General features: G+C 71.8%; 50 protein-coding genes and 1 pseudogene (1 of these 51 cut by a window edge). 25 read left to right on the top strand and 26 right to left on the bottom strand.

All coding sequences use genetic code 11. The annotated features are described in order from the left end of the window. Positions 1–118, bottom strand: partial view of a cupin domain-containing protein gene (locus tag ACZ4VF_RS34885; RefSeq protein ID WP_467931053.1) — the start only. Its footprint begins 812 nt before the window's first position; 118 of the gene's 930 nt are visible here — the first part of the coding sequence; the start codon lies at positions 116–118; the stop codon falls past the left edge of the window. A gap of 126 nt (positions 119–244) precedes the next feature. Between ACZ4VF_RS34885 and ACZ4VF_RS34880 the strand changes: the two genes are divergently transcribed. From ACZ4VF_RS34880 to ACZ4VF_RS34865, 4 genes are all read left to right on the top strand, one after another. Continuing rightward, a complete protein-coding gene (locus tag ACZ4VF_RS34880; protein WP_467931052.1) occupies positions 245–1,012 on the top strand; it encodes an MBL fold metallo-hydrolase in 768 nt (255 codons plus the stop codon). 151 nt (positions 1,013–1,163) lie between these two features. Further along, positions 1,164–1,907, top strand: a complete 744-nt coding sequence (gene narI, locus ACZ4VF_RS34875; RefSeq protein ID WP_467931078.1) for a respiratory nitrate reductase subunit gamma — start codon at positions 1,164–1,166, stop codon at positions 1,905–1,907. Positions 1,908–1,967: 60 nt separating this feature from the next. Next, a complete protein-coding gene (locus tag ACZ4VF_RS34870) occupies positions 1,968–2,135 on the top strand; it encodes a hypothetical protein (RefSeq protein ID WP_467931051.1) in 168 nt (55 codons plus the stop codon). A gap of 11 nt (positions 2,136–2,146) precedes the next feature. Continuing rightward, positions 2,147–2,737 carry a hypothetical protein gene (locus ACZ4VF_RS34865; RefSeq protein ID WP_467931050.1) on the top strand — a complete coding sequence of 197 codons (591 nt, stop codon included), beginning with the start codon at positions 2,147–2,149 and terminating at the stop codon, positions 2,735–2,737. Between the two features lie 273 nt (positions 2,738–3,010). Here the strand turns inward: ACZ4VF_RS34865 and ACZ4VF_RS34860 are convergent, their stop codons facing one another. Further along, positions 3,011–3,502 carry a hypothetical protein gene (locus ACZ4VF_RS34860; RefSeq protein WP_467931048.1) on the bottom strand — a complete coding sequence of 164 codons (492 nt, stop codon included), beginning with the start codon at positions 3,500–3,502 and terminating at the stop codon, positions 3,011–3,013. Positions 3,503–3,709: 207 nt separating this feature from the next. On the opposite strand from ACZ4VF_RS34860, the gene ACZ4VF_RS34855 reads away from it, so the two are divergent. After that, positions 3,710–4,306, top strand: a complete 597-nt coding sequence (locus ACZ4VF_RS34855; RefSeq protein WP_467931047.1) for a DUF4328 domain-containing protein — start codon at positions 3,710–3,712, stop codon at positions 4,304–4,306. Between the two features lie 347 nt (positions 4,307–4,653). On the opposite strand, the gene ACZ4VF_RS34850 is transcribed toward ACZ4VF_RS34855, so the two are convergent. The 3 genes from ACZ4VF_RS34850 to ACZ4VF_RS34840 all read right to left on the bottom strand — a co-directional run bounded on the left by ACZ4VF_RS34850 (position 4,654) and on the right by ACZ4VF_RS34840 (position 8,085). Continuing rightward, positions 4,654–6,144, bottom strand: a complete 1,491-nt coding sequence (locus ACZ4VF_RS34850; protein WP_467931046.1) for an alpha/beta hydrolase family protein — start codon at positions 6,142–6,144, stop codon at positions 4,654–4,656. Positions 6,145–6,365: 221 nt separating this feature from the next. Further along, a complete protein-coding gene (locus ACZ4VF_RS34845; RefSeq protein WP_467931044.1) occupies positions 6,366–7,193 on the bottom strand; it encodes a class I SAM-dependent methyltransferase in 828 nt (275 codons plus the stop codon). Positions 7,194–7,491: 298 nt separating this feature from the next. Continuing rightward, positions 7,492–8,085: a hypothetical protein gene (locus ACZ4VF_RS34840; protein WP_467931043.1), complete on the bottom strand. Its 594-nt coding sequence runs from the start codon at positions 8,083–8,085 to the stop codon at positions 7,492–7,494. A gap of 213 nt (positions 8,086–8,298) precedes the next feature. Here ACZ4VF_RS34840 and ACZ4VF_RS34835 point away from each other — a divergent pair, with 213 nt between their 5' ends. Continuing rightward, the gene (locus ACZ4VF_RS34835; RefSeq protein WP_467931077.1) at positions 8,299–9,009 is read left to right on the top strand and encodes a hypothetical protein; all 711 of its coding nucleotides are present in this window, start codon (positions 8,299–8,301) and stop codon (positions 9,007–9,009) included. Between the two features lie 730 nt (positions 9,010–9,739). Here ACZ4VF_RS34835 and ACZ4VF_RS34830 read toward each other — a convergent pair. Continuing rightward, positions 9,740–10,201: a MarR family transcriptional regulator gene (locus ACZ4VF_RS34830; protein ID WP_467931042.1), complete on the bottom strand. Its 462-nt coding sequence runs from the start codon at positions 10,199–10,201 to the stop codon at positions 9,740–9,742. Between the two features lie 99 nt (positions 10,202–10,300). Here ACZ4VF_RS34830 and ACZ4VF_RS34825 point away from each other — a divergent pair, with 99 nt between their 5' ends. Beyond that, entirely contained in the window at positions 10,301–11,242 is a 942-nt protein-coding gene (locus ACZ4VF_RS34825) for an alpha/beta fold hydrolase (RefSeq protein WP_467931040.1), read from the top strand. A 70-nt stretch (positions 11,243–11,312) separates the two neighbouring features. Further along, positions 11,313–11,747: a cupin domain-containing protein gene (locus ACZ4VF_RS34820; RefSeq protein ID WP_467931039.1), complete on the top strand. Its 435-nt coding sequence runs from the start codon at positions 11,313–11,315 to the stop codon at positions 11,745–11,747. A 172-nt stretch (positions 11,748–11,919) separates the two neighbouring features. Here ACZ4VF_RS34820 and ACZ4VF_RS34815 read toward each other — a convergent pair whose 3' ends face one another. Beyond that, positions 11,920–13,128 (bottom strand): phospholipase D-like domain-containing protein, encoded by a 1,209-nt coding sequence (locus ACZ4VF_RS34815; RefSeq protein WP_467931038.1) that lies wholly within the window; start codon positions 13,126–13,128, stop codon positions 11,920–11,922. A gap of 250 nt (positions 13,129–13,378) precedes the next feature. Between ACZ4VF_RS34815 and ACZ4VF_RS34810 the strand changes: the two genes are divergently transcribed. Next, entirely contained in the window at positions 13,379–13,804 is a 426-nt protein-coding gene (locus ACZ4VF_RS34810; protein ID WP_467931036.1) for a DUF6003 family protein, read from the top strand. 755 nt (positions 13,805–14,559) lie between these two features. On the opposite strand, the gene ACZ4VF_RS34805 is transcribed toward ACZ4VF_RS34810, so the two are convergent. Continuing rightward, positions 14,560–15,096, bottom strand: a complete 537-nt coding sequence (locus ACZ4VF_RS34805) for a cysteine hydrolase family protein (protein ID WP_467931035.1) — start codon at positions 15,094–15,096, stop codon at positions 14,560–14,562. A 297-nt stretch (positions 15,097–15,393) separates the two neighbouring features. Beyond that, positions 15,394–15,672: a GlsB/YeaQ/YmgE family stress response membrane protein gene (locus ACZ4VF_RS34800; RefSeq protein WP_467931034.1), complete on the bottom strand. Its 279-nt coding sequence runs from the start codon at positions 15,670–15,672 to the stop codon at positions 15,394–15,396. Between the two features lie 388 nt (positions 15,673–16,060). Between ACZ4VF_RS34800 and ACZ4VF_RS34795 the strand changes: the two genes are divergently transcribed. Continuing rightward, positions 16,061–16,198 carry a hypothetical protein gene (locus ACZ4VF_RS34795; RefSeq protein WP_467931032.1) on the top strand — a complete coding sequence of 46 codons (138 nt, stop codon included), beginning with the start codon at positions 16,061–16,063 and terminating at the stop codon, positions 16,196–16,198. 219 nt (positions 16,199–16,417) lie between these two features. On the opposite strand, the gene ACZ4VF_RS34790 is transcribed toward ACZ4VF_RS34795, so the two are convergent. Next, positions 16,418–17,626: an MFS transporter gene (locus ACZ4VF_RS34790; RefSeq protein WP_467931031.1), complete on the bottom strand. Its 1,209-nt coding sequence runs from the start codon at positions 17,624–17,626 to the stop codon at positions 16,418–16,420. 91 nt (positions 17,627–17,717) lie between these two features. Here ACZ4VF_RS34790 and ACZ4VF_RS34785 point away from each other — a divergent pair, with 91 nt between their 5' ends. Next, positions 17,718–18,479, top strand: a complete 762-nt coding sequence (locus ACZ4VF_RS34785; protein ID WP_467931030.1) for a DeoR/GlpR family DNA-binding transcription regulator — start codon at positions 17,718–17,720, stop codon at positions 18,477–18,479. 158 nt (positions 18,480–18,637) lie between these two features. Continuing rightward, positions 18,638–19,458, top strand: a pseudogene (locus ACZ4VF_RS34780) (IS5 family transposase). 17 nt (positions 19,459–19,475) lie between these two features. Here ACZ4VF_RS34780 and ACZ4VF_RS34775 read toward each other — a convergent pair. Further along, the gene (locus ACZ4VF_RS34775) at positions 19,476–19,820 is read right to left on the bottom strand and encodes an ArsR/SmtB family transcription factor (RefSeq protein WP_467931029.1); all 345 of its coding nucleotides are present in this window, start codon (positions 19,818–19,820) and stop codon (positions 19,476–19,478) included. Further along, positions 19,817–20,275, bottom strand: a complete 459-nt coding sequence (locus tag ACZ4VF_RS34770) for an SRPBCC domain-containing protein (protein ID WP_467931027.1) — start codon at positions 20,273–20,275, stop codon at positions 19,817–19,819. Before ACZ4VF_RS34770 ends, ACZ4VF_RS34775 begins: the two co-directional genes overlap by 4 nt. Positions 20,276–20,493: 218 nt before the next feature. Between ACZ4VF_RS34770 and ACZ4VF_RS34765 the strand changes: the two genes are divergently transcribed. Next, a complete protein-coding gene (locus ACZ4VF_RS34765; protein ID WP_467931025.1) occupies positions 20,494–20,952 on the top strand; it encodes a hypothetical protein in 459 nt (152 codons plus the stop codon). Continuing rightward, positions 20,936–23,143 carry a SpoIIE family protein phosphatase gene (locus ACZ4VF_RS34760; RefSeq protein ID WP_467931024.1) on the top strand — a complete coding sequence of 736 codons (2,208 nt, stop codon included), beginning with the start codon at positions 20,936–20,938 and terminating at the stop codon, positions 23,141–23,143. Before ACZ4VF_RS34765 ends, ACZ4VF_RS34760 begins: the two co-directional genes overlap by 17 nt. Positions 23,144–23,325: 182 nt before the next feature. On the opposite strand, the gene ACZ4VF_RS34755 is transcribed toward ACZ4VF_RS34760, so the two are convergent. Beyond that, a complete protein-coding gene (locus tag ACZ4VF_RS34755; RefSeq protein ID WP_467931023.1) occupies positions 23,326–24,318 on the bottom strand; it encodes a hypothetical protein in 993 nt (330 codons plus the stop codon). A 168-nt stretch (positions 24,319–24,486) separates the two neighbouring features. After that, positions 24,487–25,050: a hypothetical protein gene (locus tag ACZ4VF_RS34750; RefSeq protein ID WP_467931021.1), complete on the bottom strand. Its 564-nt coding sequence runs from the start codon at positions 25,048–25,050 to the stop codon at positions 24,487–24,489. A gap of 545 nt (positions 25,051–25,595) precedes the next feature. On the opposite strand from ACZ4VF_RS34750, the gene ACZ4VF_RS34745 reads away from it, so the two are divergent. Further along, complete coding sequence (locus ACZ4VF_RS34745; RefSeq protein ID WP_467931020.1) at positions 25,596–26,012, top strand: hypothetical protein; 417 nt, start codon at positions 25,596–25,598, stop codon at positions 26,010–26,012. 16 nt (positions 26,013–26,028) lie between these two features. Continuing rightward, positions 26,029–26,235 (top strand): hypothetical protein, encoded by a 207-nt coding sequence (locus ACZ4VF_RS34740; RefSeq protein WP_467931018.1) that lies wholly within the window; start codon positions 26,029–26,031, stop codon positions 26,233–26,235. 173 nt (positions 26,236–26,408) lie between these two features. Here ACZ4VF_RS34740 and ACZ4VF_RS34735 read toward each other — a convergent pair whose 3' ends face one another. Both ACZ4VF_RS34735 and ACZ4VF_RS34730 read right to left on the bottom strand, forming a co-directional pair. After that, positions 26,409–27,410 carry a BtrH N-terminal domain-containing protein gene (locus ACZ4VF_RS34735; RefSeq protein WP_467931017.1) on the bottom strand — a complete coding sequence of 334 codons (1,002 nt, stop codon included), beginning with the start codon at positions 27,408–27,410 and terminating at the stop codon, positions 26,409–26,411. Next, on the bottom strand, positions 27,407–28,213 hold the full coding sequence (locus ACZ4VF_RS34730; protein ID WP_467931015.1) for a MerR family transcriptional regulator: 807 nt from the start codon (positions 28,211–28,213) through the stop codon (positions 27,407–27,409). Before ACZ4VF_RS34730 ends, ACZ4VF_RS34735 begins: the two co-directional genes overlap by 4 nt. A 1,030-nt stretch (positions 28,214–29,243) precedes the next feature. On the opposite strand from ACZ4VF_RS34730, the gene ACZ4VF_RS34725 reads away from it, so the two are divergent. Further along, positions 29,244–29,411 carry a hypothetical protein gene (locus tag ACZ4VF_RS34725; RefSeq protein WP_467931014.1) on the top strand — a complete coding sequence of 56 codons (168 nt, stop codon included), beginning with the start codon at positions 29,244–29,246 and terminating at the stop codon, positions 29,409–29,411. Positions 29,412–29,569: 158 nt separating this feature from the next. Here ACZ4VF_RS34725 and ACZ4VF_RS34720 read toward each other — a convergent pair whose 3' ends face one another. Then, entirely contained in the window at positions 29,570–29,986 is a 417-nt protein-coding gene (locus ACZ4VF_RS34720; protein ID WP_467931013.1) for a hypothetical protein, read from the bottom strand. Positions 29,987–30,394: 408 nt separating this feature from the next. Between ACZ4VF_RS34720 and ACZ4VF_RS34715 the strand changes: the two genes are divergently transcribed. Beyond that, positions 30,395–33,400 (top strand): trypsin-like peptidase domain-containing protein, encoded by a 3,006-nt coding sequence (locus ACZ4VF_RS34715; RefSeq protein ID WP_467931011.1) that lies wholly within the window; start codon positions 30,395–30,397, stop codon positions 33,398–33,400. 19 nt (positions 33,401–33,419) lie between these two features. Continuing rightward, positions 33,420–34,013 (top strand): NUDIX hydrolase, encoded by a 594-nt coding sequence (locus tag ACZ4VF_RS34710; RefSeq protein ID WP_467931010.1) that lies wholly within the window; start codon positions 33,420–33,422, stop codon positions 34,011–34,013. Here ACZ4VF_RS34710 and ACZ4VF_RS34705 read toward each other — a convergent pair. After that, positions 34,003–35,226, bottom strand: a complete 1,224-nt coding sequence (locus ACZ4VF_RS34705; protein WP_467931009.1) for a hypothetical protein — start codon at positions 35,224–35,226, stop codon at positions 34,003–34,005. The genes ACZ4VF_RS34710 and ACZ4VF_RS34705 overlap by 11 nt on opposite strands. Positions 35,227–35,288: 62 nt before the next feature. Here ACZ4VF_RS34705 and ACZ4VF_RS34700 point away from each other — a divergent pair, with 62 nt between their 5' ends. Beyond that, positions 35,289–35,675: a CU044_2847 family protein gene (locus ACZ4VF_RS34700; protein WP_467931008.1), complete on the top strand. Its 387-nt coding sequence runs from the start codon at positions 35,289–35,291 to the stop codon at positions 35,673–35,675. A gap of 165 nt (positions 35,676–35,840) precedes the next feature. Here ACZ4VF_RS34700 and ACZ4VF_RS34695 read toward each other — a convergent pair whose 3' ends face one another. Together ACZ4VF_RS34695 and ACZ4VF_RS34690 are read right to left on the bottom strand one after the other, a co-directional pair. Then, on the bottom strand, positions 35,841–36,944 hold the full coding sequence (locus ACZ4VF_RS34695) for a trypsin-like serine peptidase (RefSeq protein WP_467931006.1): 1,104 nt from the start codon (positions 36,942–36,944) through the stop codon (positions 35,841–35,843). A 77-nt stretch (positions 36,945–37,021) separates the two neighbouring features. Beyond that, positions 37,022–38,626 (bottom strand): alpha/beta hydrolase-fold protein, encoded by a 1,605-nt coding sequence (locus ACZ4VF_RS34690; protein WP_467931005.1) that lies wholly within the window; start codon positions 38,624–38,626, stop codon positions 37,022–37,024. A 216-nt stretch (positions 38,627–38,842) separates the two neighbouring features. Here ACZ4VF_RS34690 and ACZ4VF_RS34685 point away from each other — a divergent pair, with 216 nt between their 5' ends. Then, positions 38,843–39,814 (top strand): hypothetical protein, encoded by a 972-nt coding sequence (locus tag ACZ4VF_RS34685; protein WP_467931004.1) that lies wholly within the window; start codon positions 38,843–38,845, stop codon positions 39,812–39,814. Positions 39,815–40,900: 1,086 nt separating this feature from the next. Here the strand turns inward: ACZ4VF_RS34685 and ACZ4VF_RS34680 are convergent. Continuing rightward, the gene (locus ACZ4VF_RS34680; RefSeq protein WP_467931002.1) at positions 40,901–42,229 is read right to left on the bottom strand and encodes a phosphatase PAP2 family protein; all 1,329 of its coding nucleotides are present in this window, start codon (positions 42,227–42,229) and stop codon (positions 40,901–40,903) included. A 577-nt stretch (positions 42,230–42,806) separates the two neighbouring features. On the opposite strand from ACZ4VF_RS34680, the gene ACZ4VF_RS34675 reads away from it, so the two are divergent. Together ACZ4VF_RS34675 and ACZ4VF_RS34670 are read left to right on the top strand one after the other, a co-directional pair. Next, positions 42,807–43,811 carry an SDR family NAD(P)-dependent oxidoreductase gene (locus tag ACZ4VF_RS34675; RefSeq protein ID WP_467931001.1) on the top strand — a complete coding sequence of 335 codons (1,005 nt, stop codon included), beginning with the start codon at positions 42,807–42,809 and terminating at the stop codon, positions 43,809–43,811. A gap of 33 nt (positions 43,812–43,844) precedes the next feature. Beyond that, positions 43,845–44,900 carry a terpene synthase family protein gene (locus tag ACZ4VF_RS34670; protein WP_467931000.1) on the top strand — a complete coding sequence of 352 codons (1,056 nt, stop codon included), beginning with the start codon at positions 43,845–43,847 and terminating at the stop codon, positions 44,898–44,900. Positions 44,901–45,084: 184 nt separating this feature from the next. On the opposite strand, the gene ACZ4VF_RS34665 is transcribed toward ACZ4VF_RS34670, so the two are convergent. Then, positions 45,085–46,449 (bottom strand): MFS transporter, encoded by a 1,365-nt coding sequence (locus ACZ4VF_RS34665; RefSeq protein WP_467930998.1) that lies wholly within the window; start codon positions 46,447–46,449, stop codon positions 45,085–45,087. A 454-nt stretch (positions 46,450–46,903) separates the two neighbouring features. Between ACZ4VF_RS34665 and ACZ4VF_RS34660 the strand changes: the two genes are divergently transcribed. Both ACZ4VF_RS34660 and ACZ4VF_RS34655 read left to right on the top strand, forming a co-directional pair. Continuing rightward, a complete protein-coding gene (locus tag ACZ4VF_RS34660) occupies positions 46,904–48,526 on the top strand; it encodes an SDR family oxidoreductase (protein WP_467930997.1) in 1,623 nt (540 codons plus the stop codon). A 235-nt stretch (positions 48,527–48,761) separates the two neighbouring features. Continuing rightward, positions 48,762–49,745, top strand: coding sequence for an SDR family oxidoreductase (locus ACZ4VF_RS34655; RefSeq protein ID WP_467930996.1), 984 nt, complete (start codon positions 48,762–48,764; stop codon positions 49,743–49,745). Positions 49,746–50,066: 321 nt separating this feature from the next. Here the strand turns inward: ACZ4VF_RS34655 and ACZ4VF_RS34650 are convergent, their stop codons facing one another. The 4 genes from ACZ4VF_RS34650 to ACZ4VF_RS34635 all read right to left on the bottom strand — a co-directional run. After that, positions 50,067–50,294: a hypothetical protein gene (locus tag ACZ4VF_RS34650; RefSeq protein ID WP_467930994.1), complete on the bottom strand. Its 228-nt coding sequence runs from the start codon at positions 50,292–50,294 to the stop codon at positions 50,067–50,069. Positions 50,295–50,858: 564 nt separating this feature from the next. Next, positions 50,859–52,850, bottom strand: a complete 1,992-nt coding sequence (locus tag ACZ4VF_RS34645; protein ID WP_467930993.1) for a lamin tail domain-containing protein — start codon at positions 52,848–52,850, stop codon at positions 50,859–50,861. A 125-nt stretch (positions 52,851–52,975) separates the two neighbouring features. Then, positions 52,976–54,739, bottom strand: coding sequence for a thiopeptide-type bacteriocin biosynthesis protein (locus ACZ4VF_RS34640; protein WP_467930992.1), 1,764 nt, complete (start codon positions 54,737–54,739; stop codon positions 52,976–52,978). Positions 54,740–54,845: 106 nt separating this feature from the next. Further along, positions 54,846–56,505 (bottom strand): TOMM precursor leader peptide-binding protein (locus tag ACZ4VF_RS34635; protein WP_467930990.1); only part of this gene is annotated, 1,660 nt, incomplete at its 5' end.

Here is a 56,505-nt window from a genome sequence, read left to right as displayed (position 1 = left end):
GGAACACCGCGATCGGCAGCTTCGGGAACTCGATGCCCCAGGGCGCAGACACGTCGACCCGGGCCAGCACGGTGCCCCCGACCTTGGCTGCGGCGAGGACATCCGCCAGAGCGTCCATGCCCACAGGGTAAGGGGACGCCTGAGACGATCGGCAATCGATGTGCGCTTCACAGGCATGGAGCGGCTCGGTCGGAGTCCGTAGCGTCTGGGTGTCCGAACCTGTTCCCTGTGAACGGAGTACTCCGTGCCCGGCACGAAGGTCATCCCCCTCCCGGTCCTCGGGAAGCGGAACGTCACCGCATATCTGCTCCTCGGCCGTCGGCCGGTCGTCGTCGACTCCGGTGTCCCCGGCAGTGGCCGCAAGGTCCACGACCAGGTGGCCGCGCACGGGGTGGACCCCCACGACATCTCCATGATCGTCGTCACCCACGGCCACATCGACCACTTCGGCGGAGCCGCCGAACTGAGCCGTCTGACCGGGGCGCCGATCGCCGCGCATGTGGGCGATCTCGGGCAGTACACCAGCGGCCGGGTGCGCGAGCCCTACCTTCCGACCGGAAGCCTGGGCAGGCTTCTGGCCCGGCTTCCGCCTTTCCATGTCCGGGCGGAGCCGTTCGCACCGCAGGTCCTCGTCCGCGGGGAGATGCCGCTGGCGGACCACGGCGTCGACGCACGCATCGTGCCCACCCCGGGCCACACCCCCGGATCGGTGTCGGTCCTCACCGAGGCGGGCGACCTCGTCGCCGGAGACCTGATCGCGACACCTCTCCTGGGGCTGCTGCCCCGCCTGCCCTGGAACCCGCCGTTCCACGACGATCCCCTCGCCAATCTGGCCAGTCTCCGGCGCATGCTCGACCTGGGCCCCGAGCGACTGCACGCAGGACACGGCGGGATGCTGGACCCCGGCCGGGTGCGGCGGTGGGTGGAGAAGGAGCAACGACGCCTCGAACGGCTGGCGGCGAAGGGACGGCTGCGGGCACGCGTGGGCGACGACGTCTCCGGCGATGCCTGAGGACCCGTCACGCCCGCCCCTACGCCGACGTGATAGAAGCGGTACGCGCCACCCTCCCCGCCGCGTCACCGTCCCCCGCGCCGCCCCGAGCGAACCCCGGCCCGGTCCCGTACCCCCTGCAGCACGCGCCGGCCGACGAAGGTGTCCGCCGCTGACGAACCACCTGGAGATCGCACTGTGGGGCGTGCTGCCCTACCTCGCCCTGGCCACCATGGTCACGGGCACCGCCTGGCGTTACCGCTACGACCGCTTCCGCTTCACCACCCGCTCCAGCCAGCTCCACGAGTCCCGGCTGCTGGGCATCGGCGCGCCGCTCTTCCACTACGCGCTGTTCCTCGTCATCGGCGGTCACGTGATGGGCCTGCTCGTCCCCGCGGCCCTCACCCGGCGGTTCCGGGTCAGCGAGGAGCAGTACCACGCGGTGGCCCTGACCATGGGCGGCACCGCGGGCGTCGCGGCCGTCGCCGGGCTGGCACTGCTGCTGTACCGCCGGTTGAGCGTCCCGGCCGTGCGCCGCGCGACCAGCCGCAGCGACAAGGTGACCTACCCGCTCCTGACCCTCGTGCTGCCGGCCGGCCTCACCGCGACCGCGTCGTCGACGACCAACCCCTACGACTACCGGCTCGGCGTCGCGGTCTGGTTCCGCAGCCTGTTCGCCCTCGACCCGGACGTGCCGGCCATGGCCCACGCACCGCTCGCCTCCCAGCTGTACGCCCTGCTCGCCCTGACCCTGTTCGCGCTGTGGCCGTTCAGCCGCCTCGTCCACGCCTTCGCGGTGCCGGTCGGCTACGCGGCCCGCCCCTACGTCGTCTACCGCTCCCGCGGCCGGGTCACCGGCCACGGGCCGCGACAGGAGGCCACGGACAACGCCGCCGGCGGCCCCGTGCCACGGTGACGCACCGGCCGTTGCCGTGATCTTCGTGGGGGGAGGGGACGGAGCAGCGAGGTCTGCGCGGTGACCGCCGTCGCTGCCGCCGATGGACATCGCCGCGCCGGACGCGAGGACCGGGGGACCGGCTCCGGCGACGCGGGCAGCGACCGCCGCCCCCTCGACCGCCTCGTCGGCGTCCTGCTCGACGACCTCCGCACCCCCCGCCGGACGCCCGAATCGAGCCCGTGGTGAAGGATCAGGGCATGACGAGATCAAGGAAGACGAAGGCCGGGCTCGGGGTGCTGTCGTGTGCGGCGGTGGCGTTGCTGGCGGCGGGATGCGGGACGCAACGGGCGGATGACCCCGCCGAGGCGTACCGGCGCACCCACCCGACACCGACCGGGATATCGACACCGAGTGTTCCGAAGGACTACCGCTGCCCCGGAGAGAGCCCCCGGCCGACGCCTCCCACGGCCACCACCTCCGGGTCGACCGTGCCGCCGACCGACCACTACGCCGAGAACCACGGTTTCAGAAACCCCCTGCCGCTCCACGGCAAGAGCCGATGCGACGGGCTCGCCGCCGTCGGGCGCGTCGAGACCGCGCTCGAACCACTGCGCCGGCGCGGCGACTTCGCCCCGGACAGCGTCCGGGGCGCACTCACCGGCCTCGGCTACTCGGCGGACAAGGTGCGGGCGTACCAGGACGGGGCCGCCGGAGTGGGCTTCCTCATCGACGTCGGCTCCTCTCCCTGGTGTGTGGAGGGAACGATGAGCAGGGACTCCACAAAGGCGGACGCCTTCGGCGGCTACCCCGACGGCACCGGATGCGAGCCCCCGAGCGGCGGCCACTGACCGCAAGCCGTCGGCCCCGACCGGCCACGGACGACGACACCTCCCGCCGGGGGCCTGACAGGACCCCTGAGGACCAGGTCGCAGCCCTCGCCCGTGGCTTCACGTCCGACACCGCTACCGGGCTCGGCGGGTTCGGCCCGTTCGAGCAGCTGCGTACGCGCTTCCGCGCGGTGGATGCCCCGTTCCACCGCGCGGACGTGGTGGCCTGTCACGTCGGCCCGTCGAGACCGACCTGCATCGCGGTCGACGCACTGTCGACACGACACGGGGCCGTCACGAGGAGAGCCGTGAATCGGCAGGCCAGAACTGCACGAGGTAGCGCTCGACTTCCTCGACGCTCTCCTCGCTCTCGGCCAGAGCCTTGACTTCGGCCCGGCCCGAGCAACTGACACGCACCCGCCACGATCCGCCCGAGTCCGCCAGCCTGATCAGGTCGTCGAGTCGGCCCAGGCTCATGGACCACACCGCGACCTGGCCGCTGACCGACTCGAAGTCCGCCTCGGCCTGCTCTTCCCAGCCGGCGGCGTCCTGCACAGGTGCCAGTCCGTCCCACACCTCCACCGTGACGGAGGCGGTGTGGGTATGTCCGGCGCTGGTGATGTCCAAGCGTCCGGGATGGGTGCTCAGGAACGTACCGAAGTCGAAGTCGTCCGGGAACGTCGGCTCAAGGAAGGCGTCGTCGGATTCCTGCAGTCCGAACGCGTGGTAACCCACGAACACATCGACATGCTCCTGGCGGACAAGCTGTGGCACGCGGCGCCCCAAGCGTCGTAGACGACTGGCCGTCGCCTGCGATCATAGGCCCCACCCTGCTGCCCCAGGGCGCTGCCTGTCGGGAGGCGTTGACGCGAACGGAGATCCAAGGGGGCCGGCGCAGCCTGATGCCGCACACGCATGGGCGAACAGTGCCTATGATCACTCCGCCTCGGCGTCCGCTCTGGCCGTACACGTCTCCGAAACAGGTTGAGGACGATGACCGGTACCGCTCGCAAAGCTCTCTGGATCCTTGCCCGTTGCTCACAGGCTGCGATAGCGGCAGCCGCCGCGGCGGACGTGTTCCGCGCGCTGGCGTTCCGGGATCACTACCTGCATCCCACGGATGCGTCCCTGCACGAGTCGGGATTCATCTCCATGATCTTCCTCTATCTGATGACTCTTGCGATCCTGTCGTTCCTCTTGTGGCTCACCCGGGCCAGACGCAACGCCCTCGAGTTGGATCCTGGGGCCTCGGTACCGAGTCGGGGCTGGGCGATCGGAGCCTGGTTCATACCGGTGGTCAACTTCTTCGTCCCGCGCCGGTTCCTTCTGGACATCGGGCGAGCGAGCTCCGCGTGGGGGAGGGAGGGGCGAGACACGGTGCTGGTGAACCTGTGGTGGGCCGCCTGGATCACTCACGCGCTGGTGCTGGCGGTGGCGGGCCGGGCGGCTCCGGGGTCGATGGCCCTCCTCGTGGTGGCGGAGGCGCTCATGATCGCGGCGGCCGTGCTGCTGGGAATCGTCATCGAGCGCATCACGGCGTCGCAGAGGACCGCGTCCGGTGTCACCGTTCCGGTCGCACCTCTCGCCTAGGCAGTCGTTCCCGGCCGATGCCGTAGCCGAGAACACGCGGGGGGCCGAAGGCCACGGCAGGCCCCTGGCCTCCGCCGGCCCCGCCTGAGGACGGGCCGTTCCCGAGCGGTCCGCCACCTTGCCGTCCACGTCGCCGTCCACGTCGCCGTCCGCGTCGCCGTCCGCGCGAGGCAGGGACACGGTTCACGGCCGGTGGTCCGGCCGGCTGCCCGCACAGCGGGGACTCGATGGAGCGCCCTCCTTGCCTCGGCTTGACCGGCTCTTCCCCGCACGTGCAGGCGTTTCCAGGTCAGGTGGCGGTCGGCGGGTGGGGCACGGCCGTACCGTCGGCTGCCGCGGCAACCCGGTCAGCGGCTGCTGCCCGGTGGGTAGACGCTGAGATCGCCGCAAGCCGAGAGAACGTCAGCCAGATCGCCGGGTTTGTGCCGGAGGGTGGTGTCCAGGAAGGCGAGCGTGGTTGCGGCGACGACGCGTGGGCTCTCGATGCGACCCAGGGAGCCGACTATCGAGGGCACGGGCGGCAGGTACAGCGGGCCGTCCATGAAGGTGAGGTGTGCGGCGCCGGGAAGGGTGAGACGGTAACCCGGCGCGGTACTGGACTTGAGGGCCTTCGTGAGCCGGGGAATGTAGCCGGGGTCGGTTCCCGGGGTGATGGCCTGGGTGAGCGCGAGCGTCGGTTGGCCGAGCGGAGGTGAGGTGGGGCCGTGGGGGTAGCCGTCCAGATCGATGACGGCGTCGAACCGGTGGTCCTGCCGGGCTGCTTGCAGGGCGGCAGCACCACCCATGGAGTGGCCGGTCACCGCGACTCGGCTGGTGTCCAGGCGTCCGGTCAGCGGGCCGCGAGTCTCACCTCGGGCCAGACGGTCCAGTTGGGTGAGGACGAACCTGAGGTCGGCGGCCCGAACAGCCGTCCAGCCGGCTGCCAGCTTGTCATCCTTGTCCCGGTCGCCGGTGGAGACGGTCTCCGTGTGAATCGTTCGGCCGTCGGCGAGAACGACGGCGGCGGAGTCGTACGGGTGGTCGAGGGCGGCGACCACATAGCCGTGACTGGCCAGTTCCTCCGCCCAGGCGGTGTTCTGCGTGCGGGTTCCGCCCGACCCGGGTGAGAACAGCACGACCGGGAACCGTTCGCTCCCACCGGCCACCGGCGCGTTGAAAACCGAATGCGTACGCGCACGCGGGAGGCCGTCGACCAGGAAGCCGGGAAGGCCGACGTGGTCGGCGAGGGCGTCGGCCACGGTGCGCGCCTCGGTCTCCGTGCGTCCGAGGTACCGGGCCCGCTGCGTGCCTGCGGGGCTCTTCCGCGCGGGGTACCAAAGCTGGGTCACGACCGTGCGCCGGTCGTGCGGGTCGGTGGTGAAGGTCTCGGGGCGGTGCGGGTCGGTCCACTGCATCACGCGGGTGCCGACCGCGAAGTCGCCCGAGGGGTCGGGGAACGCGGGTACGGGGAAGGCCCAGGCGGCCACGGGCCCCGTGGCGATCAGGCCGATGCAGGCCACCGACCCCGGCAACGCCAGCCACCATCGGGCCCGCCACGCCGGCCGGCCGGTACGGCGCCGAAGCAGAGGAGAGAAGACGAACGGCGACGCCACGGCAGCGCCTGCCAGTACCGGCAGCATCTGCCAGCGGATCCCCACCGCGCTCAGCACGAGTACGGACAGCACGAGAACCGCCCCCGCCGCGATCGCGACGCGTGGGCGGGCCGAGGGGGGAAGCCAGCGCGTCACCACCAGTGTGACGGCACCTGCCACGGCAAGGAATTCCAGAGGGGACATGTGGAGCCCCGTGATGATCTCGGTCACCCGGCCATCGTCAAGGCGGGGCACACGATGCCACATCGATCCCGGGTCGCCATCGCATGCGACCGCAGTCGCATTCCGGCACGCCAGGTGGACGGCCGCTTTGCCACCGTGGGTGGTAGCGGACTCCTCCTGCGGTCGTACCTCGTCGTGGTGCCATCAGGCGGTGACCTCATGAGCCTCGGCGTCGACGAACGCGGCCGAATCATCCGCTCGGGCGATGATGCAGAGCTACGTGCCGAAGCGAAGGCGAAGGGGGCTCAACGAACGACCAGCAGGCCGTACAGCAGGGGGATCCGCGGCTCGGGCAGCCGCCACCAGCCAGAGTCCGTACGGACCATCTGCGGCCAGCGCGGCCAGGGAAGCTCGTCGGTCTCCCGCAGTCGCCGGACGCTCATTCCCGCATCCGTCAACGCGTTCACGACCTCTCCCAGTCCGTGCGCCCACTCGTAACTGTCCGTGGCGCCCTCGACGGCCGGCCCGTCGGTGTAGGTGTAGGTGGCATCCCGGTGCACCGGACCGGAGCCCCCCAGGTAGTCGTGACGCAGCAGCAGCTCCGGCCCCTCACCCGGACCCGGTTTCGGGCCGAGCGCGTTGAGCACCGGGTGGAACTCCGCGACGTACAACCGCCCGCCCGGCCGCAGAAGCCTGGCCACGACATCCGCCCACCGGTCGAGGTCGGGCAGATAGCACAGGGCACCCTTGCCGGTGTAGACGACGTCGAACCGCCGGCCCTCGAGCGCCGCCACGGCGTCGTACACGTTGGCCTGGACGTAGGTGACGTCGAGGCCCGACTTCGCGGCGAGGTCCCGCGCGGCCGTCACGGACGCCGCCGAGAAGTCCAGGCCGACCGCCCGGGCTCCACGCCGGGCGAGGGCGAGCGTCTCCGTGCCGAGGTGGCACTGGAGGTGCAGCACGTCCCGGCCGGACAACTCGCCGAGGTCCTCCCACTCGAACGCGGCGAACCAGCGCTCCGGATCCAGGTCCTCCTCCAGGCCGTAGAACCGGCTGGTGACGTGGACCGGAGTGCGGGCATCCCAGTTCGCCTGGTTGGCGCGCATCAGCCGCGCGTGCTCGGCGGAAGTCATGAGGACATCCAACCGCGCCCCGGCCGCGCGCGGGGAAGGAAAACCGAAAGAGTGCCGTGCCGGGTGTCGATTCGACCGGTTCCCGTTCGTCGGTGGGCGTAGGAAGCTGATGAGAACCGGGAGGGCATCGTGAAGCACGTGCTGCCCGGCTCTCACCGCCCCTCCGGGTGTGCCGACAACGCCGTTCCCGGCGACGACGCCGACGGACATCCTGTGTGCCGGCCCCGCGCCGGACCCCGCGTACGGCGAGGAGCCGGCGGACCCGATGTGGCGTGCATCGACGCTCACGTGCCGGGTGTTACCCGGGCCGCCCGGCGGGGCCGTCGTCGGCCAGGGCGGCCGACATCGTCCGCAGGCTTCGGTTCTGCACGTGTCCCTGGTACGCCGTCCATCCCACGAAGACCACGGTGAGCACCCCGAAGCCGATGGACTGCCGGGGGTCCCCGGTCAGAGCCAGGAACACGGTGAGCCCGCCGAACAGCACCCCCAGGAGCACCAGCCCCGCCCGGCGGTGGCGGGTGCGGTGCAGGCGCTGCGCCACGAGGTCACGCATGGCACGGCGTTCCCGCGGGGTGTCGGGCACCTCGCCGTGGCGGATCTTTGCGTCCAGGGAGACCAGATCGTCCGAGGAGCCGCCCGCGGCACGCTTCTCCTTGCGCCGCCGGGCGACCAGCACGGCGATCGCCCCCACGGAGGTGACGGCCGTGCGGAGGAGGACGGACGCGAACGACCGCCCCGGGAACAACAGCATGATCAACGCGCTGGCCGCCAGCAGGGACAGGATCACCTGCAGCCATAAGTGGCGGCCCAGGAAACGGCCGACGCGCCCGGCCGTGGGCGCCCGGCCGGCAGGACCGGTGTTCCGCACTCGCTCGCTCTCGGACAGGGTCACGAGCCGATTCCTTTCCCCTTGAACCGTGCCATGTGGTCCTGCGGATACCCCGAGCCGAGCGGGACAGCCGTCACGTGCGCGCGGCTCGGATCACGAGCAGGCAACGAAATGAGCCGGCCGCAACCACCCACTGTCCGGAAACCGTCCGTCCCGGCGAACGACACAGCCCGCACACAGCGTGGCCTGACAGACAAGGGACGATCAGCCGTGACGATGACCAGGACGCCCGACGACCACCACAGACCCGGCGCCGTTGTCCGTACGACCGTGACGAGCCTGGCCGCCGCCCTGCTGGCCCTGACGCTCGCGGCGTGCAACGGCGACGGCGACACCAAGGGGTCCGCCGCCGACACGAAGACGGCAACGGCGCAGCCCTCCGACAACAGCCCGGCGGCCGGGTCGCCCACGGTCGGCGCCGAGCCCACGGTCGGCGCCGAGCCCGCGGGCAAGGCGACCCCCGGGGGCGCTGCGGCGTCCCCGGTCAAGACCGCGACCCCGACGGCCCCGGGGGCACCGGCGAAGCCCGCCCCCTCCGGGGCCTCTGGCAGCGGTAGCGGTAGCGGCAGCGGCAGCGGATGCGACCACAAGATGCCCATCTCGCCCGACGAACTGGCGGTCTACCGCTACACGCCCGAGGGCGGCGCCCTGCACCTGATCGTCAAGTACGGCGCCTGGGGCTGCGCGCCCGCCGACTCCGACGGTGCCCCGTTCGAGACGGTGGGCAAGGAGATTCCCGTGCCCATGAACCAGGCCGCCTACGTCACCGTCACCAATCCCGTCGTCGCGAGCACGGAGAACCAGCACATCGGCGTACAGGAGTTCCTCGACTGGCTCGAGGCGCACCCGAACAGCGGGCTGGTCTTCAAGTACCACCTCGGCGCGGACGGGGCGATCGACAAGCTGGAGGAGGAGTTCACTCCCTGAGCGAGCCGTCGTTGCCGCCCGCGGGCCGTGCCCCCGGCGGTGATCCCGCCACCTGCCCCGGAGCCGCCTCGGGCCTGCGGGCGAGACGGAGCGATTCGGCCGGCTCCTGAGCCCACGTCCCGCCGTGACGCAGGGGCGGGGCGTGCCGGTCGGCTCGTTCCAGGTCCGGGTGTCCCGGCGGTGCCGTGGCCGGGCGGCAGGACGATGCAGCCGCCGCAGCCGGTGCGCACCTCGGCGTCCTGGTGCACGGCCGCGTATCGACCAGTCGCAGTCGCGGGCAGTACCAGCAGCACGACCGTGTCCCTGTACGTCACACCACCTGGCGTCCGCAACGGGTCGGGCAACTGGCGGGCCGCGCGCGGACGCATCTGCCGCGCAGGGACGCCGACGGCACCTGCGACCGCATCCCGGTCCCGGCCCGGGGGAGGGCGGAGGCGGACTGGCTGGTCGGACTGGACTGCACGATCGTACGGGCCCACCAGCACACCGCTGCCGAAGGGGCGCGGCGAGCGCGGACTGGGACGCCCCCGCGGCGAGGCTGACCGGCAAGTTCCACCTGGCCCACGGCGGACGCGGCCGACCGCTGTCCTTCACGGTCACGGCCGACCTCCCAACCCGCTCCAGCCGCCGGCCAGAACAGGACCTTCCGCCATACCTGCACGGACGGGGCATCAAGGCGGACCCTTCCCTGGGGCGTAGACCACCACCCAGCGACAAACAGCCTCGCCCCTCAGTCGGCCTCCCCGGCGGCTGTCTCCCGTACGGCCTCCAAGAAGCCCCGGATGGCCGCCCGCTCCCGCTCGTCGTAACCCTCGAACAGCTCCGCCACCCGCTCGATCAGCGGCCCGAAGTGGGCGCGGCCCAGTGCGACGGCCCGTTCCTCCACCTCGACGACCACCGTCCTGCGGTCCACGCGTCCCCTTACCCGCCGCACATGGCCACCCCGTTCCAGCCGGTCGATCACCGCGGTCGTCCCGGCCGAGTTCAGCCCCAGCGCCGCCCCGAGCCGCCCGGCGGTCATCTCCTCGTCCGCCCGGGCCGCGTCCATCAGCGCGATCAGGGCCCGTACGTCGGTTGCGTGCATGCCGTGGCGATCGGCGAACCGGGCGGTGTGCAGTGCCAGTTCGGCCGTCGTCGCACGCAGCAGGTGCACGATCGCGATCCCCGGCTCCGCGCCGTCCCCCTCGGTCATACGAGCGCCTCCTCCCTGGCCGATGTCCGGCTCACCGAGTACCTTGGCAGAAAATATCTCGCTGAGCGAGGTAATGTCGAGTACGGTCCAGGGGGACTCATGGGTGGGTACGACGGCGACGCCTTCCACGCGGCGTACGACGAGGTCATGGCCCGGTGGCCGGCAGACCGGAAAGTCCTGCGGATTCCCACCCCGTTCGGCATGACGTACGTCAATGCGTGCGGTCCCCGCGACGCTCCGCCGCTCCTGCTGCTGCCCGGCGGCGGGGGAGCGACCTCGGCGTCCTGGTTCGCGCAGGCGGCCACGCTGGCGAGCGCGCACCGGGTGTACGCCGCCGATCTGATCGGCGCGCCCGGCCGCAGCGAACCGGCCGCCGGCCGTCGTCCTCGTACGGCCGCCGACCTGAACGCCTGGCTGGACGCACTCCTCGACGGTCTGGACGAACACAACCGACACCACGGGGTCGGCGGACTCGGGAAACTCGGCGGACTGCGCGGTTCCGGCGGCGACGGCATCGGCGGGACCCGGCGCGTCGACCTCGGCGGTCATTCGTACGGCGGGTGGATCGCGCTGCGCTACGCCCTGCACGCCCCCGCGCGCGTCCGCCGGCTGTTCCTGCTCGACCCGACCCAGTGCTTCGGCGGGTACCGGGCGGCGTACCTGCTGCGCGCCCTGCCGATGCTGCTGCGGCCCACCCCGCGCCGGGTGCGGACGTTCCTGGAGTGGGAGAACGGGGGAGCGGGGCTCGACCTCGGCACGCTGCGCCTGCAGGAGGCGGCGGTGGGATTCCCGGCGCAGAGGCCGGTGACCGGGCCGCGTCCGGACGCGCAGGCGCTGCGGGCACTCGACGTGCCGGTCCTGCTGGCCGTGGCAGCGCGGAGCGGGACGCACGACGCCCGCGCGGTGGCGGCCAGGGCGCAGGAGGCACTGCGCGACGTGAAGACGGTCGTGGTCCCCGACGTCTCCCATCACGCGTTGCCCGCTGCCGCTTCCCCGGCCGTGAACCGCTGCCTGAGCGACTTCCTGGCTGTCAGCGGCTAGACCGTCTTGCGAAAGTGGCGGTAGTTCCTGTCGTGGGTGCTGATGCAGCCGGCTGCTACCTTCCGGAGGCATGACCGACAGCGTGTACGTGGGCAATGCCGGCAGGGACGCGGCACTGGACCGGGGGTGGCTGCTGGGGCATTTCAAGGACGCCTCCGATCCTCGGCACAGCGAGGACGTGGAGATCAAGTGGGGTGTCCACCCGCAGGGCGATGAGCGGGCTCAGTGGGTGACCGGCGAAGAGCGCACCGCCCTGCTGGTCCTGATCAGCGGGCGTTTCCGGGTGGAACTGCCCGGGCGCAGTGTTCTCCTGGCCGAGCAGGGGGACTACGTCGTGTGGGGCCGGGGCGTCGATCACTCCTGGTTCGCGGAGGAGGAGTCCGTGGTTCTGACGGTCCGCTGGCCGTCCGTCCCCGGCTACAAGGTGACCGATGAGGACGATTCTGCCACCGCGTGCCGTCTGTCGGCTGTTCCCGAGTCCACACCGGCGGACGGCCCGGCTTGACGCCCTCGGCAGCGACGGTTCCAGCCGGGCCCACTGGCCGTTCGTCAGATCCCCACGTCCTGCAAAGCCTGAGCATCTGTGAGCGCTTGGTGCGCGCAACCGCAAGGCCGAGGAGGGCGTCGACGTGGAGCATCCGGCAGCCGACGACAACGCGGCTGGGGGCGATGTCGCGTCACAGGAAGTGCCGGATCGGAGTGACGGCGGCTTCCTTCGCGCGCTGGAGCATGGTCCGCCGTCTCCATCGGGTGAGGTCGATGTCGACGCTGCGCCGGAGGTCCGCGTCGTAGTCTCGGTCGAGTTCGGCGGTGAACGTCTCGTCCAGGACGGCGAGCATGACCTCCTCGTCATGGTCCATGGACCGGCGGTTGAAATTGGTGGACCCTATCAGGGAGGCGACCGAGTCCACGGTGATGATCTTGGCGTGCATCATGGTCGGCTGGTACTGGCGGACATGCACGCCTGCTTCCAGTAGCCGCGTGTAGTAGTGCTGGCCGGCGAGCTGGCAGGCGCGCTGGTCGGTGTGCGGGCCGGGAAGCAGGATCTCCACACGCACCCCTCGGCGGGCGGTCTGGCACAGCAGGTCGACGAAGTAGGTGTCGGGGGCGAAGTAGGCGGTGGCGAGGCGGAAGCGCTCCTCGGCGGAGGTGAGCATGACGCGGATGAGCGTCTGCATGTCCTGCCAGCCGATGCTGGCCGAGCCGCGTACGACTTGGACGACCGACGAGCCGGCCTGCGCGTGCTCGGTGAACCGGTCGCGATCGTCGTAGAGCTGGTCGTGGCACTCGGCCCAGTTCTGCGCGAACGCTGCCGCGATGCCGTCCACGGCCGGTCCGCGCACCTGAACGTGGGTGTCGCGCCACTCCGCCGGGTTGCGGGCGTCACCGCACCATTCCTCCGCGATTCCGACGCCACCGGTGAAGGCGGTCTGCTCATCGACGATGAGAGCCTTGCGGTGGCAACGGTGGTTCTGCTTGAACGGTGACAGCCAGGCGGGCTTGCGGAACCAGGCCACCTGCACACCGGCCGCATCCATGAGATCCAGCAACCGCTGCTCGATCTGCTTGGCGCCGAAGCCGTCCAGCAGCAGACGGACGCGTACCCCCGCCCGGGCGCGATCGGCGAGGGCGACGGCGAAGTCGCCGGCGATCTGACCACGCCAGTACACGAACGTCATCATGTCGATCGTGTACTGGGCCGACTGGATGGCCTTGAGCATCGCGGGGAATATCTCGTCGCCGTTCCGCAGGGGCAGAAGATCGTTTCCCTCGGTGGCAGCCACACCGATCAGTCGCTCCAGACGGCGGCGCAGCCGTTGCTTGCGTGCCGCCGCGTCGGACGTGGCGACAACCGCCGGGGCTGCCGATTCACTGTCGAGGATCACGTCGTATCTCCCCTTGGACCATGAGGACGGATGGTTACGGGCCGCAGGTGGAGCCCGAGAAGCAACGTGCCCGGCGGGGGCCGTCGCATGTCGGCGGCGCCCCGATCCTCTCCGCCCCCCGCTTCGGCGAGAGCGATGACCGCTCTTCTCAGGTCGTGGAAACGCTGGTGGCGTGCGAAGGCGGCCGGTGCTGGGTGTGGGCGATAGCATCAGTGGCCCGCCGCTACCACCAGGAAGGCTTTACTGCGCGATGGCCGATGACGCTTACCTGTTTCTCCTCCCTGACCGCCATCCGCTGCTGGGGGCGGCGATGGGCGCGGTCGGTCCCCTGGAGTGCGCGGAAACCCCGGCCGTTCAGGGCTGGCTCTCCGCCCATGGGGTGCAGGCCTCCTCGGAACAGGTCAGGATCCTTCCGGCCGGTTCGGAGATGCTCATCCCGGAGGACGCGGAGCGGCTTCCCGTACCCCTGAGCGAGGAGGAGGCGGTGCACGTACAGCAGCAGTGCGCGCCCGCGTCCATCACCGACATGGAACGGCAGCTCTCCGATTTCCGGGACACGACCAACGGCTGGGAGGCCCTGGTCCACCGGGCGTTGCAAGCCGGCATCCCCGCACCCCGTATCGTCCAGCTCACCGGGCTGGACCCGCAGGAGATCGGTCGGCTGACCCAGAACTGACGACTGCCTCACCCGCCCGTTCGGTCACGGGGACGGCGCTGCGCGAGCGCATCATGGGGGGCAGGAGAGCTCTACGGCCGCCGAGGCCGCGCACAGCTCGACTGAGTCGGCTGCGGGGCCGGACCGGGGCGCGAGGAACCGGCCGGAACGGGCCGGCACTGCCCGCAAGAGCCACCGGGGAGCAGGCGGCGTGGTGTGGGGTCGCAGTACGGGATCGGGCCCCCGACCACGGTGTCGATCAGACCGTAGGTGACACGCAGGTGGAGCATGACGGGGCCGTGGGCGTAACCGGTCCGTGGGCGTACGTGACGGCATGGGTGACCAGTTCGCCGGCGACCGGCTGTATGAGGTCCGGCGCGCTGGGAGACGGGAGACCGTGGTCGGCCCGTACTTGGGTGAACGAGCCGGCGGCGTGGCGGCGGCCATGCGAGCGTTCCGTGCCCTCACCGGACACGAGCGGGGTCCGTGGGACCCGCTGGTCCAGGCCGCCCTCTCCCCACTCTCGCCCGTCTCCACCGGCCTGACCCTCACCGTGGGACGCAGGACCTCACCCTCCACGGCGATCGCCGTCATCGGCCTCCAGGCCCCGGCGGGAACCGTGCGAGCGGTGGAGCGACGAGCCTCGAGATCCGTCGTTCGACGCCTGCACCGCCTACCGGTTCCCGCACCCGGCCTCGCCCCGTCGCCGGGTTACCCCGGCGGGCACCCGAGCCGGGGCGGTGAGGACCACGTCAGCGGTCCTTGGCACCCCCGCTTCACGCCCACAGTTCCCGACTCTCGCACACGTGTGCGCCCATGTTGCGTTCCATCATGCGCAGTGCCGCCTGGGCGAGGTCGCGGTGGATGTGGGCGGTGGCGTCGTGCGGGACGACGACGTCGAAGTGCCGGATGTGAGCGTCCAGAGCCGAGTACAGCACGCACTGTTCGGTCACCTGCCCGGTGAGCACCAGGCGGTCGACACCCTGTTGCTGCAGCAGGTAGTGCAGTGGTGTCTCGAAGAAGATGGAGTGACGGGCCTTGAGTACGAACAGCGAGTCCGCGTCGGGCTTCACGGGCTCGACGAGATGGGCGTGGGGAGTGGCCAGAGCCCGATCGAGCAGCTCACCATGGTGTGAGCGCCACTCGCCGAAGTTGTCGTTGACGTAGATGACCGGTACTCCGCGATCGCGTGCGCGCCGCAGTAGGTCGGTCAAGACCGCTACGACCCGTTCTGCCGAGGGGATCAGCTGGTCAGCGTCTTTGTGGTCGTAGGTGTTGATCATGTCGATGACGATCAGCGCAGTCTTGCTCATACGATGAGCTTTCCACCGACGGGCAGTGAGCCGACTCCTGCACCCGGGCGAGATGCGGACGGCTCACCGTCCTGGGTTTGCGGAACAACGTGGGTGTCGCAACTGTCGCGAGTTCGAAGTGCGAAGGGTTCGGGATCGGGAGGGGGCAGCCGTGCCCGCCTCCGTCGGTCGGCCGTACCGCGATGGCGTTCTCCCCGGACGGCCCGCGGCCCGGGAGCCTCCGACACGGCGAAGGCTCCCCTCGCAGGATCGGGGGGAGCCATTCGGCGATGCTCGGCCAGTACTCGCGTCAGTGGGTCACGCGTGTCGGTGCGAGTGGCGGTTGCCGGTGATGAGACGGTACAGAGCGAGCAGGATGAGGGAGCCGACGATCGCGGCGATCCAGGTGGAGAGTTCGAAGAACCCGTCGACGGAGTCGACACCGAAGATCACCTTGCCGAGCCAGCCGCCGAGCAGGCCGCCGGCGATGCCGATGAGCATGGTGATGATGATGCCGCCGGGGTCCTTGCCCGGCATGAGGGCCTTGGCGATGGCGCCGGCGAGCAGTCCGATGATGATCCACGCGATGATGCCCATGGTGTGACTCCCTCTCGCTGTATAAAGACTGTGTTAGCTCCTCGTCTGCACCGTCAGCGCTGATGCAAACGTCGGAATCGCGGTGCGCGGCTCCTGGAATGACGTGGCGCGGTGCCACGCCGTCGGCCGGTTCCCCGAAGACAGACCGTTGAACTCGCTGAACCCGGTGAGCCCGGTTCCCGGGTGCGGGCGCAGATGCGTCCCCGCACCCGCGCGGACGCGCCCTTGCCGCTCCGGCCGGGCCGGGCAACCCGCCGCACCCGCGTACCCGGTCCGCGATCTCGGCATCGAGCTTTCTCGGCAGGGAGTCGCGCCGCAGCCCTGCCCCTGCCTGATCGGGGTACCTGAGCCACACGCGGTTTTCCTTGAACGGACGGGAGGGGTTCGCATGGCCGGCGGGGAGTGGATGGTGACGGCGGCGGGGGCGAAGGCACCTGACTTTGTGCCTGTGTGGGTGGAGGCACTGATCGCCGTGCTGGCATTGGGACTGGGCGCGGTGGTGGGTCGCCGGCGCAACAAACGCTGAGCTCTCCGCCTCACCGGGTAATCACGCCGGTCCGGGCCAACCGTCCCACCTTGGCGGCGTCACCCCCAGGAAGCACCAGGGGCGCGTGCACGGCGTTCCGAGGGACGCCCCTTCCGGAGGAGCTGCTGCACAGGTCGGGCGCCCGTGCGGCGGCCATCTGGACGGGCAACGCCGAAAGCTTGTGCGGCACGGGTGTCAGGGACCGTGCCGCACAAGCGGTCAGTGGCTGTCGGCTGCCCTCTCGCGCCGAAGGGTGAGGTCCGATCCGGTGCGCAGGACGCGGGCGCCCGCGGCGGTGGTCACGCACAGCAGGGTCAACAGGAGCAGGGCGTGGTCGAGGGCGACGAGACGGGTCAGCCAGCCGATCACGGCGGGGCCGGCGAGCATGCCCACGTAGCCGAGCCCGGCGACGCGGGAGACATTGGCTCCGGCGGCCGAGGGATCGATGTGCCCCGCAGCGCTGAACAACTGCGGGACACAGCCGGACAGCCCCAGGCCGAACAGCGCCCAGCCCGCGAACGCGGCCCACACCCAGGGGCCGAGGCCCACCAGAGTCATGCCGACGGCAGCCGTGGCCGCGCCGTGGCGCAGGACCGCCAGGGAACCGAACCGGGTGGCGAAGCGGTCGGCGAGCAGACGGCCGACGGTCATGGCCGCGGCGAACGTGCCGTACGCGAACGCCGCCGTGGCGGCGGGCACGCCCAGGACGTCCCGCATGTGCAGGGCGCTCCAGTCGTTGGCGGCGCCCTCGCACAGCATGACCATGAGCGCCAGGACGGCCAGCAGCCAGACCCGGCCCGGGGTGCTGCGGCGCCCGGCGCCCGGCGCCACACCGCTCTTCCCGGCGAAGTCGGGGCTCTCGACGGAGGGAGGGGCAGGCAGCAGGGCGCGCGCGGAGGCCAGGGCGGTCACGATGCCGGCGGCTCCCACGGCGGCCATGCCCGCGGCCGGGTTCAGGCCGGCGCTCGCCGCGCCCGCTCCGGCGAGGGCGGCGAGGACGCCGCCGACGGAGAACGTGGCGTGGAAGCCGGACATGACGGGGCGGCCGTACGCCTTCTCCACGTGCACGGCGTGAGCGTTCATGCCGACGTCCAGGCAGCCGTTGCAGAATCCGAAGACCAGCAGCGCGACGGCCAGCGTCCAGGGGTCCCGGGCGAGACCGGGCAGGAGCAGGGTCGCGCCGCAGAGTACGCCGCCGGCGGGCACCACGACGCGGGTGCCGAGACGGTCGGCCAGGGGGCCCGCCACCTGCATGCCCAGGAAGGCCCCGAGTCCGAGCAGCACCAGCAGGCCGCCGAGCGTCGCGTGGCTGATGCCCACGCGTTCCTCGATCGCGGGGATGTGAACCACCCAGGCGCCCATCAAGGTGCCGCACAGGACGAAATAGACGTAGGTGGCGACTCGGGCGGCGCGCAGGGAACGGTTCATGGGGCGCAGCGTAACGAACATCCAATGCGTTCGAAAGCCTTGTCATCGAACAGATCTTTTGTTCACTTCACCGTTGGTGTTCAATCCCGGTATGAGTAACGCAGACCGGCACGGGCTGATCACCAAGGTCGTCAGGGACTCCGGAAGCGCCACGGTCCAGGAACTCGCCGAGCTGACCGGCGCCTCGGAGATGACCATCCGGCGCGACCTGGACACCCTCGCCGCCCAGGGTGTCCTGCGGCGCGTCCGCGGTGGGGCCCGCACCCTGCTGCTGCGAGGCGAGGAACCCCCCTTCGCGCTGCGCGCCCACGAGGCGGTCGACGCCAAACGCCGGATCGCCGCCGAGACCTCCGCGCTCATCGCCGACGGCGAGAGCGTCCTGCTGGACAGCGGCACCACCTGCCTGGAGGTGGCCCGCCTCCTGCGCGAGCGGCCCGTCACCGTCATGCCCCTCTCCCTGCAAGCCATCCACCTGCTCGCCGCGACACCCGGCCCGGCCAGACTGGTCGTGCCCGGCGGACAACCCCGCGCCGCCGAAGGAGCGCTGACCGGCCCCCTCACCCTCGCGTCCCTGACCGCCCTGCGCTTCGACACCGCCGTCATCGGCTGCTGCGGGCTGACCGCGGCCGACGGCCTGACCGCCTACGACCTCGACGACGCCGCGGTGAAGAAGGCGGGCATCGCCTCCGCCCGCCGCGTCGTCGCCGTCGCCGACGGCAGCAAGCTCGGCCACACCGCCTACGCCCACGTCGGCCCCGCCGCCCGCCTGCACACCCTCGTCACCGACACCACCGCAGCCGCCGACGAGGTCACCGCACTCGAAGACGGCGGCACCCTCGTCCGGATCGTGTGACAGACCATGTGGACCGTGGTCCGATCCGTCCGGCGCGCAGTTCTTCGTGGACGGCGTCGTCGCGGGCCGGCCGTGGTCGGGCTGCGCTTAGAACTCCTAACGAAATGATCTTCGGCGTGGTTGGATCACTCCCGGACTGATGATTAGGGGGGTGCGGGGTGGCGCGGCCGAAGCCGTGGGAGGTCGACGACGAGCTGTGGGCTGTGATCGAGCCGCTGCTGCCCAGGGCCGAGCGCCGGACCCGGCATCCCGGGCGCAAGCGGCATCCTGACCGGCTGGTGTTCCAGGGCATCCTGTTCGTGCTGCACACCGGGATCTCCTGGGAACACCTGCCGCAGGAACTCGGCTTCGGTTCCGGTATGACCTGCTGGCGCCGCCTGGCCGAGTGAACCGAGGCCGCGGTGTGGCGCCGGCTCCACGAGACCCTCCTTGCCAAGCTTCGCGGCGCGAACGCCCTGGACTTCTCCCGGGCGGCCGTCGACGGCTCGCACATCCGGGCGTTAAAGGGGGCCCCAAGACGGGACGAAGCCCTGTCGACCGGGGCAGGACGGGCAGTAAACACCACCTGATCACCGACGTCACCGGCATCCCGCTCGCCGCCACCTTGACCGGCGGCAACCGCAACGACGTCACCCAGCTGATCCCGCTCCTCCAAGCCGTACCGCCCGTGCGGGGCAAGCGCGGCCGGCCCCGGCGCCGCCCGGACGTGGTGCTGGGCGACCGTGGCTACGACCACGACAAGTACCGTCGTCTGGTTGGGGACCTCGGCGTTAAGCCGCTGATCGCCCGCCGCGGCACCGAGCACGGATCCGGCCTGGGCACCCAACGCTGGGTCGTGGAGCGCGCGTTCGCCCATCTGCACTGGTTCCGCCGGCTGCGGATCCGCTGGGAGATGCGCGACGACGTCCACGAAGTCTTCCTCACCCTGGGATGCGCACTGATCTGCTGGAGAAGACTCCGCACTGCGACGGGCCTTTGAGACGGCGCTGCGGGTGTTCAGGGCCCAGTGGCCCCCTCCGCCAGATCCTTGATCGCGTTCAGGCGGTGCTCCCACTGGGCGGTGAGGGTGTCCATCCACCGCGTTGTCCGCCTCAGTGGTTGCAGGTCGGCTTCGTAGCGGACCTCGCGTCCGGTCCGGTGGGCGCGAACCAGTCCGGCGCGGTCAAGGACGGCCAGGTGTTTGGCCACCGCCTGGCGGGTGATGGGGAGGCTTGCCGCCAGGGATGTCGAGGTCGCGCCGCCTTCGCGGGCAAGGACGGCCAAGACCTCTCGGCGGATCGGGTCGGCCAGGGCCACCAGGACGTCATCGGGAGCCTGTTCACCCTCGGTGGTGCGGGTCATGCCGTGGTCAGTTCGCAGTCCGCGCGCAGCTGGTCGAGCTTGCCGGGCCAGTTCTGACTGTTGGCGCGGTGCCGGTCGATGGCCTCCTCGGTAGGCAGCCCGAGGTGCGCAAAGCCGCTCTCGACCATGGTGAGCCGGGTGCCTCCCGTGGAGTCGTCTTCGGCCAGGGTGAACTCGACCAGAGTGGCGTTCGAGTCGTCCGGTTCCTCGCCTGCGGCGCCTTGAGACCACCGCCAGGACAGGAGGCGCGGAGGCTCGACTGTCTGGATACGAGCGGGAATGACGCCGTGGATGCCATGGTCGAAGACCAGGAGACCGCCGGGCCGCAGATCGATCTTGACCGGCTCTCCATTGCCGAACCAGCGGCCGAGGAAAGCGGGCTCGCTCAGCACGGACCAGACCCGTTCCCTGGAGGCACTGATCAGGATGGCGCGTTCGATCGTGTTGGGGATCACTGCAACCTCATCTCATCCGGATGCGCTACCCAAAGGTTGCACATCCGAAGGCGCATGCGCAACCGATCGGTTGCGCATGGGGCCGCTTGGGCCCCGCCAAGCTTCGAGCACCCGCTACGTACTCATTCCGTTAGGAGTTCTTAACCACCTGTCCGCTTCCTTTCCGCGTCGAGGCTGCTGAGGGCGCTGTCGCCGCTGTGCGGGCGTAGTGTCCTGGTATGGGTGACGCGCGCTGCACCTGGTGCGGGACGGCTCTTGCGGGTTCCGCCGGTACCGGGCGCCGGTACCGGCGCACCAGGCACCGGCAGCCGGCCCGGCGGCAGGCGATGTGGCGAGCCCGGCGGCAGGCGACGAGGCGGGCCCGGTGGTGGTGGAGCAAGGCGCAGGCCGCCCGGCGCACCCCGGTCCGCGTCGGTTCGGTGCCCCCGGCGCAGGTCGAGCGATACCTGGCCGGCGTGGTCACCGGCGACGTCAGGGCGCCGGGGGAGGCCGCCCAGCGCGCGGCTGCCGCCCGCGTTCCCCCTGTCGAGGACCATCCGGTGCGTCCGGCGGTACCGGCCGACCGGCCGCAGGCCGGCAGGGCGCCGTCCATCAGTGGCGGGGCCGCCCGTGCCCGCTCCACCCGCCGGGGCACCCTGGAAGCCCGGCCGGGGCAGGACGATGTCCCGCAACGGTGAACGAGCCGCCGCGAGGCCGCCGGATCAGGCCCTGGACGAAGCGCTGGTGACGGTCGTGCGCCGCACCGGGGCCGCGGGCGGCGGCGTCTACCTGCTGGACGTCCAGCAGACGGCGCTGCGCCTGGTGGTGACCGGGGGCCTGCCTCCCGAGTACGTCGAACCCTGGACGCGCATCGCGCTGGCCGCCCAGCATCCGGTGGCCGACGCCGTGCGCGAGGACCGCCTGGTGTGGATCGGCGGGCTGGAAGAGCTGGCCCGATGCTATCCGCGCTCGGCGGCCGCCCTGCCCTACCGGTTCTGCATGGCTGCCGCACCCGTCTTTGGACCGGGCGCCTGCCGGGGTGCCCTGTTGCTGTTGTGGCCCGCCGGGCGTTCTCCGCGCGCAGGCCGCCGGGAACGCGCCCGCCTGGAGCACGCCGCCCACCGCATCAGCGGCCTGCTCAGGGCCGCCGGTGTGCCGCCCGTCATTCCCGAGCAGCCACGCGTGAGGCATGTCCACGGCCGGCACACCCTCGCCCCGCAGGCCGCGCTCGGCTTCGCCGAACGCCTGCCCGGGGGCAGCCTCGCCCTCGACACCGAGGGCAGGATCGTCTTCGTGACGTCAGGAGCCACCCGCCTGCTGGACCGCGATGCCGGCTCGCTGCTGGGCCGGCTGCCGTGGCAGGTCCTGCCCTGGCTGGACGACCCGGCCTACGGGGACAAGTACCAGACCGCACTCCTCAGCCACGAGCCCGTGTTCTTCCACGCCCTGCGGCCGCCCGGTACCTGGCTGGACTTCTATCTCTTCCCCGGTCACGACGGGATCAGCGTTCGCGTCATCGAGACCGCGCTCGCCGACCGGCCACCGACCCTGGCGCCCGTCAGACCCCCCACGGCCAGTGCGCCCGTCGGGCTCAGCCGCCTGTACCAGTTGATGCACCTGTCCGCGATCCTCACCGAGGCCGTGGGGGTACGCGACGTCGTCGACCTGGTGGCAGCCGAGGTCCTGCCCGCCTTCGACGCCCAGGGCCTGGTGCTCTCCGTCGCCGACGCGGGCCGACTCAAGATCACCGGGTACAGGGGCTACGAGCCCGAGGTCATCGAGTACCTCGACGGCCTGCCACTGGACACCGGTATCACCCCCGCCGGCCAGGTCATCGCCAGCGGCGTGCCCTCCTTCTTCCCCGATCCGGCCGCGATGGCCCGCAGCTACCCGCAGGCACCGACGATGAGCGGCAAACAGGCGTGGGCGTTCCTGCCGCTGGTCGTCTCGGGGCGGCCCGTGGGCTGCTGCATCCTCTCCTACGATCGGCCCCACACCTTCACCGCCGACGAGTGCGCCGTCCTGACCTCCCTGGCCGGACTGATCGCCCAGGCCCTGGACCGTGCTCGCCTCTACGACGCCAAACACCAGCTCGCCCACGACCTGCAGCAGGCGCTCCTGCCCCGGAGGCTGTCCCGCATCGACGGCTTGGACGTGGCCGCCCGCTACCTTCCCGCCAGCCACGGCATGGACATCGGCGGTGACTTCTACGACGTCATCCGGCTGGACCACCACACCGCAGCGGCCGTCATCGGGGACGTGCAGGGACACAGCGCCGCCGCGGCGGCGCTCATGGGGCAGGTCCGCACCGCCGTCCACGCGCACGCCACCGCCGGAGCCACTCCCGACCAGGTCCTCGCCCGCACCAACCGGGTCCTGACCGATGTGGAACCCGACCTCCTCGTCTCCTGCCTCTACGCCCACCTCGACCTCGCCGGCCACCAGCTCACTCTGGCCAGCGCCGGGCACGCTCCGCCGCTCATGCGCCGCCCCGACGGCCGTACCGCCCCCGTCGCCGTCGATCCCGGCCCACTGCTCGGCATCGACGCCGACGCCCTGTATCCCTCCACCACCGTGCCGCTGCCCGTGAACACCCTGCTCGCCCTCTACACCGACGGCCTGGTGGAAGTCCCCGGACACGGAAACGGTGACGCCACCGCCGACCTCGCCGACCACCTCGCCCACACCGACGTGTCCGATCTCGTCCGGCTGATCGACAACCTGGTCCACCACAGCTGGCCCCAGGGCCGGTACACCGACGACATCGCCCTGCTCCTGCTCCGGACGACCGGCACATCCCCCGCAGGGCCATCGTCCACGGAGTCGACCACCGGTCCTGTGAGCGGCGCCGCGCAACCCGACGCCGTCCGGTTCCGTGGGACCGGGTGAGACCGGGGCCCTGCCGCCCGGCACGCGCATGCCGTACCGGCGGCCTCCCGACGGCCCGACGGCCCGGCATCACACCCGCCCGCAGCGCAGCACCGCGTGGCTACCGCGCGCCGACCGATCCGACCGTCGACGCACCTCCGGTGACCGTACCCCCACGCGACGACCGACGACCGAGGAGTACGTCAAGGGCGCCAGTCCGCCTCCATGTCGTGGGAGTCGGTCTTGGTGAGCTTGGTCGTTCCCGTGCCGTCCGCGCGGATCAGGTACAGGTGCTCGGGGTCCGCGTCATCGCCCCCGCCCCGGGTGAAGACCAGACGGCTGCCGTCCGGGGACCACGACGGGTACTTGTCGTTGAAGCGGGCCGAGGTGATGCGGTGCACTCCGGTGCCGTCCGGGCGGACGAGGTAGAGATGGGCGAAGCCCGAGGAGTCGACCCGGCTGAAGACGATGCGGTTCCCGTGCGACCAGTCCGGCGTCCAGTCGTGGGAGCCGGAACCGGTGACCGCGGTCTGGGCCAGAGTGGACAGCCGGATGCGCATCACCCTGCTGTGTCCGCCGGTGTCCGCCCGGCTGAACGCGAGGTACTTGCCGTCCGGGGACCACGTCGGATGGAGGTCGTCCGCCGCGGTGTGGGTGAGCCGGGTGGCGGGAGTGCCGTCCACGTCGGCCACGTAGATCTCGCGCTGGGTGCCGACCGGCTTGGCGTAGGCGATCCGCTTGCCGTCCGGGGACCACGCCGGGTCGGATGCGCCCTTGGTGCCGGGGACGGCCTTCAGGCCCCCGCCCGTGGTCTTCATGGTCCAGACACCGTCGATGGCGCCACCGGATCCGTAGCGTACGAAGGCCACCCGCTTGCCGTCCGGGGACCAACTGGGCATCACGTCGCTGACGGTGGGGGTGTGGGTGAGCCCGACCGGCGCGCCACCGCCGGGCGAGATGGCGTAGAGGTCCTCCACGGGAGCTCCCGCGGTGTAGCGGGCGAAGACGATGGCGTGGTCCGCCGCCGCGCCCGCGTCTCCTGCCGCGCCGAGCGTCAACGGCACGGTCAGGGCGAGCGCGGTGGCGGTCACCGCGGCCCGGCGACGCCGTGCCGTGCCGGCCCCGCCCGTCCTGACGGCTCTTCGCGCCCACCCGGCGCTGCCGCCGCTGCCGGTTCCGAGCTGCAGGTGCTTCAAGGTGACCCCCCGATGGCTGTCCGCGGCCCGCTGCGGGCCGCTCCGGCGGGTAAACATCCCACCCGGCGGAGCTCCGGGGAAGCGACAGCCGCCGCCGGTTGGAGCTCTGTGACACGTTCCGTACGCCGCTGCCACATGCCCGGGACGCAGACCGGTGGTGACTCGGTGTCAGGGCGCCTCCGCCATGAAGTCGGCGACCAGGCCCGCCGGATTGGCGTTCGACGTCAGCTCGAACATCGCGTCCGGATCGAACATGTCGTAGAGGACCACCGGCACCGGCCGTCCCAGCACCGCCACGATCCGGCCGCTGTCGTGGAGGCGTCTGGCCGCCGCCACGCACACCTCGCGGAACCACTCGACCAGCCGCTCGTCACGGTCGCCCGCCTCGTCGTCGTCCTCGTACCAGAGCCCCCGGGACTCGGCCTCCCGCCGGTGCCACCGCACGCCGTCAGGGTCCCGGCCGACGGTCCTCACCCCTTCCAGCCCCGTCCGCGGGAAGAACGCGTAACTCCAGCGTGCCTCCCAGGCGTCAGGCGTCTGCCGCGCCGCCGCCGCGGCGTCCGCCTCGGTCGTGTAGCCGATCGCCACGTACGGGAACCGCGGATCCTGGTCGACGCTGTCGACGCGGAACGTCACCGCGTGGATTCCGCTGTCCGCCGGGAACTCCCCGACGACCTCGCCGACGCCCCGTGCCACGTGCTCTCCGAATTCCACATGTCCTCCGAACGGCATACGAGCGCCTCCTCGATGAGATCGAAGATCATAGAGAACGTGCCCAGCCGAGCAGCCCGCCCCGGTCCCGGCCCCGGCCGACCGGCAACTCCTGGAAGGCGAGGACGTCATGGGCGCCGATCGGGCATCCGGGCAGAGCAGCCTCGCTCCGACACGCGGACCCCGGCTCGTGGTCGAAGAAACCACCGACCGCGCCCGTGCCCGGCTCAGCCCCCGGCCGTGGCCCCGCCGCCACCACCCTGCCTCACGCCCCCTGTTTTTGGAGCATCCCACTCTCCTCTGCCAAGATCGAACGCGATGTAAGTCCGACGAGCGGGAGTCCCTCGCCGCCGGACGCCGACGGGGAATGGGAATGACGTATGCGCAAGATGTCTCGTGCGATACCTGCGGCCTTGTGCGGCCTCACGTTGGCCGTGGCGCTGAGCGGCTGCAACGACAGCGGCTCCGGAAAGGGCCAGGCCGGTCCGGCCGCGTCATCGGCGGACGCGAAGGCGGGCAGGTCCAGCTACCGCCTGGGTGAGGCAAGCCCGCCGCAGGAAAGCACCATGCAGAACTCCAAGGGGGCCTCGTTCACGGTCACTCCCACGAAGGTGACGACCGGAACCAAGGCCGACATGGAAAAATCCGGCCTGCAGCGGGACAAGAACGACGAGCCCAAGATCCCGGTGTACGTGTGGGCCACCCTCGCGCACAAGAGCGGCAAGCCGATGGCCGTCGGCGACATGGACGACGACCTGATCGTCCGCACGGACAAGGGCCAGCGGACCAGGGCGCTCATCGTGCTGATGGGTCAGGCCAAGTGGCCCGACTGTCCGGCCTTCGACCGGGACAAGCCGCTGAAGGCGGGGCAGTCGGAGAAGACCTGTCAGGTCTTCCTCATCCCGGAGGGGCAGAAGGCCGCCGCCGTGGAACTGAGCCAGGGTTTCATGAGCGAGCCGCTGCAGTGGCCGGTGAAGGACTGACGAAGGACTGACCTCCGTGAGACCCGATCGGCCCGCGCGATCCGATCGAGTCCTCCTGTTACCGGCCGAGCGGCCGGCGCCGAAGGACGACGTCCCGACCACCCAGCGCCACCTGGCCAACGCCACCTCGCCGGCCGTCGTCTCGGACGCCGCCGTGGCCGCACCGGCGTCGGAACCGGACACCGTCCGTCACCGGACAGCCATGGAGATCGTCTCCCGGTAGGCCCCCGTGACCCGGCTGGCGCCCTGCCCGGGAGAGGGCCGCAGCGGACCGCCTCCAAGCCCTCTGCCGGGGGCGGGCCGGAGCAGACCGCCGCCCGTCCGGACGTCCCCTGGTCTGCCTCGGCGCCTGCTCCAGCCCCGCGGCGGCGAGCGGGCCGGTGCGTCAGGGCCGGCTCACGCGGAGAACTCACCCTCCAGGCGGCTCAGCGCACGCATGGCGTCGCGTTCGATCCGGGAGAGATCGCCGAGGACCGAGCCGGCCTGGTCGAGGCACCGCGCATCGCCCGTCTCACCGGCCTTCGAGATCAGTGCCGCCGTGTGCGTCCACAGGGCGGCCGCCTCGGTGTACAGGCTGTGGCCGGTACGCAGATGGCGACTGTCCACCACCTCGGTGCACTCGGCGAGGAAGTCGCGGTAGAGGTTGCGGAACAAGGCGCCTCCGGTGCCGGCCTTCTCCATCAGCAGGGCGGCCTGGGGCAGGTCCCGCTGCGGGTGGTCGGTGCGCTGGAGCCAGGTGCGCACCCGCCGGCCGGCCTTCTCGATGCCGCGGTGGCCGAGGTTGGCGATGGGCGGATTCAGGAACGCGTCGGCGCAGGCGGTGATGGCCGGGACGATCTGTACGTGCGGGGAGCGCAGGTCCCCCGGCACGGTCAGGGTGAAGGAGCGGTGCCTGGCGGTCATCGGGCCCCGAGCCGCCCTGGCCCGGGCGAGGCCGGCCCGGCTGACCGAGACCGCCCCGCCCTGCTGGTCGGTGTCCACCAGGTAGGCCCTGTCGTCGTCGTAGCCGTACATGGCGACGACATGGCCGCCGAAGTGGACCTTCGAGCCGAAGTAGTCCAAGTGGTAGCTGTCCAGCTGGAGTCCCACCGGGCGGCCGGCGTCGAGGGCGGCCGTCACGTGCTCCCACGCCTTGCGCGGGGAGGTGGTCTCCTGGACCAGCAGTTCCAGCCCGAGCCTGCCGGCGAGGTTCCTGGTGAGGTCGAAGGGTTTGACCCGCCCCCCAAGGAAGGGGAAGCCCATGGTCCTGCCGTCCCAGTAGAGGAAGGACAGGCCGGAGCCCAGTCCGAACAGCATGGGTTCCGACAGGTCGAGTCCCTGGTGCCTGAGCAGTACCCCCAGGGCCGTCGTCTCGCAGTGCCGCATGCCGCGCGCGTCGATGCCCGTCACCATGGTCATGCCGCACTCGCCTCGACAGGGACGATCAGCCGGGTCGTCAGCTCTCCTGGCGGCGCCTGCGCCGGTCCGACGAGGTACTCCTCGCGTACGGGTGCCAGCGGGCGCAGGCCGCGCTCGTGGACGGCGGCGAAGAGAGCGTGGTAGGCGAGGGGCAGTTGGGCGTAGGGCCCGACGTGCAGGGTCTCGGCGACGGGCCCGCCGGGCAGCACCTCGCATCCCGGGCCGGGCACGCCGGCCTCCTGCGGGATCTGTGCTCCGACGCCGATCTCCATCCGCTCCTCGAGGTCGAGCGGGTACAGCCCCCACAGCGGTGACCGCGCCGCGATTCCCCTCTCGCCGAGCCCGGTCAGCAGCCGGCCCATGCTCTCCTGCACCGCGGTGCCGATCTGCGCGGGGGTGCACACGGCACGCACCACCGCCAGGCGTCGCTCCGGCTCGCTGCCCAACGTCACTTCGTAGCGGGGCCAACCGTCCCGCGCCAGCCGCTCCAGCACCCCGAGCCGGGCCCTGTCCGCGCGGATCCGCTCGGCCAGCCGGTCCCGCTCGGCGCCCAGGATCCCCGCCCTGCCCTCGGGCCCGGCAGCCAGTGCCCGGGCGATGACGGCCAGCGGGAGGTCCATGTCCCGCAGCAGGGCGATGGTCAGGGCGTCGCGCGCCTGCTCGGGGGCGTAGTAGCGGTAGCCCGAGCCGGCGTCCACGCGGCGGGGAGCCAGCAGCCCCAGGTCGTCGTAGTGCCGCAGCTGCTTCACGCTGAGGCGGCACAGCCGGGCGAAGCGCCCGATGGTGAGAAGTCCGTCCTGCATGCCGTCATGGTGGACCCTCCCCCCGTGGGAGAGTCCAGCGCCGAGCCGCGGCGCGGGTCCTCGGCCGGCTCAGGGCACGCGGGCGTCGTACCCCAGCAGGCCGTCGTCGTGCAGGCGGGCGCCGGATGCCGGCGGAGGGGACACCGGGCGTCCGTCGCGCGATCAGGCGGCGCGCGCACGCCCGTCGGCCGGAACGGCGAAGTCGGCGATCAGATGCCGGCGGCAGCGCGACGACACGGTGTCAAGGGACCGCGGGCTGTGATGGAGGGGCGCCGCGCAGCTGCGGAACCGGAGCGGGACGAGGTCGGATGATCCCTTAGCGTGCTGCGTCGGGAGGGCCCGCGGGTACGGTCCGGCGGGCGGGTACGGGGGCTACGCTCGGGGCGAGCCGCCTGGTGAGGCTGCCGGGCACCGACTGCGAGGAGTGGCGTGCCGCCGTCCCGGCAGCCGGAGGCCAAGGGCACACCGCCGAAGGCCGACTTCCCCGAGCCGCTGCTGGACGCCGACGAACTGACCGGCATGGCCGAGGCGTTCACCACCTCTCGCCGCTGCTCAGCCGGGCATCTTCTCCACGACCGCACCGTCAGCGGCGACCTCTGCGCACCGGTGGAGTGGCCAGAGCTGCCGGTCGATGCCTGCGAGGCCGGATGCGAACGCCTCGGCTTCCTTCAGCGCCGCCGAACGACACGCCCTGGGGATACGGCTCCGCGTGGCATCGGAGACCGAACACGTCACGTTCCTGCGGCCGTGCGACAGCTGCACCGGATCCGCTCTTGCTAGGCCGGGGCGGCCTGCTGTGAGCGGCGTACGCCACCTGGGCTGGCCGGCAGGTACCGGGGAGTCGGCAGACGTGGGTGTCCGTCCTCCGAATGGCCTTCTTCACCGGCCTCCTCGTCACGCACACGCCTGAGGCTCCCCCGGGCGAGCCGACCAGCTCGCGCTGAGCGGGACGGGCTCCGAGGCGTTCCCACGTCTACGGGGGCGGCGGCCGGGCATACGGGGTTCACCCCCTTTGAAAGGAGCTCGCTTCATGCTCGGCATAGTCGCGGCGGTACTGTTCTTCGTGTCTTTCTTGATCAACGCAGCGGACATCAGCACCAACGATGCGTTCTCCTCGACGAACGTGATGCTGCTGGGGCTGACCGCTCTGGCGCTCCACCTGGCAGGGATCGGCTCCGGCTGGGCCCGCAGACGCTGACCACGAAGGGCAGGCCTGGTGACCAGACCGTCACCAGGCCTGCCCCGGCTCCCAGACCCTCGTAACCGGACCTGACCGGACCGGACCGGCCCGCGTCAGCCGTGCCCGCCCCCCCCCGCCCGCGCCGCGAAGAACCTGGACGTACGGTCAGAGCAAGATCATTCGGGTGCTCCCCGCCCGTCTCGCGCGAATGCGGCGCGGCAGCGTTCGACCTGGTCGGCCACCTGGTCCATGAACCAGCGCATGATCTCGTAGGGGATGATGCGTTCATCGTGGCCGTGGATGTGGACGGTCGGTTCCAGACCCGGGTCCTCGTCGGGAACGAACGCCACCAGGAAGGCGGCTCCGGGCAGGTGCTGCCCGGCGTCGGGGTTCTCGGCCCACGCGGCCGGCGCAGGTACGGCCTCGCTCAGTTCCACAGCCCAGGCGTCGTCGGGCAAGGCGTAGTGGAACTGGACGGCGTAGCGACGTCCTGCATGTTCTCGCAACTCGGCCGGCATGACGGCAGGCTGCCACAGGCACGCGGCCCGAGCCGCGGCGGCCCACCAGTCCTGACGGAGCCAGAGGAAGATCACGGAGATGAGCCCCGACCGCCTCCGCCTCGATGGCTGCCGCTATCGCGTCCTGTGAGCAACGGGCATGGATCCGCTGAGCTGTGCGCGCCGTACCTGTCACCGTCCTCCACCTGTCTCGGAGACGCGTGCGCACGCGGCGGACGCTGAAACGGGGTGATCACGGGCTCGTTCCCCACACGCGTGTGCAACCTGAGGCGTCGCGCGAAGACGGCGGCGCTCGACGGCGGCGCCCTTGGCCGGGTGCGGCGGCCTGAGGCACGGCCCGCGCCGGTCGTCGTGGGGCCGGTGGCGGACGGCCGCGGCCCCGGTGCCGGCTCGCCGGTGTTCGAAGGCGGACATGGGCCGAAGCCACTGGATTCCGGTGGCAGGGTACGGAAGGCTGGTCGCCCGACCCCGGGGGAGTAGGGCATGGCCGTTGACGACGAGGCATGGCGGAGACTGGACGAACTGGATCGGCTGGCCGCGGGGCAAGTGGTCGGCGTGGGCGCAGCGGACCACCCCGACGGCTCCGGGTTCCTGGTCTCCGAAGACACCGTCATGACGTGTGCGCACGTCGTACAGAACAGCGATGTGGTCTCGGTGTTCGTGCAGGGGCGCACGATCGAGGCCGACGTGGTCCGCAGGGTTCCGGAGGACGGCGGAGAGGGCCGCATCTACGAGTTCCCGGACCTCGCGGAGCTCCGCCTTCGCCGGCCCCTGGCCGGCATCGGCGTGTGGCTCGGGGAGAAGGGGCCGCCGCCGGGCGGGGAGGTGGCTGTCCACGGATTCAGCGAGCACACCCTGGAAAGTGGTGTGCAGCGGGACACCTTGCACCTCGTCGTGGCCGGGCGGAGTGGGCAGTTCGTCCGGCTCCAGTGGGACCAGGTCGTGCCGGGCTTCAGCGGGGGGCCGGTGCTGGACCTCCGTACCGGGCGGGTGTGCGGCGTACTCAAGGCGTCACGGGACGAGCAGGGCGACCGTGGCGGCTGGCTGATCCCGGTCGAGGCCGTACGACGCCATTTCCCCGAGCTGGTGGACCGCAATGACCGCGCCCACCGGCCTGGTACGCCGTGGTGCGACGTGGTTCTCGAGCGCGACCGACGGCAGACGAGTCTCTTCGGCCTCTTCGGACGCGCCCACCGGCGCGCCGCGTCCCGTGTGACCCCGGCGCAGATGCTCGCCCAGGGCACGATGCCCTTCGAGGAGCGCCCGGAGCTCGCGGATCTGCGGGCGTGGTGCGACGACGCCCCGGACCACCTGCTGCGGTTGCTCCATGCGCCAGGCGGCTCCGGCAAGACCAGGCTCGCCGCCGAGCTCTGCCGCGAGATGCGTGGCCGCGGCTGGATCGCCGGGTTCGCGGACAAGGGCGCGCCGGGCCGGCCGGGATGGCTGGCCGCACTCACCGATGCCCTCTCGGCCGGGATCCCGGTACTCGTCGTCTTCGACTACGCCCAAGCCCGGCTGGACGACATCTGTGCGCTGCTCGAGCACGTGTACCAGCACGGACCCGAGCGTATGCGGCTGCGGTTGCTTCTGCTAGCGCGCTCGGACGAACCGCTGTGGCAGGCGCTGCAGCGCCGTGTCGACGACTGGGCACTGGCCGATGCGAGCGTCGTTCCGCTGCCCCGGACCATCAGGGCCGCGGGGAACACCTCCTTGGCCTCCAGGGCTTTCACGGTGTTCGCCGACCACCTCGGCTGCGGCTGGCTGACCGCGCCGGAATCACTGGACGCACGGGCTGAGAAGCAGGACTCGCTGCTGGGCGTACTCGCGCTCGCCCTGGATGCCGTCCTCGCCTTGCAGCAGGGCGATACCTGGGCCGGAGCCGGCGATCCGCTGGAGCGGATCTGCGACCACGAGGTCCGGGGCTGGTACGGATTGCTCGCGGCACGCATGCCCCAGGAGCCGGCGCTGGCCGGCGAGGTCGGTGAGCGCTTGTCGGATGGACTGCTGCTCGTTCCGACCCTGGCGCCCGGGGCGTCCGGTACCGAGCTCACCGAGTTGTTGAGCCGCGTCTATGCGGCGGCCTTTCCCGGGCGACAGGCGATCAACATGGTCGGCGTCCACACGTCTCTGCGGATGCTCTACCCGGCCGGAGGCGATCGAGTGGCCCCTCTGGAGCCCGACCGGATCGGCGAGATCCTGGTGCGCCGGGTTCTCAGCACGCCAGAGAGTTCAGGGCTCACCACCGCCTATCTCGCCGCGCTGCTGCGGGCGCGTCATCCCACCTCCCGGACGGCCGGGATCGAGGCGGCCGCCGAGACCCTCGACGTGCTCGCCCGCGCCCGCGGCTGCACTGCCGTGGGCCGCGTCGACGCCCATCCCGCGCACCAGGCGCTGGACGCGGCCCTCGGCCAGGCCGTCGCCGAGGACCCGGACGTACTGCTGCCCGCACTGGTGATCACCGGCGGCGTGCTGCCCCACGCGGAGCCGCTCGCCGAGCTCATGCTGCCGGTTCTCGAGGTGTGCGAGCCCGCACTGCTCACCTCGGTGGAGAACAGGCTGCCCGACTACCCGTCGAGCCTTTCCCCGGTCGCGGTGCTGGTCCTCGGCCGGCTGCTGGATCTGCCGAGTGCCCGATTCACGGAGGAGGACCAGCTCCTCAAGTTGCGCCGCCTCTCCCGGTACAGCCTCCGACTCGACGACATCGGGCGCACCGACACGGCGCTGAAGGCGGCCCGCCAGGCCGTCACACTCAGCCGTGACCTGGTTCGCCAGTACGGACGGCACGTGGCCGAGTACGCGGCGGCTCTGAGCAACCTGAGCCTGCTGCTGCTCCGCGCGGGTGAGACGGCGGGCGCGCTGGAACAGAGCAGACTGGCGGTCGACCTCTATGAGCAGTTGTCGGCGAGCGAGGAGGGAAACGCGGAGCGGCAGAGGTACCTCCTGGACACCGCGGCGGCCCTGACGACTCTCGCACTGCTGCGGCTCGAGGACGGACAGGTGCACGCGGCTGTCCGCGAGGCCGCTCGGGGGGTGCTGCTGTGCGAACAAGCGATCCCGGGTGCCCGGCAGGACGACACGTTGCTCGCCTGCCTCGAAGTACTCGCCGAATGCAGGCAGCGGACCGGACTGGTCGACGCTGCCGTCGTCTCCGGAGAGGAGGCCGTGGCGCTGCTCCGCGAACTGGCTGAACGGCAGCCGGGGCGGTACCACGCGAGGCTCCCGGAGAGGCTGCACCACCACGCGAGAGGCCTGATCAGAGCAGGACGGTACCGGGAGGCCTATATCGCGATGAGGGAGGCCGCGAACCTGCGCAGGGGGCTTCTGCGCCGGGACCCGGCCCGGCTCCCGGCCCAGCGGCAGTCATTGCGGACGCTGGCAGAACTGTGCCGCGACCTCGATGAGTTCTCGCACGAGCGCGCCTCCTGGCTGGAGGAACTGGATCTCTTGGACGATCATGGAGAGGACAACCGTCGCACGCGCAGTCCATGACCTTCCAGACAGGAGCGATATGCCGGCCGACCAAGAGAGTTCCGGTTCCCCCGCACCGATCCTGCGTCGGCAGGCCGTTGAGGTCTTCGGTAACCGCTACGGGCGGCTGTACAACGACGACGTCGTCTCGCCGGGCGGGATGCCGGGCAACTACCTGCGCTGGCAGTGGGCGCAGACGGGCGTGGTGGTGGTGCCGGTGGGACCGGACGGCGTGGCCTTGGTGCCCACCTACCGCTATCCCGTGGGCGCGGCCTCCCTGGAGTTCCCGCGCGGCGGTTGCGAACCCGGTGAACTCCCGGAGAAGGCGGCCGCGCGCGAACTGTGGGAGGAAGCCGGACTCGAGGCCTCCTCCGTGCGGGACATCGGAGTACTCCACGCGGACACCGGCCTGATCGAGACCGGCATCCACGTCTGCCGCGCCACCGTGTACCCCGCGGAACGCAAGGCCGCTCGGCCCGAATCGATGGAGTCGGTGGCCGAACCGGTGTGGGTCCCGCACGGTGAGATGCCGGAATGGCTGCGGCGAGGGCGTATCACGTGCGGTGTCACGATCGCTGCCTATGCGCTGCTGATGTCCGAGCGCGAGGCGGTGCCGCCGGCGGCTAGAGGGTGACCACCCGCTCGAACTGATCGAGATCCTTCAGCGGTCGCCGGGCAGCCTGGATCCAGTCGGCCTCCGCGGCCTCGGTCGGCGGGTTCACCACATGGAACGACAAGTGCCGGGCAGTGCCGAGGGCGGCTGTGGGGATCTCGAGTCCCGCCCCCAGCCGTCCGGTCGCCGGGTCCTCGTCCAAGGCGAAGCGCATCAGACGGGCCTCACCCCGCAGGTGGTCCCACGCCCGGCCGCCGGAGGCACGGAACGTGCGGTCGAACGCCTCCAGCATGCACGAACTGAACTCGCTGACGGCGGCCCGCAGGACCGGGACGTCAGGCTGCAGACCACGCCGGATCCGTGCCAACTCCCGGACGAGGGCGTTGCGTGAGGGCAGCGCCGTCACCTCTAACAGCACCTCCACAGGGAGCTGCGACAGCAGGAAGTTGTCGAGCACCGCTGCGGGCAGCTCGGCCTGCTGCAGGATCCGGCGGCTCTGTGCAGCCGGGATCGTATCCGGTACGTCGCGCGGACTCGCCATACCGACGTCCAACGCACTGGGAAGAGCCTGCCGGTAGGACTCACCAGCCCAATCGTCCACCGACTGCAGCGTCAGTACCACCTCCGCACTCGTCTTCAGGGACGTCTTCCGGAAGCGGTCCAGCCAGTCACGGAGCGACTTGTAGTACAGCACCTCCTGATCGCCGGCCCACAGCAAGGCCTCGTCCAGCACGGCCCGGGTATCACCTCGAGCCTGCTGGAGCGCCACCTCCAATCGACGCAGGACACCGGATTTGAAGGCAGCCGCCACGACGTGCCCCTCGTAAGGCACGACGTGCGCGGCCGTCATCGCGTCCAGTAGGTCGGCATAGTCGCGACTGGGGACGTGGTCTACGTTCTTCGTCTCGTGCTCGTCCCTGATCCTGCGGAGCGTGTAGCCCGCCCGGCGAGCCACGCGGATCCGGCCCTCCTCCAACAGGGGGGCGAGGTCGGGGAGTACGGCGCCCGGTGCGGCGCCCTCGACCTCCTCTGCTTCCTGAGGCGAGACGAGCGCACGGAAGTACCTGTTGTTCAGGCTCTGGGAGTCCCCGATCAGTAGAGTGTCCGCGAAGAGCACGTGGAGGAGTACACGCGACCTCAGATCCGAGGCCCTGTCAATCGGTGCCGAAGCATGGGGCTCGACGTCGGAAAGATAGATCCTTTCCGCGCCCGTCCCCAGAGAGTCGTTGCTCACCGGCCGTCACCCTCCCAGACACGATGCAGTTTTGCGGGCATTACATCATTCAAGGGGGAGAAATGTCAGAGATCGTTCAGGTTGAAACACCCGAGGGCAGTCTCTGGGTGCGCATCGAGGAGCACGGTGGGCCCAGGGATACGGCGTTGCGAGGAAGTTACTCGTTGGACGACCTCCCCAGAACACTGGAGACCGTCGTCGGCAACGTGCGTTCCGGGCTGCGGAAGGCTGCCCCGGACGAGGTCACGCTGGAATTCGGAATCGAACTCGCCTTCAAATCCGGACTTCTGGTGAGTGCGGTGACGAGCGCGGGCGGGAAGGCCACCCTCAAGATTTCGGCGACCTGGAGGAAGGGCGGGGAACCTGCCCTCTCGGTGACCGCGCCCGACCAGTCCGAAGAACCGGAAGAGGGCGGCGAATCCGAAGACCCTGCCCCTCAGAGCCCGTGACGCGCGTGGAAGCGTGCGCCTGCCCGCGGACGACGGCTCCGGGGCCGACGGGTGACGGCCTCGTGGTGCGGTGAGTTCGCGGTGGTGACGGTAGGTGTGTCAGCCACCGGCCGGACGCCTGGCCCGGTCCGGCCTGGCCGGTCCGGTCCGGCCGGGGCCGTACAGCTAGGCCACGCCCGCGGCCTGGGCGGCCTCGTAGACCGCCTGCTCCTCGGCACCCAAGTGGGTGGCACTCATGCGGGGACCCTGAACCCAGCCGAGCAGACCGATGATCTGGGCAGGGTCGTCGTAGCGGGAGAAGACACCGACCTGGACGCCCGCGCCGGTGGCGGGGTCGAAGTTCTGCAGCAGGGCGCCGCCGCTGCAACCGGGTGACTGCGCGCCGGCCATCACGTCGTTGTAGTAGACCGGATCGTTCCGGGCCGTTCCCTGGGTGACCATCAGCCTCCGGCCGTCGAAGGTCCGCTGGAGGGAGGCGGGCACGTTGCCGGGACGGTAGTAGTTGCGCTCGTTGATGGTCGGGTAGCCGAAGATGTGGCCGGTCCGGTTCTGCGGCTGGTTGAAGGCGACCTCCTGGCCTCCGGTGATCTCACCGACGGGGCGCGGATCATCGGGGTTGTCCACCAGGACGGCGGCCATGTCCCGGCCCAGCAGCCAGTCGGCGCTCTGGCTCCAGGTGTGGGTGATCCACTGACGGGTCACTCCCCAGACCCCGTACGGGGCGATGTCCCTGCCGGGAAGACCTGTGCCCGAGGGGTCGCGCGGGAGGTTCGTCCCGTCGAAGGCCGGTACGAAGACGATGTTGGTGGCGACGACGTTCCCGAAGCCTATGTCGAGCGGGGTGTGGACGCGGAGGCAGTGGGCGGCGGTCAGCACGACGCTGCGGTTGGCGCTGGTGACCACGTTGCCGGAACACGAGGACGTCGAGACGGCACCGGTGTCCACGTCCGTGTATTCCATGAACAGCTTGCCGGCGGTGCGCGAGACCAGCCCTTGTCCCCGCGGCCACGGCCTGCTGAGATCGTCCCAGCCACCGGGAGGCGGGGTCGCGTCCGCGTCCTCGTTGTCGAGGCCGGCGTCGGCCATCTTCCCGAGGGTCCAGTAGTCCACCTCCGCCCTGAGCCTTTCCTGATAACCGGGACCGGCCGGTACCAGCGGGCGGAGCTCGAACGGGGCGATGTCGGCGCGTGCCGGGGTCGCCGTCGCGAGCAGCGCGGCCACGAGCGCGAGCAGGCCGACGACCGTGGTGAGCGTGCGTCGTGAGGGCATGCCGATGAGCACTGTCTTCCCTTCGCCGGGACGGGGCGTTCGAACGGACGGAATGATGCGGGGGGCGACGGCTGGACTCACGGGTCGGTGGTCACCTCGAATCCCGCGCCGTAGACGCCGTTGGGGGTGGCGGCGTCCCGGGCGCGCAGGTCGGCGAGGATGTTGGCCGAGCTGGTGTACTCGAACGGTGGGAAGGACAGGGCGATCGCCTTGGTGATCCCGGCCCAGGGGCCCGATGCCTGGAAACCGTTGTCCTGGGACGGCAGCTCGCTTCCCGGCACGTGCCAGACTGCCGGTCCGCCCGAGTCGCCCGTCAGGTTCGCGGCCGCCGAGCGGTAGATGCCGCCGGTGTTGTCCATGACGGTGCCGAACCAGACGCCCGTCTGACCCGACACGACGAGTTCGTTGTCACCGGCGGCGAGCAGCCGCTCGGTGTCGAGCGCGGGTCCCTTGGCGTTCGGACTGACGGTTCCGCCGGGGACCTTCAGGACTCCGGTCTGCTTGAGGTAGGGGCCCTGCGAGGAGAGCGTCACCTGCGGGACCAGTTCGATGATCATGTAGTCCTTGGTCATGTGACCCGTCTGCGAGCCCTCCGGATCCTTGAAGTAGCGCACGTACCCGATCGGACCGAAGCCGGTGTCCGCGCGGTCGTAGACGGGGGCCACGTCGTCGTGGATCTCGCGGTCCGCGTAGGCGGGGTCCCTGAGGCAGTGGCCGGCCGAAATGGCGATCCGGTGCCCGTACTTGTCGGTGCCCACCGCGCCGATCGTGCAGAACTCCGGTTCGGCCGGGTCGCCGTCACCGTTCCCGGTGTAGATCGTGACGCCTATACCGGCCCGGGCCAGGACGTCCATGTGCGCGACCGGGTCTGCTTCGTCCCAGCGCCAGTCCGCCCCGAAGACCGGGTAGGGCGTGCCGAAGATCGCGTCGCTGGACACCGTGGGACCGAAGTCGAGACTGCACGTGGGGTTCGAACTCCCGCACAGCGGGGCGCCTACGTTCGTCAGCGTGGCGACCACGGCCGCGCGCATGACGGCGTGGCGGACCGAGAGTTCGTTGGCACCGGACAGCGTGGCGACCTGACCGAACAGGTCGGGATGCCGCTGGGCGTAGTGCAGGGAGCCGAAACCACCCATCGAGAGGCCGGCGACGGCCCGCGCCTTCCTGGTGGCGACGGTGCGGAGATTGGCGTCCACGAACGGGATCACCTGGTTGATGTGGAAGTGCTCCCAGTTCTGCGCGCCGGCGGCGGTGCTCTGGTCGAGCCAGTCGGTGTACCAACCCCTGCGGCCCCCGTCCGGTATGACCGTGATCATGGACTGGGCCGCGGTGAGCGCCGGGTACGCCACGTTCGGGTTGCCGGGGTCGTCGGACGCGCCGTGCAGGAAGTACAGCACCGGGTAGCGCTTGTCGGGACGCCGGGCGTAGTCGGTGGGCAGCAGGATGCGGATGTGGTGCTCGCCCTCGACCTCGGGCGTGGTCACCGTGATGACGAAGTTGGTGGCGGTGCCGACGGCGTCACCGGTCTGCGTGAGGCCGAAGCCGTCGGTCATCTCCGGCGGGCGCGGAGCCGAGGCCTCGGCGGGGGCGAACGACGCGCCCATGAGGAGGACGGCCACCACCGCGGCGACGCCTGCCGCCGCGAGCCGTCTCAGCCGAGCGGGCACAGCTGGTCTCATCATGTGTCCTAGGGGACTGGTCGCCATGATCGCCATGGGACGGCCGGTCGGCCGGTCACGGGGAATCACATCGCACCACCCGTGCGTGACGCCATAGGAACGGTCTGGCGCAGTTGCGCCACTGGCGCCAGTGCGCCGGGCATCGAATAGGCTCCGGCAACTGGATGCCGGACGGCTGCGCGGACCCGGTCCGTCGCTCCGTGAGGGGAGGGAATGGTCGTGCACGACGTGCTGGACCCGGATTCCGACCGGGGCCGGGTCTATCAGTCCCTGGTCCGTCATCCGCGGCAGTCCGCCGGGGAGTTGGCGGCTCGCACCGGACTGGCCGAAGCCTCCGTCCGGGCGGTGCTGGACGAACTCGCCGCCGAGGACGGCGTCGTGACGACGGACCCCGGCAGTGCGGCAGCCGTCTGGGAAGCGGTGCCGCCCACGCAGCTCGTCGAGGCGCTGTTGCGGCGCGATGACGCGTTACGGACGGTGCTGCGCCGAACCGGTGCGGAGCTGGAGCGGCTCTACCGTTCCGCCAGGCGGGACAGCCTCCACTACGACGCGCTGGAGGTCGTGGAAGACCTCGCGCGTGTCCTCGCGCTCAGCCGGCAACTCCAGCACACGGCGCGCCACCAGCTGCGGAGCATCGACGTGCCACCGTACTCCGGCACGCCCGACTTCTATCTCGCGCAGGAGGCCTTGCAGCGCGAGCGCATGGCCGCCGGTATCACCTACCGCGCCATCTACCCGGGCTCCGCGTTCGACGATCCCATCGCGTGGCCCAACATGGCCCGCATGATCGAGGCCGGGGAACAGGCCCGGACGCTGGACGATCCACCCCTGAAGCTGAGCCTGCGCGACGACGACCTGGCGGTGGTCACCCTCGCCGCCGACGAGCGCCCCGGCGTCGTATCCCTCGTGATCCGCCCGTCGAGTCTGCTCCAGGCGCTGTCCAACGTCTTCGAGTCGCTCTGGCGACTGGCCGTCCCCGTGTCGGCAGCGGGCACCGGTACGCAGATCGACGCCCGGGACCGCCAGATCCTTTCCCTCATGGCCAGCGGCGCCACCGACGACGCGATCGCCAGGCACCTGGGGGTGGGGCGCCGCACCGTCGTCCGCCGCGTCTCCGCCCTGCTGACCGGGCTGGGCGCAACGACCCGTTTCCAGGCCGGGGTCCAAGCGGCCCGACGGGGATGGCTCTGAGGACACCCGTCCCGGCATCCGGTCCCATCCGGTCTTCCGTCCGGCTCGGACCCCGGATTCGGCAGGAAGCGCCCGCCGGCCGACGTGCGCTCAAGCACGCGAAAGACGCGCGGTGGCCCGACGGGAACGGGTGACGCGGCCGCGGTGACATCGCCCCGCGGCCGGTTCGACGACGACGGGTCCGGTGGGCGCGTCCGCATCGTGGCATCTGCCGTCCGGGCGCCTGGACCGCTTGTGCAGGAGAGGGTTCGGGCATGAGCCGCCGACCGGGGCCCCAGGTGGTGCCGGCCGGTCCTTCGAAGGCCGGAGTCCAGCGCCCGTGCCGCGCGGTCGGTTCGCCGGCAGCCGGCGGGCGGCAGCGGCGGGGGAGAGGCCGGGGTGGGCGCGGTGCCGACGTGCGGCGTGCCGCCGGCGGCGGAGGCGTCGCGGGTGACGTCGGCGTCGACGGGCGCTCTCGACATCTTCGCGTCGCGCTGGCGACCCTGCCCTGTCGCCCCCGGACCCGTCTCCCCCTTCCGGAACCCGCAGACCGCCCGCAGCCGCGCAGACCGGACGAGGGCGAGCAGGGCCGGGACGGCCTGAGTGCTACGCCGCTGTTCCCGGCCCGGCTTCCCGCGGGTCCCCGCTCGGCCGGGTCGGTCCGTCATCCGTCACCAGCCGGCGCTCCGGCTCCGTCGCATCCAGCTCCCAGTAGTACAGGCACTCCTCACACCGCACCCCGTCCACCAGGACCTCGTCCTCCCCGTTCGGGCAGTCCGTGCCGTCCCCGCGGCCCGCACACGCTTCCCATGGAGTCCCCACACCGTCGACCGTGCGCGCCACCCGAGCCGCCCGGCAGAGAGCGTGCCGGGCGCACGGACGCTCACCGCCGACACAACGCCCCAGCACCCGCCATCCGTCGCAACAGCGCCGCGTGTCGTACACCGCCGGCGGGCATCCGGGCACCCGGGAGAACCGAGCACGCCGGCCGACAGGGCCCCGGCGAAGTACCGCATGCCGGCCGGCGGCATCCGGTGGGAGGCGCAGCTCCCGCATGCTCCCGGGCGGGTGGCGGTGGGCCGCCGCGGTGACACCCGGTGAGACATCTCAGACCGGCTCGGGCTGCGCCTCCGGTCGTCGTGCCGGTGCGACCGTCGGTTGCCGGAGGTGGGCGACGCATACGTAGCCGTAGACCACGGAGGCCATCGCCATGATGAGAAGTGGCCCGCTCACCCACGGATATGCCGCCATCTCCAGCGGTAGATAGCGATACGACACCAAAAGCGTGGCGAAGACCGTCACCCCGTAAACGACGAACTGGATCCCCGACCGATCCCAGCCGCGGTCGGACGAGCGCAAGGCCGCCTCGACGGTGAGCGCGAACACCACCCCGGCGACGAGATCCGTGCCGTAGTGGTAGCCGAAGCCCAGCGTTGCGACGAGTGTGGCGATCAGCCAGAACGTGCCCGCGTACCGCAGGATCCGGGGGCCCGTGCGGGTGTGGATGAAGATCGCGGTGGCCCACGCCGTGTGCAGGCTGGGCATGCAGTTACGGGGGGTGATTCCGTCGTAGAGCATCGGGTGCGGGGCGCTGACGGGCGGCTGGGTGTGCGGCCACAGATCGGCCACCGCCCACTGCACACCGCCTGTGCCGGAGGCACCCGGGCCATAGGCGAAGACCGGTCCCACCACCGGGAAGAGCATGTAGATCACCGGCCCGAGGAGCCCGATCAGCAGAAAGGTGCGCACCAGATGGTGGCGAGGGAAGCGGCCTTCGGCCCTCACCTTGCGCAGCTGGTACAGCGCGACCACGACCGCGGCCACCGCGAGCTGCGCGTAGACCAGGCCGAGGAGACCGGTGCCGATCGGGTCCGTGGCCTCGACGATCCGGCCCACCAGCCACGAGGGGTTGCCCAGTGCCTGATCGGCGGTCGCCAGGTACTGATCCAGCACGGCCGGGCGGGTCTTCGCCGTGATGAGCAGCCAGGAGTCGCCGATCTGGCGGCCGATCACGAGCAGCAGACCCAGTCCGACGCCCTTCAGCAGCAGGACGCGTTCCCGACCTCTGCGGCGCGTGACGGCGATGACCGCGTAGCCCAGCATCACCCACAACGCGCCATTGCCGAAGGAATGGCCGTCGGCCACCTCGGCGTCGATCGCCCATCGCACCAGTGTGAGGACCACGTCGATGCCGATCGCGACACCCGCCGCCATGAACCGTTGGCGCCAGGTGAGCACCACCATCATCAAGGCCAGACCGCCGTACACCGGCCCCGGCTTGGGGGCGAATATCGTCTCTCTGGCCTGTTCGGTCAACGGCCCCGGTATGCCGGCGGAGTGACGTGCGACGACCTCCAGCGCGATGAGGCAGCCGAGTACCGCCACACCAGCCGTGGCCCACAGCGACGCACGTGGGCCGCGCCACCCGGCGGGCATCCTTCTCCCGCCTATTCGCGAGAGCTTCCAAGATGTTCGAGATGTCAATTGTCTGGCCGATTTGTTATGGGGTTAACTGGCACGCTTTTCGCGCTATATGACATGTTTTCTGATGTAGGGCGAAGAAGTGATCATCGTCGTATCGAACATGTTATCGGGCTGGGAGTGCACGGCAGCCGCCGGGTGGGAGACGCCGTGATCGACCGGGGGCGATCGTCGTCGCCGCTGTGCCGCTTGCCCGGTGACCCGGGGCCGTCGTCCGGCGGTCATCGTCACGGGCGCGCTCGCTGCCGCTGTCGGCCCGCTCTCGTGGAGCGCCGTCCTCCACACCGCCTGGGACGTACGGCCAGGTGCTCCGCGGAGGCGTCCGGGAACAACGTCAAGCCGTGAGCCGGCCCCGGTCACGTGACGGCGCGTGCCGGAGCGCGGGACGGCGCACGCAGCGCGCAATGGAACTTGGGGTGCGCGCGGTTGCGTCCACCCGGTCCGCGCGCCCCCTGCCCTGCCGCGGGCTCCCGGGGCAGGGTGGGCGGTTGCCCGGGAGAGCTGCCGTCCCGGCGCGCCGTCCAGGAGGGGGATGAGCCGGGTGGACGAGGGACGTGACGAGGTCCGTTTCGACGGCCGCGTGGTTGTGGTGACCGGCGCGGGCCGGGGACTGGGCAGGGAGTACGCGCTCCTCCTCGCGGCGCGCGGCGCCCAGGTCCTCGTCAACGACGTGGGGACCGCAACCGACGGACTCGGGGCGTCGTCCGCGCCCGCCCGCACCGTGGTCGAGGAGATCCGGGCGGCGGGCGGCCAGGCGCTGGCGGACGGGCACGACGTGGCCACCCCGGCCGGCGCGCGGGCCCTCGTCGCGGCCGCGCTGGAACGGTGGGGCCGGCTGGACGCCCTGGTCAACAACGCGGGCATCGCGATCCTGCGCCCGTTGGACGAGCTCACCGACGACGAATGCCGACGGGTGCTGGACACCCACGCGGGCGGCACCCTGAACATGCTGCGGGCCGTATGGCCGCACATGGCCGCCGCCGGGTACGGGCGGATCGTCAACACGTGCTCCGACGCCCTGTTCGGCGACACTGGGCTCAGCGCGTACGCCGCGGGCAAAGGCGCCGTGCTGGGGCTCACCACGTCCTCGGCAGCCGAAGGCGCCGCTCACGGCATCAAGGTCAACGCGGTCGTGCCCGTCGCAGCGACCCGCATGTCCCTGGAGGCGGTCCGGAACGACGAACGGACGACCGCGCTGCTCACCGACCTGTTCCCCGCCCGGCACGTCGCCCCGGTGGTGGCGTTGCTGGCCCACGAGAGCGCCCCCTGCACCGGCCAGCTCCTCCACGCGGCCGGCCGCCGCACCGCCCGGATCTTCCTGGGCGCCACCGAAGGCGTCGTGTGGACGCAGGACCCCACACCGGAGATGGTCCGGGACGGCTTCCCGCGCATTCGCGACACCGGGGCGTTCCGCACACCGGAGAGCGTCGGCGAGTCCATGGGCTTCTCCTTCGCCCGGCTGGGCTCCGGGACCGCCGGGTCACCGGCCCTCGACCTCACCACCCCGGCCGCCGGCGAAGAACGCGCCCACACCTGACCCGCGCCGCCCGCCACGACTCCGGGAGGACCCGTGCCACAGGACATGGACTTCGGTCTCCCCGCCGCGACGGAGATCAGCCCCGGCCTCGAAGACGCCCGCCGGCACAACCTGGACTGGGTGCGCCGCACCGGTCTGGCCGATGACGACCGGTCCCTGGCCTGGTACGTCTCCTGGGACATGCCGCGCCTGGCCGCGCTCGGCTTCCCGTACGCCCGGGGGCCGGCCCTGGACCTGTTGGCGGACGCGATGGGGTTCTTCTTCGTCTTCGACGACCAGTTCGACGGCCCCCTCGGCCGGAACCCCGCCGAGACCGCCCGCGTCTGCCAGGCGCTGATCGACATCGCGTACGGTGCCCCGCCGCCGCCCGGGGCGGACCCCTGCACGACGGCGTTCGCCGACATCCGGGCCCGCGGCACCGAGGGTGCCCACCCGGCCTGGACCGCCCGTACCGCACACGAATGGGAGTACTACTTCGCCGCGCAGGCCCACGAAGCGCGGGGCCGTCTCCGCGGCACCCCGTCGGACCTCGACACCTACCTCCAGGTCAGACGCGGCATCGCCGCCACCGACCTGCCCCTCTCGCTCGGGGAACGCGCGGCCGGCCTCACCGTCCCCGCGTCCGCCTTCCACAGTCCCGAGCTGCGCATCATGCGCCGGTCCGCCATCGACGTCACCCTGATGTGCAACGACGTGTACTCCCTGGAGAAGGAGGACGCCCGTGGCGACATGGACAACCTCGTCCTCGTCCTCGAACGGGCCCGGCACCTCACCCGTGCCGAAGCTCTTGCCGCGGCCCGGCGCGAGGTGGACCGGCGCGTCCTGCGCTTCCAGGACCTGGCCGGACAGGTGCCCGCCCTCTGCGCGCAGCTCGCCCTCTTCGAGCGTGAGCGGGCCGACGTCGCCGGCTACGTCCGCGTCATGACCGCGTGGATGAGCGGCTACCACGCCTGGCAGACGGGGACCCAGCGCTACCGGAACGCACCCCGCGTCGTGCCGCCCCCGGGCCCTGGCCACCTCGGCCAGGTCCTGCGCACCGGCGTAGGCCGGCCGCCGCGTTCCGGGCCCGAATCGTCCCCGGCTCCGTGATCGACCGACTCCTCGCCACCGTCGCCCCGCAGGCGGTGTCAGCGCCCTCGCGGACAGCGTCCTGGCCGAGGAAGCGGCCTTTGCGCATGGCCCGGCCTGCTGGCGGGGTCCGTGCGGGTCCCGCAGTGAGCGGCAGGGGGCCGGCTCCGCGGCGATCGTCCGCTCCGCGCAGTCCGTCTCGCTCTCAGGAGCGGCGTTCCTCCGGTGCGATCGAGGGAGCGTCCGGGGAAGCGGTGTCCGGGGAAGCGGTGTTCGGTGGGACGCCGCCGGTGCCCCGGGAAACGTTCCGGGCCGGGGCGGGTGCCCGGAGGGTCGCCTCGGTACGGCCCCCCGCCAGCAGGACACGGCCCACTGCCGCGGCGGCCACCTGGCAAGCGGCGGTGCCCAGCACCAGCGGGGCGGCTCCCAGACCGCTGAGCGCGCCGGCCGCGGCGACCCCGCCGGCGGCGAAGGTGCTCTTGAGCCCGGCGCCGAGCGTGAAGACCTGGGTGCGGACGGCCGCGGGCGCGTACCGTTCGCGGCTGGCCAGCAACGCGCTGAACAAGGGGCCGGTACAGGAACCGGCGGCGGCGAACAGGACCGTGGCCACCAGGACGTGACCGGCCCAGGGCACGGCCGCGAGCGGGAAGGCCGTACCCAGAAGCCCCCAGAGGACCACCCGCTCAGGCCGTTCCTCGCCCACGGGGCGCCAGGCGTAGCCCAGCGAGCCGGCCAGGGCGCCCACCGCGAACGCGGTCATCAGGCCGCCCGTCGCCCAGGCGGCGTCGTACCGGTGGGCGAGCAGCACACTCACCACGGGCAGCGCCCCGACGCCCAGCTGCCCCACGCTGCTGGCCCAGGTGACCGACCGGAGCGGGCGGTCGCGGACGAGTACGGCCGCCCCGCTCAGCAGGCCGGCGGGCCGGAACCGGGCCCGGCCCGCCCGCGACCCGGGCCCGGGGGGCAGCCGTAGCGAGAGCAGCAGCAGCCCGCCCGCCGTCGCTCCGGCTCCCAGCACGGCCAGGGCCAGACCGGCACTCGTCGCCGTGCCCAGGGCGGCCGCGGCAGCGGGCCCGCAGATGCCGGCCAGGTTGTAGGAGACGGCGTCGGCGCCGAACGCCCGGGTGAGCCGGTCCTGGGGCAGCAACTCCCCGAGCAGACTGGTCAGTCCGCCGGTCAGGAGTGGCGCCACGCATCCCGCTGCGGCGGCCAGCGCGAGGACCAGGAGGTCGCCGACCCTGCCCACCAGGGCGGCGAGCGCGGCCAGTGCGACGCCGTACAGGACGACACCGCCGCCGTGGAAGAGACGACGCCGTCTCACCGCGTCGGCCAGGGCTCCGGCCACCGGCGCCGCCGCGACGTGCGGCACCATCAGCGCGGCCACCAGCGCGCCGCCCAGCGCGGGGCTGTCGGCACGTTGTGCGGCGAGCATGACGAGCGCGACCCGGGCTCCCTCGTCGGCCGTGCGGGCCAGGGCGGCGGCCGTGAGGTAGACGGGCAGGACCGCCGGGCGGCACGGGTGCGGTGCGGAGTGGGTGTGGCGGGTGCGCGAGGGAGTATGAGGCGGCATGGAAACCAACGTGCCCGGTGGACGCTGTGGCAACAGCCGCCGACGTCGGGAACCTGGCCGCCCAGCCCCCGTCGGCGAGTACGCCGTTCGCCGTCGGGCGTGTACGCCGGTTGGCCGTCTGCCGCTCGCGGCGAGGGTGCCGTCGGCTGGGCACACCGCTTGCCCGCCTGCCGCTCGCCCCAAGGGCGCCGCCGGCCGCACACGCGGGGTCCTCCGTCCGCTGCCGTGCCCTGTCCCGTCGGGTCCGGATCAGCAAGGCCCCCGCGCGCTGGATATCGGTCAGCAAGGCCTCGCACGGGTATCGCCGCGGGCCGCTCGCCGAGGTCACCCGATCGCCGCGGCCGTTCCGTGCATCCGGTGGCGCGGGCGGCACGGTAGAGCAAGGTAGAGACACGTAGGGACGGCAGGGACGCGAGCAGGCGAACCCGATACGCAGTGGAAGGGGCGGTTCCCCTTGGAGGAGGAGACGACCGGAGCCGGGGGCCGGGCCGCGGGCGAGACCGCGACCTGTCTGGTCACCGGTGCCAGCGGCTACATCGGGGGCCGGCTGGTGCCGGAACTGCTGGACGCCGGATACCGGGTGCGCTGCCTGGTACGGACCCCGCGCAAGCTGCGGGACCACCCGTGGGCGGACCGGGTGGAGGTCGTGCGGGGAGATGTCACCGACGCCGAGTCCGTGGCGCGGGCCATGGCGGGTGTGGACGTCGCCTACTACCTGGTGCACGCCCTCGGCACCGGCCGCGACTTCGAGCGCACCGACCGCGAGGCGGCCCGCGTCTTCGGCGAACAGGCGCGCCGGGCCGGCGTACGCCGCCTGGTCTACCTCGGCGGACTGACCCCACCCGGCGTGCCCGAGCAGGACCTCTCGCCCCACCTGCGCTCCCGGGCCGAGGTCGGCCGGATCCTCCTCGACTCGGGCGTACCCACGGCCGTGCTGCGCGCCGCCGTCATCATCGGTTCCGGCTCCGCGAGCTTCGAGATGCTGCGCTATCTCACCGAGCGGCTGCCGGTGATGGTCACCCCCCGCTGGGTCCACACCCGCATCCAGCCCATCGCCGTACGGGACGTCCTGCGCATCCTGGTGGGCTGCGCGCGACTGCCCGCCGACGTCAACCGGACCTTCGACATCGGCGGTCCCGAGGTGCTCACCTACCTGGAGATGATGCAACGGTACGCCGCCGTCGCCGGACTGCGCCGCCGCCTGGTGGTGCCGGTACCGGTGCTCACACCCGGCCTGTCCAGCCACTGGGTGGGCCTGGTCACCCCGGTCCCGGCCTCGATCGCGCGCCCGCTCACCGAGTCGCTGCGTCACGAGGTGGTGTGCCGTGAGAACGACATCGAGCGGTACGTACCCAGCCCGCCCGGTCACCCCAGGGGCTTCGACCGCTCCGTCGACCTCGCCCTCCAACGGGTCCGCGAGGCCCAGGTCGCCACCCGCTGGTCGTCGGCGTCGGTACCCGGCGCCCCCAGCGACCCCCTGCCCACCGACCCGGACTGGGCGGGCGGCAGCCTCTACACGGACGTGCGCGAGCGCGAGGCCGAGGTGTCGGCCCAGGCGCTGTGGGAGGTCATCGAGGGCATCGGCGGGGAGAACGGCTGGTACTCCTTCCCGTTGGCCTGGGCGGTGCGCGGCTGGCTCGACCGTCTCGTGGGCGGCGTCGGCCTGCGTCGGGGCCGGCGCGACGCCCGGCGGCTGCGCGTGGGGGACTCGCTGGACTTCTGGCGGGTCGAGGAGATCGAACGCGGACGTCTGCTGCGGTTGCGCGCCGAGATGCGGCTGCCGGGCCTGGCCTGGCTGGAGATGCGCGTGGAGCGCGAGGGTGACGGGCCGGTCCGCTACCGGCAGCGCGCACTGTTCCACCCGCGGGGGCTTCTGGGACACCTGTACTGGTGGGGCGTCTCGCCCTTCCACGCGGTCGTCTTCGGCGGCATGGCCCGCAACATCGTCCGGGCCGCCGCCCGGACCCGGCGTGCGGCGAACCCCGCGCCGGGCGGCGGCGGTGCGTCCGTGGCCGCGCTGAGGGCGGACGACGGAGCCGCCGGTACCGGCGGCCGTCGGCCACCGGAAGAACGCTGAGGCCTCGGACTTGACCCGGCCGTCCCCTTCACCCGGACACGGCGGCGGCGCCGACGTCCGCGAGCCGCACACGGCGGTGGCGCCGAGCACTCCGTCGGGCCGCGGGAGGCGCGGCTGCGGCACACCCCGGGCCCATGACGAGCGGCGCACGCCACCGAAAGCGTCGACGGGACACGTCGGCAGACCGGACGCCCCAGGCGCCCCGGCCCGACACCGCAGAGAGAGGCACCCCCTGATGACTCCCCGCCCCCTCAAGACCTCCGGTCACAGCGCCGCTGACGCCCCGTTGCGCGGCCGGGTCGCCGTCGTCACCGGAGCTGCCCGCGGGATCGGCGAGGCACTGGCGCGGCGCCTGTCCACCGAGGGCATGGCGGTGGCACTGCTCGGCCGTGAGGCGCACACCCTGCGGGCCGCCGCGTCCGCGCTCCGCGGCCCCGCCCTCTGCGTCGAGGCCGACGTCACCGACCCGGAAGCGCTCGACCAGGCAGCACGGGAGGTGGCCGCCGAACTCGGGACCGCATCGGTGGTCGTGGCCAACGCCGGCGTCGCGGCCGGCGGCCCCTTCCGCCTCACCGACGCCGACCTGTGGCGGCGCGTCGTCGACGTCAACCTCGTCGGCTCCGCCAACACCGCCCGCGCCTTCCTTCCGCACCTCACCCGCACCCGGGGGTACTTCCTCCAGGTGGCCTCCACGGCCGCGTTCGGCTCGGCGCCCCTGATGAGCGCGTACTGCGCGTCGAAAGCGGGCGCGGAGTCCTTCGCACAGGCGCTGCGGGGCGAGGTCGAACCGGACGGCATCGCCGTGGGCATCGCCTACCTGCACTGGACGGGCACCGACATGCTCACCGGCCTGGACGACCACCCGGTGCTGCGCGCCCTGCGCGCCCGCCAACCGGGCTTCGCCCGCCGCGTGCACAGCCCCGAGCAGGTCGCCGAATGGCTCGCCACGGGCGTCACCCGCCGCGCCGCCCATATCTATGCACCGCCCTGGCTGCGCTGGTGCCAGCCTCTGCGTCCGCTGTTTCCCGCGCTGGTCGCCCGTGTCGCCCGCCGCGAGCTGCGCCGCACGTCCACCGCCGACCTGGCGGCCGGTACGGGGGTCATGGGCGAGGGCGGCCGCGCCGACTGGGAAGCACACCGAGCCGCGCTGCGGTCCGCCACCGGGCCCGGCCGGCACCTTGGCGGGCGGCCCGGCGGGCAGGCTCCGCCGACTGACTGACGCCCGGACGCGCGACCAGCACGGCCGCGACCCTCCCGGCCCGCGGCACTCCGCTGTCGAGCGCAGACGGACGGCACGTCGCGATCCGTACTTCAGGGCCGCGGTCACAGCCTTCGTGTGCGTGCCGCCGATCCGGCCGACGGCGACGGCCCGGAGACACACCTTGCGCTGACCGACGGGATCCGCCCAGGGGAGGCGGAGGTTCCGGCGAGGGTGACCGCGGCCGGCCCGGCAGATGCGACGCGACTACGGGTTCACGCGGCGACCACCAGGGCGGAGGCCAAGAACGCGTAGGCCGTGCAACGCGGTCGTGTCCGTCGGTCAGAACAAGGTGTCGGTGTTCTCGGTGGGAGCGGGGGCCGGCGCGCGGGTGGGCCGGGGACGCTCGGGCCTGGGGTCTTCCCCGAACAGCGCCTGTGTCCCGCATGCGTCGGGCACGGCGGGCACCGGCCGGCACACCGCCTCGTCGACCAGGTCCAGAGGGGCGGAGTCGTCGAAGTCGGCGCGCTGCATACGGGTCCAGTCGCGGTCCTGGGGTATGGCGGTCACTGGCGGTCTCCTGTCTCTGCTCGGGGGCCGGGGTGCGGGCGGCAAGCCCCGGTGTCATGTCGGTGTCCGGGTCGGTGTGGGGCGGTGCGTGCGCCGTACGGCGGGCCGCGAGGGCGGTTGCCCCCACGGTGACGTTCCGGCGGTTGCTGGTCCTCCTTGATGTCGTGTCACGATTGTCGCCGCCCACTGTGGGCGGGCCGGCCGGCGGGGCCGTCGAAGACCTGGCGGTACACCGGCCCCTGGCTGTCTCTCCCTCCTTCTGCCCACACGACGGGTCCCGCATCGGTCCGGCCGGCGACCCACGGTATGTGCGGGGTTCCCCCGTCGAGCGCGGCCATGTCCGCCTTGTGGCGAGCATCGCCCGGTGCCGGGCGCGGACGACGTCCTGACGCATGCCCCGGGAGACGAGTACGGCGAAGCTCCCGGCAGACAGTGAGTGGTCGTGCCACCGCCTGCCAGGAGCTTCGTCCGCTGCCTACGGGCCCGGAACCGTTTCAGGAACCGGGGCCCGGCATCACCTGGAGGAGACCTGGTGCGTGAGCCCTGCCTCGGCGATCGGCGGCGTCAGCAGGGGAACGTGCCGCTGTAGAGGGCGTGGCCGTAGGAGGAGCTTCCGGCTCCGAAGCCGTAGATGCCGTCGTCGCTCCAGACCGCTTCGCGGAAGCCGTTGACGCAGGTCGACGGCGGCGCGAGGGCGAAGCCCTCCAGGTTGTCGATCGGCATGACCGCCGGATTCGTGTAGGTCACATCCGGCACGATCGTCCCGGCGGCGTCGACCTTCAGGAACGTGTGTGTCTCGCCGCAGGTGTTGTCGCAGGTCGCGACGATGCGCCGCGTCCCGGGGTCGAACATCACGTCCATCACGGACGCCTTGCCGGTCCGGATCGTGCCGAACGTGGTGAACGAGCCGTCGGAGTTCAGGCCGTAGACGTGCAGCGTGCCGTCCCACTCCAGGCCGGCGAAGTACAGACCGGACCCGTGCAGCGGGTAGTTCGCCGGGTCGTAGGCGGCATGGGTGAGCGGATCGATCCAGCCGTTCGCGGTCAGCCAGCTGTCGGGCACGTAGCCGACACCCTCGAAGCCGAGGTTGGCGTCGTCCTTGCTGCCGGTGTCGAGCTGGGGGAACTGCGAGGTCATGTCCCACTGGTGGACCGGCGTCAGTGTCGACCCGGTGGCGGCGGGGTCGAACTCCATGATCGTGTCCTTGGGGACCGTGTTGTCGGCGTTGTCACGCTCGGACGTGACGTAGACGTGGCCGTTGCCGCCGACCGTCACGCCCTCGGAGTCCGGCTGGCCCGAGCTGCCCGCGAAGCGGATCTGCCTGCCGGTGGCGCTCCATGACGGGTCCGGGACCCACTTGCCGTTGCTCTTGACGAGCTTGTACAGCCAGTTCTTGTTCTTGGCGGCCCACAGCACCGACGGGTTCGCCGGGTCGAACGCCAGCCCGCTCACGTCGCGGCCCTCCGGGCCGGTGGACGTGGTGAACGCGCAGACGTCGTCGGTGATCGTGACGTCCAGGCCGCCCGGCCACGCCGACGTGCCCGCCGGGGACGGGCCCGTGCCGGAGGGCGTCTCGGGAGTGCAGCCGCTCGTCAACGAGCCCCCGCCGCCCAGCAGACGACCGCTCTGACCACCGCCACCGCCACCGCCACCGCCACCGCTGCCTCCGCCTGAGCAGGAGTTGGCGCTGCCGAGCGTCGCGGTCGTGGAGGTCCGGAACCAGCCGGTGCCGTTGGCGCAGCGTTCGTCCGACGGCTTGGCGCCGTCCGTGGCCCAGGTCACCGAGTCCACGGTGGTGCCGTTGCCGTCGAGGAGGAAGAGGGAGTCGCTGTCGCCCAGACCGAGGCTGGAGTCGAACGTGACGTAACCGCCCGAGGGAATGCTGGTCGCGCTCGGGAAGGAGGACGAGATCGGGACCGGCGCGTGGCTGGTGTCGTTGTCCACGTACTTCCACGCACCGATGCCGACCGCGCTCGTGCCGCCGTTGTACAGCTCCACGGTGTCCGAGCCGTCGGAGGTGACCTCGTTGATCCGCACCTGGCTCGCCGACGGGACCGGCGACGGACAGCCGGAGGCGTTCGCGGCGCCGAAGGTGGTCACCGTGATGGTGGTCACCCAGGTGCCGGCGCCGTCGCCCGCGCAGCGCGCCAACGCCGGCTTCGCCTTGCCGGTCGCCCACTCCACGCGGTCGACCACCGCGCCGCCGGCCGTGTAGAGCACCAGTTTGTCCGAGTCACCGAGACCCTTGGGCGAGTCGAAGGTGACGAAACCGCCGGCGGTGATCGTGGTGGCGGACGGGCTGAACGACTGTGGCGAGAAGCTGTCGTCGGACACCTTCCAGCCGCTGATGCTCACCGCGGTGGAGCCGCTGTTGAACAGCTCCACCGTGTCGTTGTTCGAGGAGGTGACCTCGTTGATGCGCACGTTCTGGTAGCCGGCCGGGTCGGCGGCGGCCGCGGGCTGAGCAGCGAACAGCCCGGTGGCGAACAGTCCTGAGAACGTCAAAACCGTGGCGCACACCGAGGCGACGCCGACGCGTGCGTGGGAAGTAGTCACGAGCCGGAACTCTGGTGAAACCACGTTGAAACAGCGTGTATTTCGGCTGAATGCCGCCTGCTGACCACCGGAACGCCCGGCGCGCGCCGCTCGGACGGCCGCGGCCATGCGGCGGGGGTGTGCGTCTAGGGGCTGGAGTGGCCGAGGTGGCCCAGGGGGAGGAGGTACTGCACGGGCTGGTCCAGGGCGTCGAGACCGAGGAGTTCGTGGGCCAGGTCGTCGTGGAGGCCGCCCAGCGGGAGGGTGGACAGGCCGTACGCGGTCGCGGTGAGCAGGAGTGTCTGTGCGAGGTGCCCGGCTTCCAGCAGGCCCAGGCGCAGCGCCCGCAGGCCGTAGCGGCGTCGCAGCAGTCCGAGGTCGAGGTGGACCGTGAGCACCGCCGGGACCTCGTCGATGCCGACCGCGTCCGGGTCGTCCGCCGACCGGGTGAAGTACGAGGACAGCGCCTTCAGGTCGGCGAGGGTCGGCGCGGGGCCGATCGGGAGGAGGGCACGGCGTTCCGGTACGCAGTGGTATGTTCCCGCGGCCAGCCCCGCGACGTGGAGCGCCACCAGGCGTACCCGCACGCTGTAGAGGGCACCGGCGCTCGGGTAGGGGCGGTGCCGCAGCGTACGGACGGAGCCGTCGGAGAGCGGCTGGTGTGTCGTGTGGCTTTCGGCGTACGCGGACCACAGCACCCCGCCCAGGGTCCGCGCGTCCAACGGCCCGCACAGCGGCCCGCGCGCGGAGTTGCGCCGGCGGAGGGTGTCGGCGAGGGACAGGTCCGGCAGGGGCGCGGCGGGCAGGGGGAGTTCGGCCGCCGGCCGGGTCGCCGGGACCGTGGGTGGGGGCAGGTCGCGCAGTGCGGAGTCCTGGGGCCGCCCGATCCGGAACTTGCTGCGTTCCAGGTACTGGTAGTCGGCCGCGCGGTGCCCGGCGGGGAAGAACCCGGGGTCGTCCTCGCTGTCCAGCAGGGTGCGGGCCGCGAGGTGGCACACGGCGCGTTCCTCGTCGGGGGTGACGCCGAGCCGGTTGAACAGCATGTGCAGCTGGGACGCCCATACCCAGGGCAGGCGGTGGGCGGCCTGCTCGGCGGACACGATCTCCCGCAGTCGGGTGTCCGCGCTTCGCACCCGGCGTACCCATTCTGTCAGCCACGGCGCGGCGCTGTCGGTGTCCAGGGCGGTGCGCAGGGCCGCCGCCCGGCGCACCAGCTTGGGCCGCTGGTCGGAGAAGACGGTGTTCACCTGGGAGTGGACGGCGGCCGCGGGCAGCGGCTCGACCTCGGTGATCCAGCGCCAGGAGGCGGCGTGCCGGCGCAGCCAGCCGGCGGCCTGGAGGTCGTCCAGGCCGAGCGCCTGGGCGGTGGCGTGGGCGAGGTCGAGGGCGAGCGGGAGCCGGGAGGCCCGGTCCGGTGCAGCGCGCAGTGCTTCGACGGCCGCGCGGGTGGAATGGGCGAACATCTCCTCCGCGAGGGGGAGTGCGGTGGGACCGCCGTACCGCTCGGTCTCGGGGACGTAGGGGACCTCGCGCACCTCGCCGTGCCGCAGGGACCAGGGGCCGGTGAACTGTTCCGGCCGGCCCGCCGCCAACTCGGCCAGCGCGGCCGGCAGTCCGGCCGCCGCGCCTGCGGGCAGCGGGCCCCGGAAGCGGATGCGCAGATGGGGGCCACCTTCGCCGTAACGGATGAAGAACCAGGCGGAGCGCGGGTCGGCGGTCACCTCGTCCATCAGCGGGGCGAGGTCGTCGGTGACGAACGCGTCCGTCTGCGCGCCACCGGTGTGCAGGGCGAGGTGGAGGCTGTGCCAGGGCGGTGCGGGATCAACTGACGCGGCCTCGGTAGGAGTCGGGAGCGGGCGGGCGGTCGTCATCGTGTCCTCACGGGAGGGGCGGGGGCGGGCGCTCGTCATCGCGTCCTCACGGGCGGTCGTCGTGCCTTCGGGGGAGGGGCCGGACAGGGGCGGGCGGGCGGTCGTCGTCGCGCGCTCACGGGCGTGGGCGGTGGTCGTCGTGCCCTCATGGGAAGGGGTGAGGGTGGAGGGGGAGTTCGTCGTGGTGCGGCGGTCGGGTGGTGCGACCCAGCCGGTGGGGGACTTCCAGCAGCCGGGCCAGTCCCGTGGTGCGGCGGTTGACGTGTCCGAAGGTCATCGGCAGGGTGCCGGGGACGATCACCTTGGCGCAGTGCAGGCCCAGCGTTGCGCGTACGCCGGGTTCGTCCTGTGTGACCGCGATGACTTCCAGGTTCTCGGCGGCCAGCCGTTCGACGGTCCGGTCCAGCAGCCGGGTCAGGTCGGTCACCGGCTCGGGTGCCCCCGGCCACCTTTCCTGCCACGGCGCCTGCGCGGTGTCGGTGAACAGGAAGTCCAGCCGGGGCTGTGCCTCGGGAAGCGTGTTCAGGCCGACGTGGTCGTCGAGGTCCAGCACCAGCTCGGGACGGTCCAGCATCGGTCGCAGCCGCTCGGGGTCCCGGGGTCCTCCGGGGGCCGAACGGCGGGCGGCCTCCTGGACGTTGGTGACCACCTCGGCCACCGCCGAGCGGATCGCCACCCGGGGGTCGTGGTGGGCGCCGGCGGCCAGGAACGCGCGGGGGGCGTCGGGATGCGTGCCCTCGTAACGGCAGAGGGAGACCACCGCGGGTATGCCGAGGTCGTTGGTGGCGTCGAGCAGGGTCAGGCGGTAGCGCAGCAGTGCCGCACGGTCGGCCAGATGGGTGACTTCCGGGTCGTCGGCGGGCACGGCGACCCGGGGCAGTGGGGTGCGCGCGTACCAGGCCATCAGGAAGGCGTCGCGTTCGGCGACCTCGAACAGCGCGTAGAGTGCGGCCTCCTGGGGGCTGTTGCCCAGTCCGCAGCCGTTCGAGGACTCGTACACCACCCGCGGCCGGTCCGGGCCCGGCACGTCCCAGTACGCCACGTGCTCGGGCACCGCCACCGTGCGGCGTTCGGTGAGTGACCAGCCGTACACCCAGTCGAGTGCGAGGTCCGGGGAGTACGGCACGGTCCGCCGGGCGGGATGGCCGTCGAACTCGGGATCCGGAAGGCCGAGCCGGACGGGGTCGAGTACGGCGTGCTCGCCCGCCGCGACGAGGTCGGCGTACGAGGAGTGCAGCACCGTGCGGCGGCCGGTGGGCCGCATGCCGGCGAAACGCTCCACGCTTTCGAACAGGGCGATCCGTTCACTGGACTCGAAGTCGCCCGAGCGGCCGTAACCGCCGTCGTCGAGTGAGCGGCCGTCCGTCACCCAGGCGGTGGTCAGCGCGAACGCGGAGTCCTCGGTCCGGAAGAGCCGGCGTACCGGTCCGAACCGTTCGTCGTGCAGCGCCTGCCGCATCCGGGCGGCTGTCGTGCGGGCGTTCGCGCCGCGCAGCACCGATGGATCGGGCAGGGGCCGGGGGTCGGCCTGCAGCCGGGCGGCGGCGGGGGAGTCGTCCGGCAGTGGCCGGCACACGGGGCAGCCGCCGACCGGTCCGACACGGTGGCTGGACCAGGTGTACCGGTCGCCGTGGAGGACGTGCACGAGGGCCCGGTCCTCGACCGAGGCCGGGTCCAGGGGCTCGTCCACGACCCTGGCCGGGTCCGGGGGCTCGTCCACGACCCTGGCCGGGTCCGGGGGCTCGTCCACGACCCTGGCCGGGTCCGGGGGCTCGTCCACGACCCTGGCCGGGTCCGGGGGCCGT

It is taken from the genome of Streptomyces sp. NPDC029151, assembly GCF_055564315.1.
Note: the sequence above shows the minus strand (reverse complement) of the source record. Positions and strands in the feature narration are given on the sequence as shown.

Excerpts from the sequence above, each read along its gene's own strand:
- ACZ4VF_RS34865 (WP_467931050.1), top strand. The coding sequence starts at position 2,147 with ATGACGAGATCAAGGAAGACGAAGGCCGGGCTCGGGGTGCTGTCGTGT.
- ACZ4VF_RS34855 (WP_467931047.1), top strand. The coding sequence starts at position 3,710 with ATGACCGGTACCGCTCGCAAAGCTCTCTGGATCCTTGCCCGTTGCTCA.
- ACZ4VF_RS34850 (WP_467931046.1), bottom strand. The coding sequence starts at position 6,144 with ATGTGGCATCGTGTGCCCCGCCTTGACGATGGCCGGGTGACCGAGATC.
- ACZ4VF_RS34845 (WP_467931044.1), bottom strand. The coding sequence starts at position 7,193 with ATGACTTCCGCCGAGCACGCGCGGCTGATGCGCGCCAACCAGGCGAAC.
- ACZ4VF_RS34835 (WP_467931077.1), top strand. The coding sequence starts at position 8,299 with ATGACCAGGACGCCCGACGACCACCACAGACCCGGCGCCGTTGTCCGT.
- ACZ4VF_RS34830 (WP_467931042.1), bottom strand. The coding sequence starts at position 10,201 with ATGACCGAGGGGGACGGCGCGGAGCCGGGGATCGCGATCGTGCACCTG.
- ACZ4VF_RS34825 (WP_467931040.1), top strand. The coding sequence starts at position 10,301 with ATGGGTGGGTACGACGGCGACGCCTTCCACGCGGCGTACGACGAGGTC.
- ACZ4VF_RS34820 (WP_467931039.1), top strand. The coding sequence starts at position 11,313 with ATGACCGACAGCGTGTACGTGGGCAATGCCGGCAGGGACGCGGCACTG.
- ACZ4VF_RS34810 (WP_467931036.1), top strand. The coding sequence starts at position 13,379 with ATGGCCGATGACGCTTACCTGTTTCTCCTCCCTGACCGCCATCCGCTG.
- ACZ4VF_RS34805 (WP_467931035.1), bottom strand. The coding sequence starts at position 15,096 with ATGAGCAAGACTGCGCTGATCGTCATCGACATGATCAACACCTACGAC.
- ACZ4VF_RS34800 (WP_467931034.1), bottom strand. The coding sequence starts at position 15,672 with ATGGGCATCATCGCGTGGATCATCATCGGACTGCTCGCCGGCGCCATC.
- ACZ4VF_RS34795 (WP_467931032.1), top strand. The coding sequence starts at position 16,061 with ATGGCCGGCGGGGAGTGGATGGTGACGGCGGCGGGGGCGAAGGCACCT.
- ACZ4VF_RS34790 (WP_467931031.1), bottom strand. The coding sequence starts at position 17,626 with ATGAACCGTTCCCTGCGCGCCGCCCGAGTCGCCACCTACGTCTATTTC.
- ACZ4VF_RS34785 (WP_467931030.1), top strand. The coding sequence starts at position 17,718 with ATGAGTAACGCAGACCGGCACGGGCTGATCACCAAGGTCGTCAGGGAC.
- ACZ4VF_RS34775 (WP_467931029.1), bottom strand. The coding sequence starts at position 19,820 with ATGACCCGCACCACCGAGGGTGAACAGGCTCCCGATGACGTCCTGGTG.
- ACZ4VF_RS34765 (WP_467931025.1), top strand. The coding sequence starts at position 20,494 with ATGGGTGACGCGCGCTGCACCTGGTGCGGGACGGCTCTTGCGGGTTCC.
- ACZ4VF_RS34760 (WP_467931024.1), top strand. The coding sequence starts at position 20,936 with ATGTCCCGCAACGGTGAACGAGCCGCCGCGAGGCCGCCGGATCAGGCC.
- ACZ4VF_RS34750 (WP_467931021.1), bottom strand. The coding sequence starts at position 25,050 with ATGCCGTTCGGAGGACATGTGGAATTCGGAGAGCACGTGGCACGGGGC.
- ACZ4VF_RS34745 (WP_467931020.1), top strand. The coding sequence starts at position 25,596 with ATGCAGAACTCCAAGGGGGCCTCGTTCACGGTCACTCCCACGAAGGTG.
- ACZ4VF_RS34735 (WP_467931017.1), bottom strand. The coding sequence starts at position 27,410 with ATGACCATGGTGACGGGCATCGACGCGCGCGGCATGCGGCACTGCGAG.
- ACZ4VF_RS34730 (WP_467931015.1), bottom strand. The coding sequence starts at position 28,213 with ATGCAGGACGGACTTCTCACCATCGGGCGCTTCGCCCGGCTGTGCCGC.
- ACZ4VF_RS34725 (WP_467931014.1), top strand. The coding sequence starts at position 29,244 with ATGCTCGGCATAGTCGCGGCGGTACTGTTCTTCGTGTCTTTCTTGATC.
- ACZ4VF_RS34715 (WP_467931011.1), top strand. The coding sequence starts at position 30,395 with ATGGCCGTTGACGACGAGGCATGGCGGAGACTGGACGAACTGGATCGG.
- ACZ4VF_RS34710 (WP_467931010.1), top strand. The coding sequence starts at position 33,420 with ATGCCGGCCGACCAAGAGAGTTCCGGTTCCCCCGCACCGATCCTGCGT.
- ACZ4VF_RS34700 (WP_467931008.1), top strand. The coding sequence starts at position 35,289 with ATGTCAGAGATCGTTCAGGTTGAAACACCCGAGGGCAGTCTCTGGGTG.
- ACZ4VF_RS34695 (WP_467931006.1), bottom strand. The coding sequence starts at position 36,944 with ATGCCCTCACGACGCACGCTCACCACGGTCGTCGGCCTGCTCGCGCTC.
- ACZ4VF_RS34690 (WP_467931005.1), bottom strand. The coding sequence starts at position 38,626 with ATGATGAGACCAGCTGTGCCCGCTCGGCTGAGACGGCTCGCGGCGGCA.
- ACZ4VF_RS34680 (WP_467931002.1), bottom strand. The coding sequence starts at position 42,229 with ATGCCCGCCGGGTGGCGCGGCCCACGTGCGTCGCTGTGGGCCACGGCT.
- ACZ4VF_RS34675 (WP_467931001.1), top strand. The coding sequence starts at position 42,807 with ATGAGCCGGGTGGACGAGGGACGTGACGAGGTCCGTTTCGACGGCCGC.
- ACZ4VF_RS34665 (WP_467930998.1), bottom strand. The coding sequence starts at position 46,449 with ATGCCGCCTCATACTCCCTCGCGCACCCGCCACACCCACTCCGCACCG.
- ACZ4VF_RS34655 (WP_467930996.1), top strand. The coding sequence starts at position 48,762 with ATGACTCCCCGCCCCCTCAAGACCTCCGGTCACAGCGCCGCTGACGCC.
- ACZ4VF_RS34640 (WP_467930992.1), bottom strand. The coding sequence starts at position 54,739 with ATGACGAGCGCCCGCCCCCGCCCCTCCCGTGAGGACACGATGACGACC.